This is a genomic window from Enterobacter sp. NFIX59, assembly GCF_900113755.1.
GTDB lineage: Bacteria > Pseudomonadota > Gammaproteobacteria > Enterobacterales > Enterobacteriaceae > Enterobacter > Enterobacter pseudoroggenkampii.
Genome location: NZ_FOQN01000002.1, coordinates 1 through 55,657 on the forward strand (window position 1 = coordinate 1; position 55,657 = coordinate 55,657).

The following is a 55,657-nucleotide window of genomic DNA, read 5'->3' on the forward strand; positions in this document are numbered from 1 at the left end:
TTCTCTGCTGACCCGGCGGCGTGTGTGCCGTTGTTCCGTGTCAGTGGAGGCGCATTATAGGGAGTAATTCTGAACCTGCAAGGATAAAGTGAAATTTATTTACTGACCGCTCACTTTCCAGGCAAAACCGACTCCAGACATCAATTTTCGCCTGGTTTTTAAACAAAAACGAGCCGCAAGCGGCTCGTTTTTGCGTTTTGTGACTTACTGCACTGCCACAATGCGATCGTCGTTGGCTTCCAGACGAATAACTTTGCCTGGAATCAACTCTCCGGAGAGGATCTGCTGCGCCAGCGGATTTTCGATCTGCTGCTGGATAGCACGTTTCAATGGACGCGCACCGTAAACCGGATCGTAACCATTCTCGCTCAGCAGCTTCAGCGCCTCGTCGGAGATGTGAATTTCATATCCACGTTCTTCCAGACGTTTGTACAGACGCTGCAGCTGGATCTGCGCAATCGACGCAATGTGTTTCTCACCCAGAGGATGGAATACCACCACTTCATCAATACGGTTGATGAACTCCGGACGGAAGTTATGGCTCACCACACCGAGCACCAGATCCTTCATATGGCTGTAGTCCAGTTCACCGAAACGTTCCTGAATCAAATCAGAACCCAGGTTCGAGGTCATAATGACAACCGTATTACGGAAGTCGACCGTTCTCCCCTGCCCGTCGGTCAGACGCCCATCATCCAGCACCTGCAACAGGATGTTGAACACATCCGGGTGTGCTTTTTCCACTTCATCCAGCAGGATGACGGAATAAGGACGACGGCGAACCGCTTCCGTCAGGTAACCGCCTTCTTCATAACCGACATATCCCGGAGGCGCACCGACCAGACGCGAGACGGAGTGTTTCTCCATAAACTCGGACATGTCGATACGCACCATCGCATCGTCGCTGTCGAACATAAAGTTAGCCAGCGCTTTACACAGCTCGGTTTTACCGACACCGGTCGGCCCCAGGAACAGGAACGAACCGATAGGACGATTAGGATCGGAAAGCCCCGCACGGCTACGGCGAATAGCGTTCGATACCGCTTCAACCGCTTCGTTCTGACCAATCACACGATTGTGGAGATCGTTCTCCATGCGCAGCAGTTTTTCACGCTCGCCTTCCAGCATGCGCGCCACCGGAATACCGGTCCAGCGAGCAAGCACTTCCGCGATTTCTGCATCCGTCACCTTATTACGTAACAGACGCATCGTTTTCCCTTCTGACTGCGTCGCTATCTCAAGCTGTTTTTCCAGCTCAGGAATTTTGCCGTACTGCAGTTCAGACATCCGCGCCAAATCGCCGACACGGCGAGCCTGCTCAATGGCAATTTTTGCCTGTTCGAGTTCAGCTTTGATGGTCTGCGTGCCGGAAAGGGATGCTTTCTCGGCTTTCCACTCTTCTTCCAGCTCAGAATACTGGCGCTCTTTATCGTCCAGTTCTTCATTGAGCATATCGAGGCGTTTCTTACTGGCTTCATCAGACTCTTTCTTCAGCGCCTGCTGTTCCAGCTTGAGCTGAATGATGCGTCGGTCGAGTCGGTCCAGCTCTTCCGGCTTCGAGTCAATTTGCATACGAATGCTCGACGCCGCTTCATCAATCAGGTCGATCGCTTTATCCGGCAACTGACGGTCAGCAATATAACGATGCGAAAGCGTCGCCGCCGCAACGATGGCCGGGTCAGTGATCTGCACGTGGTGGTGCAGTTCATAGCGCTCTTTCAGACCACGCAGGATCGCGATGGTATCTTCAACGCTTGGTTCAGCAACAAACACTTTCTGGAAACGACGCTCAAGAGCAGCATCTTTCTCAATGTACTGACGATATTCGTCCAGCGTAGTGGCACCGACGCAGTGAAGCTCACCGCGCGCCAGCGCAGGTTTCAGCATATTCCCGGCATCCATCGCGCCGTCTGCTTTACCCGCGCCGACCATGGTGTGCAGTTCATCGATAAACAGAATGACGTTGCCTTCCTGCTTCGCCAGGTCGTTAAGCACGCCTTTCAGGCGCTCTTCGAACTCGCCGCGGTATTTCGCACCGGCCACCAGCGCGCCCATGTCCAGCGCCAGCACGCGGCGGCCCTTCAGGCCTTCCGGCACTTCACCGTTGACGATACGCTGCGCCAGCCCTTCAACAATGGCGGTTTTACCGACACCCGGTTCACCAATCAGCACCGGGTTGTTCTTGGTACGACGCTGCAGTACCTGAATGGTACGGCGGATTTCTTCATCACGGCCGATAACCGGGTCAAGTTTGCCCTGTTCAGCACGCTCGGTCAGATCGACCGTAAATTTCTTCAAAGCCTGACGTTGGTCTTCGGCTCCCTGATCGTTCACGCTTTCACCTCCGCGCATTTTCTCAATCGCCTGAGTCACATTGGCGGTGGTCGCACCGGCAGATTTCAGCAGGTCGGTCAAGGTACCGCGTGATTCAAGCGCCGCCAGAACAAATAGCTCTGACGAAATAAAGTTGTCCCCACGTTTTTGCGCCAGCTTGTCGCAAAGGTTCAGCACGCGCACCAGATCCTGCGACGGCTGAACGTCGCCGCCGGTCCCTTCGACCTGCGGCAAACGGCTCAGCGCCTGATCGATAGCGGTGCGTAACTGGCCAGCATTAATGCCAGCGGACGTTAATAAAGGACGTACCGATCCCCCTTCCTGATTCAGCAAGGCGCTCATTAAATGAAGAGGTTCGATAAATTGGTTGTCGTGCCCCAGTGCGAGGGACTGGGCATCGGCGAGAGCAAGCTGGAATTTATTAGTAAGACGATCCAGACGCATAACTCCTCCCATAACAGGTCAAATTTGCTACTGGAGATTAAATGAGGTCATCCCTCAATTATTCAAGGTTAATGACCTGAATTATGTGAAAAGAAAACGGCACGTACCGGATCGTCTTGATTCTTTAGGTTATATCAGCCAAATAAAACTTGCCATACGACCAGTGGTCTTGTCGCGGCGATAAGAGAAAAAATCACCCTTTTCGGTGAATGTGCAGCGATCGCCGCCGGAGATCTGCGTTACGCCCACGTTATTCAAACGCTGACGCGCAAGCTGGTAAATATCGGCCAGATATTTATCTCCAGAAGGCAGGAAGGCGTCCACCGCTTGCGGATCTTTATCCATAAAGGCGTCGCGGACCTCTGGGCCCACTTCAAAAGCGCGAGGACCAATGGCCGGGCCAAGCCAGGCCATAATATTGGCGGGCTCATCCTTAAAACAGGCGACGGTTTCTTCCAGCACGCCTTCACACAGTCCACGCCAGCCCGCGTGTGCTGCAGCCACCTCGGTACCTGCACGGTTGCAGAACAGCACTGGCAGACAATCGGCGGTCATTACGGCACAAACGGTTCCCGGAGTATTGCTGTAAGAGGCATCAGCGCGTTTAGAAGCATAGGGTTCTCCCGTCAACTTCAGCACCGCCTTGCCGTGAACCTGTTCCAGCCAGACTGGCTTCGACGGCAAGTTCCCCGCAGCAAACAGACGCCTGCGGTTCTCTTCCACGTGTTCCAGGTTGTCACCACAGTGCGCACCGAGGTTCAATGACTCCCACGCGCCCTGGCTAACACCGCCAGTGCGGGTTGAACTGCAGGCAGCCACGCCAGCAGGCAATGGCCACTCCGGGACAATCAGTTTGGTCATAACCAGTCCACTTGATCCTTATGTTCTTCAAAATCAGCACGCATGGCGTCAATAAGATCCACCATATCCTGAGGGATAGGCGCATGCCACTCCATCTGAATGCCGGTGATAGGATGGTAAAGACGCAGCATCGTCGCGTGCAGCGCCTGACGATCGAATTTACGCAATACGCTGATGAACTCATCCGATGCGCCTTTAGGCGGACGCGGACGGCCACCGTAGACCTGATCGCCCACCAGCGGATGGGTAATGTGGGCCATATGCACACGGATCTGGTGAGTACGCCCGGTTTCCAGACGCAGACGCAGGCGCGTATGAATACGGAAGTGTTCCATAATGCGATAGTGCGTCACCGCCGGTTTACCCATCGGATGCACCGACATATGGGTACGCTTGGTTGGGTGACGGCTGATAGGCTCCTCCACCGTTCCGCCAGAGGTCATATGCCCAATGGCTACCGCTTCATACTCACGGGTGATTTCGCGCAGCTGCAGCGACTCCACCAGACGTGTCTGAGCAGGAACGGTCTTCGCCACCACCATCAAACCCGTGGTGTCTTTATCCAGACGGTGCACGATGCCCGCGCGCGGGACATCCGCGATCGGTGGATAGTAATGGAGAAGTGCGTTAAGTACCGTACCGTCAGGGTTCCCCGCGCCCGGATGAACAACCAAGTCGCGCGGCTTGTTGATCACCAGAATGTCATCATCTTCATAGACGATGTCCAGTGGGATATCCTGCGGCTCGAAGCGGATTTCCTCTTCGATTTCAGCATTGATGGCGACAGCTTCCCCACCTAACACTTTCTCTTTTGGTTTGTCCCAGATCTTGCCGTTTACCAGCACGCGCTGGTCAAGGATCCATTCTTTTATGCGTGAACGCGAATAATCAGGGAACAATTCGGCCAAAGCCTGATCTAAGCGTTGACCGAGCTGATTTTCGGAGACTGTTGCGGTGAGTTCTACTCGTTGTGCCATAAACTGCTTCTTCGTTTAACGTTGGGTTTTACGGCTTTGCCGTTTAATATAGTGTGCTATTGTAGCTGGTCTTAATCGGGAGCAGGAACAGAGTTTCTCCCGGACAAACATTTGAGGAAAGTCAAAACGTCATGACGCGCATGAAATATCTGGTGGCAGCGGCCACGTTGAGCCTGGCTTTGGTGGGCTGCTCCGGTTCAAATGAACAGGTCCCTGACAATCCGCCGAATGAAATCTATGCGACTGCACAACAAAAGTTGCAGGACGGTAACTGGAAACAGGCGATAACGCAACTGGAAGCGTTGGATAATCGCTATCCATTTGGTCCGTATTCGCAGCAGGTACAGTTAGATCTCATCTACGCATACTATAAAAATGCCGATCTGCCGCTGGCTCAGGCAACCATCGATCGTTTCATGCGTCTGAACCCGACTCATCCTAACATCGACTACGTGATGTACATGCGCGGTCTTACCAACATGGCGCTGGACGACAGTGCGCTGCAGGGCTTCTTCGGCGTGGATCGTTCCGACCGTGACCCGCAGCATGCGCGTGATGCCTTCAATGACTTCTCCAAACTGGTGCGCGGCTATCCGAACAGTCAGTACGTGACCGACGCCACCAAGCGTCTGGTGTTCCTGAAAGATCGTCTGGCGAAATATGAATACTCCGTGGCGGAATACTATACCCGCCGTGGCGCATGGGTTGCCGTGGTTAACCGCGTAGAAGGTATGCTGCGTGATTACCCGGATACTCAGGCAACGCGTGACGGCCTGAAGCTGATGGAAAATGCTTACCGTCAGATGCAGATGACCGCTCAGGCTGAAAAAGTGGCGAAAATCATCGCCGCGAACAGCAGCAACACCTGATTTTGCCTCAATGCAAAACGGCAGCCTTCGGGCTGCCGTTTTTTTATTCGTTTCTGAGCGTCGCTGAAGCGCGCTAGCCTCAACACATCCTGTCAACTATGGCCCCAATTTATGCCTTCTACAAGGTAAATCTCACCTCTTCCTGCCCTGCCTCACAAAAAAGATTCCCTGACAAAAACCGACAAAATAACGTGATCTAAATCACACATTTTGACATTAGGTCGGGTATGCTGGAATCACCAAGACGGAAAGACAAGAGGTAAAATTTATGACAATGAACATTACCAGTAAACAAATGGAAATTACTCCGGCAATTCGCCAGCACGTCGCAGACCGTCTCGCCAAACTGGATAAATGGCAAACACATTTGATTAATCCACATATCATCCTGTCCAAGGAGCCGCAGGGTTTCATCGCTGACGCAACTATCAATACTCCAAACGGCCATCTGGTCGCCAGCGCAAAACACGAGGATATGTACACCGCTATTAACGATTTGATCAACAAGCTGGAACGGCAGCTCAATAAAGTGCAACACAAAGGTGAAGCTCGTCGCGCCGCAACATCGGTGAAAGACGCCAGCTTCGCGGAAGAAGTTGAAGAAGAGTAATCCTTTAAATTGAGTGTACCGCCAACGCGCCTTCGGGCGCGTTTTTTGTTTTTTATTGACAGGGTGAAAACAGTACGGGTACTTTAACGGTATCACTCACAGGATGACTTTATGAAACTTACGCCGTTCTTCTTCGCATTCTTTTTTACCTTCCCCTGAACGGGAGGCGTTTCGTCGTGTGATAAAGAATGCGAAGACGAACAACAAGGCCTCCCACACCGGGGGGCCTTTTTTATTGATAACGATAAAATGAGACAGGCAACACTATGACACCGGAAAACCCGTTACTGGATCTGCGAGTAAAAATCAGCGCGCTGGATGAGAAACTGCTGGCGCTGCTGGCCGAACGCCGTACTCTTGCCGTTGAAGTGGGCAAAGCCAAGCTGGACTCCCATCGTCCGGTCCGTGATATCGACCGCGAGCGGGATCTGCTGGAACGTCTCATTCAGCTCGGCAAAGCGCATCACCTCGATGCCCACTACATTACCCGGTTGTTCCAGCTCATCATCGAAGATTCCGTTCTCACCCAGCAAGCGCTACTCCAACAGCATCTCAATAAAACCAATCCGCATTCTGCTCGTATCGCCTTCCTCGGGCCCAAGGGCTCTTATTCTCACCTGGCCGCACGTCAGTATGCCGCACGCCATTTCGAAGAATTTATTGAAAGCGGCTGCGCGAAGTTTGCCGACATTTTTAACCAGGTCGAAACCGGTCAGGCGGATTACGCCGTGGTGCCGATTGAGAACACCAGCTCCGGTGCCATCAACGACGTCTACGACTTGCTGCAGCACACCAGCCTGTCGCTAGTCGGCGAGCTGACGATCCCTATCGATCACTGCGTGCTGGTCTCCGGCTCAACGGACCTGAACACGATCGAAACGGTCTACAGCCACCCGCAGCCGTTCCAGCAGTGCAGCCAGTTCCTGAACCGCTATCCGAACTGGAAAATTGAGTACACCGAGAGCACCTCGGCGGCGATGGAAAAAGTGGCGCAGGCGAACTCCCCCACCGTCGCGGCGCTCGGCAGCGAAGCGGGCGGCGCGCTGTATGGTTTACAGGTGCTGGAACGCAACCTGGCAAACCAGACACAAAACATTACCCGCTTCGTGGTGCTGGCCCGCAAGGCAATCAATGTGTCTGACCAGGTACCGGCTAAAACCACGCTGCTGATGGCCACCGGCCAGCAGGCCGGTGCGCTGGTTGAAGCCCTGCTGGTGCTGCGTAATCACAACCTGATCATGACGAAGCTGGAATCACGTCCGATCCACGGTAACCCGTGGGAAGAGATGTTCTACCTCGATATCCAGGCCAACCTGGAATCTGCGTCCATGCAGAAAGCCCTGCGCGAGCTGGGCGAGATCACACGTTCCATGAAGGTGCTGGGCTGCTACCCGAGCGAAAACGTCGTCCCGGTCGATCCGAGCTAACGTTCGATAAAGCGGCTTTTCTTCATCCCTGCCACGTTAACCGGCAGGGTGAAGATGGCGCCGGAGAGCGGATACTTCGCCACCTCTTCTGCATCCATATTTTCCCGCGTGGTGGTAATAAACAGCGTTTTCATGTCATCGCCGCCAAAGCAGACCATCGTCGGGCAACGTACCGGCATGCGGTATTCTTCCAGTTGCTCCCCTTGCGGTGAAAAACGCGCAATCCGCCAGCCGTCAAACAGCGCGCTCCAGTAGCAGCCTTCCACGTCCATCGCCGCGCCGTCCGGAATCCCTTCCCCCTCTTTAAACTGACGAAACACCTCACGCCTGCCGGGTTCGCCCTGCTCATCAAGCGGGGTACGGTAGATCACACCGTTTGGCGTGTCTGAGGTAAACATCCACTGCTTATCCGGGCTAAACGCTAAGCCATTGTGACCGTGAATATCGCACTGGATCACCTTCGGCGTCAGGTCGTTGTCGATGCGCATCAGCAGGGCGCCGTTGTAATCTCCCGGCCCCCAGAACGTGCCCGCATAGAACCGGCCCTGATGGTCGGTACCCCCATCGTTAAAACGCGCCAGCTGCGGGTTAGAGGGGTTGTCGCACACCTTGCGCTGCAGAAGGCCATGCTTATCGGCAAGCCAGATGCCATTGCGCATGGCGACGATAAACCCGCCGCGCTCGCGCAGCGCGAAACAGCCCACCTCCTCGTGGAAAGAAAGCACGGTGTGTTCCGCCGTCGGCAGATGGTAGCGGTGGATCTCCCCTTCAAGAATATCGGCCCAGTAGAGCGCGCGCTCTTCTACGCTCCACGTCGGGCATTCAGGCAAATGCCCGGTATAATTCAACAGCAGCTGCGGTTCGGCCATGACAGTTCCCCAAAATGAAAAAAGCCAGCAATGCTGGCTTTCAGTATATACATCATCGCATTACTGGCGACTGTCATTTGCCTGGCGCAACAGCGTCCGGCTCTCACTCTGGAAGCGCTGCGCGTAATCGCCAAACCAGTGCTCGACCTTGCGGAAGCTGTCGATAAACGCCTGCTTGTCTCCGTGCTCCAGCAGCGTAATGGCTTCCCCAAAGCGCTGATAGTAGCGCTTGATCAGCGCCAGGTTGTTCTCGGAGGACATAATAATGTCCGCGTACAGCTGCGGATCCTGCGCGAACAGGCGGCCGACCATCGCCAGCTCCAGACGATAGATCGGTGAAGAGAGTGCCAGCAGCTGTTCAAGCTGCACGTTCTCTTCCGCCAGATGCAGGCCGTAGGCAAACGTCGCAAAGTGGCGCAGCGCCTGAATGAACGCCATGTTCTGATCGTGCTCGACCGCGCTGATGCGGTGCAGTCGCGCACCCCATACCTGAATCTGCTCCAGGAACCACTGATAGGCTTCCGGCTGACGACCATCGCAGTAAACCACCACCTGCTTAGCCAGGCTGCCGCTGTCCGGGCCAAACATTGGGTGCAGGCCCAGTACCGGGCCGGTATGTGCAGCCAGCATGGCCTGCAGCGGACCATTTTTGACAGAGGCCAGATCCACCAGGATGCAATCTTTCGGCAAAGGAGGCAGCTTTTCGATGATCTGCTCCGTCACGTGGATCGGCACGCTGACGATAACCATCCCGGCATCTTTCATGAGTTCCGGTGCCTGCGCCCAGTCCTCTTTTTCCAGAATGCGCACCTGATAGCCAGACAGCGTCAGCATTTTTTCAAACAGACGCCCCATCTGCCCTGCACCGCCGACAATCACCACCGGACGCAGGGACGGGCAGAGAGTTTTAAAGCCCTTGTCGTTTTCGCTGGAATAGGACTCCCGCATCACGCGACGCAGAACATCTTCTATCAGGTCCGGAGAAACGCCCAGCGCCTGCGCCTCTTTACGACGGGAGGCCAGCATGGAGGCCTCGCGCTCCGGGACGTAAATCGGCAGGCCGTATTTGCTTTTCACCTCACCCACTTCGGCAACCAGCGCCATACGGCGCGCCAGCAGATCCAGCAGCGCCTTATCCACTTCATCAATTTGATCGCGCAGTGCGGTCAATTCAGCAACCATAACTAAACCTCTTAAGCCAGACGCGTCGCCAGCTGGCCGTTCAAATCTTTGTGGATCTCACGCAGCAGCGCATCGGTAGTCTCCCAGCTGATGCAGGCATCCGTCACGGAGACGCCATGCTTCATGGCACTGCGCGGTTGTTCAGATGACTGATTGCCTTCATGAATATTGCTCTCAATCATCAGACCGATAATCGAACGGTTACCATCTTTGATCTGTGCGACCACAGATTCCGCAACCGCTGGCTGGCGACGGTAATCTTTATTCGAATTACCATGACTGCAATCTACCATCAGTGCCGGGCGCAGTCCCGCCTGCTCCATCTCTTTTTCACACTGCGCCACGTCCGCCGGGCTGTAGTTCGGGGCTTTCCCGCCGCGCAGGATCACATGGCCATCGGGGTTGCCCTGCGTTTGCAGGAGGCATACCTGGCCCGCCTGGTTGATACCGACAAAACGGTGCGGCATGGCGGCAGCACGCATGGCGTTGATCGCCGTCGCCAGGCTGCCATCGGTACCGTTTTTAAAACCAACCGGCATCGACAGGCCCGACGCCATCTCGCGGTGGGTTTGCGATTCCGTGGTACGCGCGCCAATCGCGGACCAGCTGAACAGATCGCCCAGGTATTGAGGACTATTAGGATCCAGCGCTTCGGTTGCCAGCGGCAGCCCCATGCTGACCAGCTCCACCAGCAGGCGACGCGCAATCTTCAGGCCTGCTTCCACATCAAACGAGCCATCCATGTGCGGATCGTTAATCAACCCTTTCCAGCCGACGGTAGTACGTGGCTTCTCAAAATAGACGCGCATCACCAGATAGAGGCTATCGCTGACCTCCTCCGCTAATGTTTTAAATCGACGAGCGTACTCAATGGCGGTTTCAGGATCGTGAATGGAGCAAGGACCGCATACCACCAGCAGGCGCGGATCGCGGCCGGCGATAATGTCAGAAATGGTCTGACGAGAGTGCTCAATCTGAGCCTCCTGCGCGACGCTCAGCGGAAATTCTGCTTTCAGTTGATCCGGAGTAATTAAAACCTGTTCGTCAGTGATATGTACATTGTTCAGCGCGTCTTTTTGCATGATGGCGATCCTGTAAAGCTCGTTTGCGATAGTTGTTTTCCTCGATGAGGTGAGACCACGATACCATAAAAAGTAAACATTTCAATCCAAAATACGTACAGATTAGTTTACATATGCCAATTTATTGCAAAAATCAGCCGATAAAAACGTAAACTTTAAATTACAGACAGATTTTCTTTAGCCAGGCTATGCTGAAGAAAAAAGGAGAATGGCTATGCGTTCAATTGCTCTCGCGCTGTTGTCGCTGTTTTTAACGGGCTGTCAGATCAATCCTTACACCTTCCAGCCCGACTGGACCAGCCCATCCTGGTTTGATGCCGGTAAAGAAGACGCCATGAATGGCCTGCCGGTTAAAGATAACCAGGCCCTGGCCGATAGTTTTAACGACACGCACGTCGATCGTAGTGAATATCTTCGCGGCTATGCCGATGGTCAGAAGAAAGTCTGCGAAGAAGGATTTATTCATGCCTGGGGATTAGCAGGGAAATCTTTCCCTGCCAGCTGCGATACTGCCGAAAACGCGGCAACACTGCGTGCGTCATGGCAGAAAGGGATGGATGAAAGTATGCGCTCCAGCAGACTCAATTAAGTCTGTTTTTATCCACCGGAAAATACACAACAGTAGGATTTAGCTTAGGTTGGCCTCATGCTATTTCTGACATAATGACGGATCTGATAAACAATGGTATTCTGCCCGCAACTCTTAAGGACGTCTATTTCCGGAGCGATGTGGCGGATTCTGGTGAGAAATTCATTCTTGATCTCTTTATTCCGACTCACTCTGGTGTTAATGCTGTTCCTTATGGTGGGCCCAACGACGGCAGGCGCACTTACGGAAACGGATAAATCAGTACGCTCAATTGTCTCAGGCATTGTGAGCTATACGCGATGGCCGTCACTTACCGGGCAACCTAAACTCTGCGTCTACGCCACTTCTCACTATACGCATGCCCTCAGCGGCGACGAAGGGCACAACGAGTTACCTTATACCCCCGTTATTGTACGTAACGATCGGGAAGCCCTGGCCGCGACGTGCGATGCGATTTATTTCGGATCTGAATCACCGGCAAAACAACTTGAATTAATAAGTCAATATCAGGGCAGAGCGTTGCTATTAATCTCAGAGCAAAATCCGGAATGTGTAATTGGCAGTGCCTTTTGCCTGATGATCGATCGCGGCCAGGTACGGTTTTCCGTCAACCTGGATGCATTGACGCGCAGTGGCGTAAGAGTCAATCCGGATGTATTAATGCTGGCACGGAATAAGCAGCATGGATAAAGATTTCACTTCAACATCACGTCCGACGTTTAAAAGAACATTGAGGCGAAACAGCATGATAAGCGTCATTATCACCATGACGTTAATATGGCTGTTGCTCTGTTTTGCCTCCGTCGTAACCTTAAAACAATACGCGCAAAAGAATCTCGAATTAACCGGCGCCACAATGAGCCACAGCCTGGAAGCCTCGCTGGTTTTCAACGACTCGCTCGCGGCCAGCGAAACGCTTGCCGCCCTGGGCAAACAGGGGCAGTTTGCCGTGGCCGAGGTGATTAACGCGCATAAAAAGCGGTTCGCCTACTGGTCCTGGAACCCGGAAGATAACAACGACACGCTGGGTGCACTGGTCAGCCGCTGGCTTTTCCCCGTACCGGTTGCGCAGCCCATCATGCATAACGGCTTAACGATCGGCGAAATTCGCCTTACCGCGCGTGACAGTCTGATCAGCCATTTCATCTGGATGTCGTTTGCCGTTCTGACCGGCTGCATTCTCTTTGCCGCCGTCGTCGCGCTCATCATTACCCAGTCTTTGCATCATGGGATGGTTACGGCCCTGCAGAACATTACCGACGTCGTGCATGACGTACGCACGAACCGCAACTTCTCCCGCCGGGTGAAAGATGGCCGTATCGAAGAATTTCACCAGTTTGGCGAGGACTTCAACAGTCTTCTGGATGAAATGGAAGAGTGGCAGCTGAAGCTGCAGGCGAAAAACGCCCAGCTGTTGCGTACCGCCATGCACGACCCGCTTACCGGTCTTGCCAACCGTGCGGCATTTCGTAACAGCATTGCAGCCTTAATGAACGACCCTTCAGCCAAAACAAACTCGGCCCTGCTCTTCCTCGACGGTGATAATTTTAAGTTTATTAACGACACCTGGGGACACGCGGCAGGAGACTGCGTGCTGATTGAAGTCGCCAGCAGGATGATGGAGTTTGGCGACAAACGTCACCAGGCATACCGGCTTGGCGGTGACGAATTCGCCATGGTGCTGTACGGCGTGCACTCTGAGCTTGAGGTTCAACACATTTGTGCTGCGCTTTCGCAGCAGTTTATCCGTCCGTTTGATCTTCATAACGGACAAAAAGCATCGATGTCACTCAGCATTGGCTTTGCTCTGGCGTGGGAAAATGCTTCCGTGGAAGCATTACTGGAGAGGGCTGACCGCAACATGTACCAGGTTAAAAACCAGCGTACGAAAACAATAAGTTAGAAAGGAAATTCTATGTTAAAACGTTACTTCGCGCCGATAGTACTGGCCTCACTGATTCTGGCAGGCTGTCAGTCGCCGCCGGAAGGCAAATTCACTCCTGAGCAAATTGCGGCGATGAAGTCTTACGGTTTTAACGAACTGAACGGTGACTGGTCACTTGGCATATCGGACACCATCCTGTTTGATAAAAATGACGCCAGGCTGCGCCCGGAAAGTGAAACACAGATCCAGTCCATGGCCTCTCGCCTGGCGGAAACCGGGCTGAACCACGCGCGAATGGACGGTCACACGGATAACTACGGGGAAGAAAGCTACAACGAAGCGCTGTCGTTAAAACGCGCCAATGCGGTGGCCGAAGCCTGGGCTAAGGGTGCAAATATCCCGCGCAGCAATCTCACCACGCGGGGATTAGGTCAAAAATACCCGGTTGCGAGTAACAGTACCCCACAAGGGCGCGCTGAAAACCGCCGCGTCGCAGTGATTATCAGCACGCCATAGGGTTATTTAGCGGATGATTCGGCGAGCGTCACCCTGGTTGCCGCTCGCCAGCGCAGCCAGTCCACCAGAACAAACAGCGCCAGACTCGCGCCCATGACCGGCAGGGCCAGCCCCAATAGTACGCTGGTTACCACCGTAACGCCTCTTCCCCATCCTGACAGCGCCAGCCAGCTCTGACAAAGCGTTTGTACCGGACTCACTGCCGATTGCGCAGGACGACGCATCCACCACATCCGGTATCCCCAGATAATGAGCACGCACAGGGCAAGACCAAACGCCACGAGCAGCAGCTGATTTGCCAGGCCGAACAAGATCCCCATATGGAAATCCACGCCCCAGCGGGTCAGTTTTGCCATTAGCGGGAAATCCTCGAATCGGGTTCTGTCCAGAACCTGCATCGTCGAAGGATCAACCGCAACGGCATCGACCTGGGTCGGCCAGCTGCGATCGATTTCCGTCACGGTCCAGGCACGATCCATCGTTTTCGCCGGGCGGATCTCCAGCCTGTTGGCATCAATCCCCGCTTTACGCGCCGCGCTTAGCACTTTGTCAAACTGCGTCAAATCCATCGCCATTTCCGGCATCACCATTCCGCCGTGATGACCACGGTGTTCGGCATGTTCATCCACGATCTCATGTTGGCCGGATAGCGTCGTGTTCACCTGCGGGGTGAGCCAGTTCATCTCTGCCCGCAGCTTATCCACGTTCCCGCCAGCACACTGGGACCAGGTCAGGCCGGTTGCGGAGAACAGCAGCATTCCACCCAGCAGAACCCAGCCCAGCGTCACGTGCACCCGACGCCGGTTCTGGAAGCGATTATTGATCCGCCGTTTGGGTCGGGTATAAAACCACAGGGCAACACCGCCCAGCGCGGCAACCCACATCCAGGAGGCCGCAAGCTCGCTGTAAAGGCGCCCAATGTCGCCCAGCAGCAGAGAGGTATGCAGGTAATCAATGGTCTGACGCAGGGGTAAAATCCCGCTGGTGCCGTATACCGTCAGATCTCCCAGCACCGCCAGGCTCACCGGATCGATAAAGATAGCCCGGTTCTCCGATGGCCCAAGTTTCGGGTCAGCGAACATCACGCGGGTGGTTTCGCCCTCAACCAGCCCCGGACGCACGGCGTGCAAACGTAAATCTGATCCAACGTTTTTTTCCGCCGCGGCGATTTGTTCTGCCAGAGGCTGCGGCTCGCCCACGGAATCCGTGTGGAGCGCGTGCCGGTAGAGTGCGTTTTCCAGCTGCGGGGTCGCCACATATAGCGTCCCGGTCAGCGCGGCGAAGAAGATAAACGGGCCGACAAACAGCCCGACGTAGAAATGGAGACGACGCAGCAGGTTTCCCCATGCCGCGCGCGGAGTGCAGGTAGTCATACTTTTCCTTTTTAAGGCAAAAAGTTATCGATTTTGTTTTTAAAGGGAAAAAGCAGACTGTCGCGGCGGCGCGCGGGTATCAGGGTAAAGCCAGGGGAAGAAGTGCCAGTGGTTGACCGCCTGACGCGGCGGCTTAACGCGAAGCCTCTGCAGCACCACGCTGAGCAGGATGATGAGCGCCAGCATCACGCCAGGGACATGCGCTAACAGCACGCAGTAGCCGCACGCTTCAGCATGGTCGACAGGCATCGTGTGCGGCATATCGCCGTGATGCTCGTCCATCGACATCATGCTCATGTCATGATGCATGCCCGGCATGGCGCTCATGGGATCTTTCTGCAACGAGACGGAGATAAGCGGTGCTACCACGATCAGCAGGATCGCGAACAGCGCGGTCAATGCCGCTGCGCGTTTCCGGTCAGGCTGATGCAGTACGTTATCCACTTCCCCTCCATTCAAGAGGCAAGCATTGTAAATGATTTATGACAAAAGGGTTAACGCGAGAGGTGCGATGGGATAAAAAAAGGGCCAGCCTTTCGGCCAGCCCTTTCTAACAGGATGTCGCTTAAGCGAATCTTAGTTCAGACGCTCTTTAATACGAGCAGACTTACCAGTACGCTCACGCAGGTAGTACAGTTTAGCTTTACGTACAGCACCACGACGTTTAACAGCAATGCTGTCAACTACCGGAGAGTGAGTCTGGAAGACACGCTCAACGCCTTCGCCGTTGGAAATTTTACGAACAGTGAATGCAGAGTGCAGACCGCGGTTACGAATAGCGATAACCACGCCCTCGAATGCCTGCAGACGTTTTTTGGAACCTTCAACAACCCATACTTTCACTTCCACGGTGTCACCTGGACGGAAGGAAGGTACGTCCTGCTTCATCTGCTCTTGTTCAAGTTGCTTAATAATGTTGCTCATAATTTAATCTCTTATCCTGGGTAAACTGATATTCGGGAGCGTATTACGCATTCCCATCATGTTCATGCTGCTGTTGCGCGTGTTCAGTTTTGAACTCGGCCAGCAACTTTGCTTGCTCTTCAGTCAGAGCCAGGTTTTCCAGAAGTTCAGGTCTTCTAAGCCAGGTTCGGCCCAGCGACTGCTTCAAACGCCAGCGACGTATCTCGGCATGGTTTCCAGACAGTAACACTGCCGGTACTTCCATCCCTTCTAACACTTCAGGACGAGTATAGTGTGGACAGTCCAGCAACCCATCGGCAAAGGAATCTTCCGTTGCCGAAGCTTCATGGCCCAGAACCCCCGGAATGAACCGGGCGACGGAGTCAATCAGCGTCATTGCCGGTAACTCACCACCGCTGAGAACGTAATCGCCGATAGACCATTCTTCGTCAATCTCGGTTTGGATTACGCGCTCATCTATCCCTTCGTAGCGCCCACAGACCAGAATCAGCTTTTGATTCGTCGCCAGTTCGCTCACGCCCGCTTGATCAAGCTTGCGTCCCTGAGGTGACAGATAAATCACCTTTGCGCCTTCACCTGCCGCGGCTTTTGCTGTGTGAATGGCGTCCCGTAAGGGTTGCACCATCATTAGCATCCCCGGTCCGCCGCCGTAAGGACGATCGTCCACGGTACGGTGCCGGTCATGAGTAAAGTCACGAGGACTCCAGCTCTGGATGCTCAGCAGGCCATTCTTTACTGCCCGGCCAGTTACCCCGTAATCGGTAATCGCGCGGAACATTTCAGGAAACAGGCTAATTATGCCAATCCACATAGCGCCGTCTTTTACCGTTTATCCGGAGAATTTAAAAACCAGGATCCCAATCTACTTCAATGGTTTGAGTAGTGAGATCGACTTTCTTGATAACCTGTCCATCGAGGAACGGAACCAACCGCTCCTTGATGCCAAATGCATCTTTCAGGTTTGCCTTAATGACGAGAACGTCATTCGACCCGGTTTCCATCATATCGATGACTTTCCCCAGGCTGTAGCCTTCGGTAGTGACTACCTGGCAACCCATAAGGTCTTTCCAGTAGTAGTCGCCCTCTTCCAGCTGTGGCAACTGCGACGAATCCACGACAATTTCACAATTAGTCAGCGCATTCGCGGCATCACGATCGTCAACGCCTTTCAGCTTGATGATGATGTCCTGATTGTGGTGACGCCAGCTTTCCAGCTCGACCTCTTCCCACTTACCGCCTTTCTGGATAAACCAGGGCTGGTAATCAAAAATGCTATCAGCGTCTTCAGTGGAGGAAAACACTCTGAGCCAACCACGGATACCGTAGCAAGAACCCATTTTTCCCAATACGATCGGTTCAACAGGTACTTTATTGCTCATCATGACCACCGTGACAGATTAAGCTGCTTTGTTTGCTGCTTTGATCAGCGTAGCAACGCGATCGGAAACAGTAGCGCCCTGGCCAACCCAGTGAGCGATACGATCCAGATCCAGACGAGTTTCTTCTTCTGCGCCAGCGGCCAGTGGGTTGAAGAAACCAACGCGCTCGATGAAGCGACCGTTGCGTGCATTACGGCTGTCAGTCACAACAACCTGGTAGAACGGACGCTTTTTAGCGCCGTGACGTGCTAAACGAATAGTTACCATAACATCCTCTTGTGTGAATAAAACAACCGGGCCCCATCGAGGAACGGAGCCCGGGTGTCATATTAAAAGCCCGAAAATTTTACTCATTTTCGGGCAAAAAGCAATCTCAAAAGCGATTAACGCCCTGGAAAACCGGGAGGCATCATCCCTTTCATGCCGCGCATCATCTTCGCCATGCCGCCTTTCTTCATTTTCTTCATCATGCGCTGCATGTCGTCGAACTGTTTCAGAAGGCGGTTAACGTCCTGCACCTGCATGCCGCAACCGGCTGCGATACGGCGTTTACGGGAACCTTTGATGATATCCGGGTTTGCGCGTTCTTTGAGGGTCATCGAGTTGATGATCGCCTCCATACGCACCAGCACCTTGTCATCCATCTGCGCTTTCACGTTGTCAGGGATCTGGCCCATGCCCGGCAGTTTGCCCATCAGGCTGGCCATGCCGCCCATGTTTTTCATCTGACGCAGTTGCTCAAGGAAGTCGGTGAGATCGAAACCGTCACCTTTTTTCAGCTTGCTGGCCAGCTTCTCGGCCTGCGCGCGGTCAACCTTGCTCTCGATATCTTCGATCAGCGACAGTACGTCGCCCATGCCGAGAATACGGGAGGCAATACGGTCCGGGTGGAACGGCTCCAGCGCTTCGGTTTTCTCGCCCACGCCGAGGAATTTAATCGGCTTACCGGTGATGTGACGAATAGAGAGCGCCGCACCGCCGCGGGCGTCACCGTCCACTTTGGTCAGCACCACGCCGGTTAACGGCAGCGCTTCGTTAAACGCTTTCGCGGTATTCGCCGCATCCTGACCGGTCATGGCGTCGACAACGAACAGGGTCTCTACCGGGTTGATAGAGGCATGCACCTGCTTGATCTCGTCCATCATCGCTTCGTCGACGTGCAGACGACCGGCGGTATCCACCAGCAGCACGTCATAGAATTTCAGCTTCGCCTCTTTCAGCGCGGCGTTAACGATGTCGACAGGCTTCTGCGCCACGTCGGACGGGAAGAAATCCACGCCAACCTGCTCTGCCAGGGTTTCCAGCTGTTTGATCGCCGCCGGGCGATAGACGTCCGCAGAGACCACCAGCACTTTCTTCTTGTGCTTTTCACGCAGGAACTTACCCAGCTTACCGACGCTGGTGGTTTTACCCGCACCCTGCAGGCCCGCCATCAGCACCACGGCCGGTGGCTGAGCCGCCAGGTTAAGCACCTGGTTCTCTTCGCCCATCGCCGAAACCAGTTCATTACGAACGATTTTGACGAACTCCTGACCCGGGGTCAGGCTCTTGTTAACTTCATGACCAACCGCCTTCTCTTTTACGCGGTTGATAAAATCACGAACAACCGGCAACGCGACGTCTGCTTCCAGCAGCGCCATGCGCACTTCGCGCAGCGTTTCCTTGATGTTCTCTTCAGTAAGGCGTCCGCGGCCGCTGATGTTGCGCAGCGTGCGCGACAAACGATCGGTTAAATTATCAAACATTGTCTCTCGCCTGAGTAGAAACGTTGGGCCGCCATGGGCGACACATACACAGAATTTTGCCGGAGTATAACATGAAGGCGCCTTTGTTGTTATGCAACGGTTGGAGCAGGCGTCACGTAACGTTATACTGCTTCTCTTTCTTATTAAGACAACTGTCGATGCCTATATGCCTGTTTTCGCACTGATCGCCCTTGTTGCCTACTCTGTCAGCCTCGCGCTGATTATTCCCGGACTGCTGCAAAAAAACAGCGGCTGGCGGCGCATGGCTATTCTCTCGGCGGTGATCGCACTGATTAGCCACGCCTTTGCGCTGGAATCACGCATCATTCCCGGCGACGGCAGCGTGCAAAACCTGAGCGTCCTCAACGTCGGCTCGCTGGTCAGCCTGATGATCTGTACGGTGATGACCATCGTCGCGTCTAAAAATCGCGGCTGGCTGCTGCTGCCGATTGTCTACACCTTCGCGCTGATCAATCTGGCCCTCGCCACCTTTATGCCTAATGAGTTTATTACGCATCTGGAGGCTACCCCGGGGATGCTGGTGCATATCGGCCTGTCGCTCTTTGCCTACGCGACGCTGATCATCGCCGCGCTTTACGCCATGCAGCTCGCCTGGATTGACTACCAGCTGAAAAACAAAAAGCTGGCCTTTAACCATGAAATGCCGCCGCTGATGGTCATTGAGCGCAAGATGTTCCACATCACCCAGGTGGGGGTGGTGCTGCTGACGCTGACGCTCTGCACGGGCCTGTTTTACATGAAGAACCTGTTCAGCGTGGAGAATATCGATAAAGCGGTGCTCTCCATCATCGCGTGGTTTGTCTATATTGTCCTGTTATGGGGCCATTATCATGAAGGCTGGCGCGGTCGTCGCGTGGTCTGGTTCAACGTCGCGGGTGCGGGCATTCTCACCCTTGCCTATTTTGGCAGCCGCTTCATACAGCAATTTGCTGGCTAAGAAACAAAGGAGTTCCCCCTGGAACACATCTCTACCACCACGCTGATCGTTACGCTGATCGTCATGGTGGTCATCTCCGCCTATTTCTCCGGCTCGGAAACCGGCATGATGACCTTAAACCGCTACCGGTTACGGCATCGTGCTAAACAGGGTAACCGTGCCGCACGTCGCGTTGAAAAACTGCTCCGCAAGCCGGATCGCCTGATAAGCCTGGTGCTCATCGGCAACAACCTCGTCAACATTCTGGCCTCTGCCCTCGGCACCATCGTCGGGATGCGCCTGTACGGCAACGCCGGGGTGGCGATTGCCACCGGCGTGCTGACGTTCGTGGTGCTGGTGTTTGCCGAAGTGCTGCCGAAAACCATCGCCGCGCTTTACCCTGAGAAAGTCGCCTACCCGAGCAGCTTCCTGCTGGCACCGCTGCTGATCCTGATGATGCCGCTGGTCTGGCTGCTGAACATGGTGACGCGCGTCCTGATGCGGATGGTGGGAATCAAAGCCGACGTCACCATCAGCAGCGCGCTCAGCAAAGAAGAGCTTCGCACCATCGTGCATGAATCCCGCTCGCAGATCTCCCGGCGCAATCAGGACATGCTCCTGTCGGTGCTGGATCTGGAAAAGGTGAGCGTGAACGACATCATGGTGCCGCGTAACGAAATCGTCGGTATCGACATCAATGACGACTGGAAAGCCATCGTTCGCCAGCTGACGCACTCCCCGCACGGGCGCATTGTGCTCTATCGCGACTCGCTGGATGACGCCATCAGCATGCTGCGCGTGCGCGAAGCCTACCGTCTGATGACCGAGAAAAAAGAGTTCACCAAAGAGGTGATGCTGCGCGCCGCCGACGAAATTTACTACGTGCCGGAAGGAACCCCCCTCAGCACGCAGCTGGTGAAATTCCAGCGTAACAAGAAGAAGGTTGGCCTGGTGGTCAATGAGTACGGCGATATTCAGGGGCTGGTGACGGTCGAAGATATTCTGGAAGAGATTGTCGGGGACTTTACCACCTCAATGTCGCCTTCCCTCGCGGAAGAGGTTACCCCGCAAAACGACGGATCGGTGCTGATTGACGGCAGCGCGAACATTCGCGAACTCAACAAAGCCTTTAACTGGCATTTGCCGGAAGATGAGGCTCGCACCATTAACGGGATGATTCTGGAAGCGCTGGAAGAGATCCCGGCGGCGGGCACGCGGGTGCGCATTGAGCAATACGATATTGATATCCTGGACGTACAGGACAATATGATTAAGCAGGTGAAAGTTCTGCCTGTTAAACCCCTGCGCGAAAGTATCGCGGAGTAAGGCTGTAGGCCGGGTGAGGCGAACGCCGCCACCCGGCACTACGGATGGCTAAATTACGCTTTCGCTTTCGCCACGGTCACCATCGCCGCGCGAATGGTACGGCCGTTCAGGGTGTAACCTTTCTGCATTACGCCCAGCACTTTACCGGCTTCAATCTCTTCAGATTCAACCATCGCAATCGCCTGGTGAACGTTTGGATCCAGCGGAACGTCGGTATCGGCAATTACTTCCACGCCAAACTTACGCACCACGTCGAGCATGGATTTCAGCGTCAGTTCGATACCTTCGATCATTGCCGCGTTGTCCGGATTAGCTTTGTCAGCCACTTCCAGCGCGCGATCGAGGCTATCGATTACCGGCAGCAGTTCGTTGACGAATTTCTCCAGCGCAAATTTATGCGCCTTCTCAACGTCCTGCTCGGTACGGCGACGCAGGTTTTCCATTTCTGCCTTGATGCGCAGAACACCATCGCGTTCGCGATTCTGTGCTTCTACCAGCTGGGCTTCCAGATTCGCAATTTTTTCATCGCGCGGGTCCACCTGCTCAGCAGATGCGTCTGGCTCTACAGCCTCAACTTCATCGTGCTGTTCCGTGATAATTTCTTCAGGGGCTTGCCCCTCAGGCGTTTTCTGTTCTTTACTACTCATGAATTTCTCCGCGTTTTTCTGCATTCATCTCGCTAACTTCGCTTATTATGGGGATCAGTTTCCGGGATTCAAGGGAACAAGACAGATTGTCATCATTCATCAGGCACAAGGACCTCCAGAAAATGAATAATCATTTCAGGTGTATTGGGATCGTCGGGCATCCGCGTCACCCTACCGCACTAACGACACATGAAATGTTGTATCGCTGGTTGTGTAGCAAAGGCTATGAAGTGATGGTCGAGCAGCAGATTGCTCAGGAGCTGCAGCTCAAAAGCGTCAAAACCGGCACGCTGGCGGAAATAGGCCAACAGGCCGATCTCGCCGTGGTGGTGGGCGGCGACGGCAACATGCTCGGCGCGGCCCGCACGCTGGCGCGTTATGACATTAAGGTCATCGGCATCAACCGTGGCAATCTCGGCTTTTTAACCGACCTTGACCCGGACAATGCGCAGCAGCAGCTGGCCGACGTGCTGGAAGGCCACTATATCAGTGAAAAACGCTTTTTACTGGAAGCGCAGGTGTGCCAGCAGGACTGCCAGAAGCGCATCAGCACCGCGATTAACGAGGTGGTCCTTCACCCCGGTAAAGTGGCGCACATGATCGAGTTCGAAGTTTATATCGACGAGATCTTTGCCTTCTCCCAGCGTTCTGACGGGCTGATTATCTCCACCCCGACCGGCTCAACCGCCTACTCGCTTTCTGCCGGCGGCCCGATTCTGACGCCCTCATTGGATGCCATTACCCTGGTGCCGATGTTCCCGCACACGCTCTCCGCCCGCCCGCTGGTCATCAACGGCGACAGCACGATCCGTCTGCGCTTCTCGCACCGCCGTAACGACCTGGAGATCAGCTGCGACAGCCAGATAGCGCTGCCGATCCAGGAAGGTGAAGATGTGCTTATTCGCCGGTGTGATTACCACCTGAATCTGATTCATCCGAAAGATTACAGCTATTTCAACACATTAAGCTCGAAGCTTGGCTGGTCAAAAAAATTGTTCTGATTCTGCATCCAGTACTTTACTGTATAAAAAACCAGTTTATACTGTATGAAAACACAGTTATGGTTTTTCATACAGGAAAACAATTATGCTGGCACAACTGACCATCAGCAACTTTGCCATTGTTCGTGAGCTTGAGATCGATTTCCACAGCGGCATGACGGCGATCACCGGGGAAACCGGTGCAGGTAAATCCATTGCCATTGATGCCCTCGGCTTGTGCCTTGGCGGCCGCGCAGAGGGCGATATGGTGCGCATGGGCGCCAACCGTGCCGACCTGTGCGCCCGTTTCTCCCTGAAAGACACCCCTGCCGCCCAGCGCTGGCTGGAACAGAACCAGCTCGAAGATGGACGTGAGTGTTTACTCCGCCGCGTCATCAGCAGCGACGGCCGTTCCCGCGGTTTTATCAACGGCACGGCGGTTCCGCTTTCCCAGCTTCGTGAACTCGGCCAACTGCTTATCCAGATCCACGGTCAGCATGCGCACCAGCAACTCGTCAAACCCGAACAACAGAAAGCGCTGCTGGATGGCTATGCGGGTGAGTACGCGCTTACTCAGCTTATGGCGGAACACTATCGCCAGTGGCATCAAAGCTGCCGCGAGCTCGCCCAGCACCAGCAGCAAAGCCAGGAGCGCGCCGCACGTGCGGAGCTGCTGGCGTACCAGCTTAAAGAGCTGAACGAATTCAACCCACAGCCGGGTGAGTTTGAGCAAATCGACGAAGAGTACAAACGCCTGGCGAACAGCGGTCACCTGCTCTCAACCAGCCAGAATGCGCTTAACCTGCTGGCGGATGGCGAAGACGTGAACCTGCAAGGACAGCTGTATAACGTCCGCCAGTTGATTACCGAACTGGTCGGCATGGACAGCAAGCTTTCAGGCGTCCTGGATATGCTGGAGGAAGCGGCTATTCAGATCTCCGAAGCCAGTGACGAACTGCGCCACTACTGTGAACGTCTGGATCTCGACCCGAACCGTCTGTTTGAGCTGGAGCAGCGTATCTCCCGTCAGATTTCACTGGCGCGCAAGCACCACGTTACGCCGGAAGAGCTGCCGGGCTACTATCAGTCTCTGCTGGAAGAGCAGCAGCAGCTTGACGATCAGGCTGATTCGCAGGAAACCCTTTCTCTGGCGGTGAACCTTCACCATGAACAGGCCCTGGCGACAGCGCAAAAGCTGCATGAAATCCGTCAGCATTACGCCCAGGAGCTAAGCCAGCACATCACCGACAGCATGCACACGCTGGCGATGCCGCACGGTGTATTCACCATTGATGTCCGCTTTGAAGAGAATCACCTGACGGCGGAAGGTGCGGACCGCATCGAGTTCCGCGTCACTACCAACCCGGGGCAGCCGCTGCAGGCTATCTCCAAAGTGGCCTCCGGCGGTGAACTGTCGCGTATTGCGCTGGCAATTCAGGTGATTACCGCGCGTAAAATGGACACCCCGGCGCTGATTTTCGATGAAGTGGATGTCGGCATCAGCGGCCCAACGGCGGCGGTGGTGGGTAAACTGCTGCGCCAGCTCGGCGAATCAACGCAGGTGATGTGTGTCACCCACCTGCCGCAGGTCGCGGGCTGTGGTCATCATCACTTTATCGTCAGTAAAGAAACCGACGGTGAAATGACCGAAACGCACATGAAGCCACTGGATAAACGTGCGCGCCTGCAGGAGCTGGCACGCCTGCTCGGCGGCAGCGAAGTCACGCGTAACACGCTCGCGAACGCGAAAGAACTGCTGGCGGCATAAACTTTTTCGGGATCTCAGGGTCATACAGAACAACAAAAACGCCGCCAGACCGGTTTCAAAGTGGGGCAAGGTCTATTATCATCGGCATATTACATATGAGCCGCGTTCTGCTCGGGCCCGAAAAGGAATCAAATCACTATGCGTTGTAAAATGCTGACCGCTGCCGCAGCGGTTCTTCTGATGTTGACCGCAGGCTGTTCCACTCTGGAGAAAGTGGTTTACCGTCCTGACATCAACCAGGGGAACTACCTTACCCCTAACGATGTGTCCAAAATCCGCGTGGGGATGACACAACAGCAGGTCGCTTATACACTGGGAACCCCGATGATGTCCGATCCGTTCGGCACTAACACCTGGTTCTATGTATTCCGTCAGAAGCCGGGCCACGAAGATGCGACCCAGCAGACCCTTACGCTGACCTTCAGCAGCGCCGGTGTGTTGACCAACATCGACAACAAGCCTGCCCTGACCAAATAATCAGAAGTCAGAAATGCAAAAAGGTGCTCATTGAGCACCTTTTTTGTATTTCTTTTATCCCCTCGCCCCTTTGGGGAGAGGGTCAGGGTGAGGGGAAAACACGCTACTTACCCGCCTTCTCCGCACGCTGACGACGCAGCTCTTTCGGGTCGGCAATCAGCGGACGATAAATCTCCACCCGATCGCCCTCTTTCAGCACATCACCCAGCTTTACCGGACGGCTGTAAATTCCGACCTTATTTTTCGCCAGGTCGATATCGCTGCGAAGCTCAAGGATGCCGGACGCGCGGATAGCCGCCTCAACGGTTGCCCCCTCTTCCAGCGTCACGCGCTGCAGATACTGCTTCTCCGGCAGCGCGTACACCACTTCTACAGCAATCTTATGCGACACTGTAAACCTCTTTGGCGCGGGTGGTGAACGCCTGAACCATATTCGACGCCAGCTCTTTAAAGATGCGGCCAAACGCCAGCTCAATCAGCTTATTGGTAAATTCAAAGTCCAGCTGGAACTCAATGCGGCAGGCGTCAGCGCTCAGCGGCGTAAACTTCCAGCCCCCCATCAGGGTTTTGAACGGACCATCCACCAGATGCATCAAAATACTCTGATTGCTGGTCAGCGTATTGCGGGTGGTGAACGTCTTGCTGATCCCCGCTTTGGAGACATCCACCGCCGCGGTCATCTGCGTCGGGCCGGACTCCAGAACGCGGCTCCCGGTGCATCCCGGAATAAATTCTGGATAAGACTGAACATCGTTCACTAACTGATACATCTGTTCCGCGCTGTAAGGCACAAGCGCAGTACGGCTAATCTGAGGCATAGCATTTCCCATGGTCACACAACGGACAAATAATAACATTTATCACCTGTTAAAAAAACGCTAAGCCTCATCTCGTGCTAAGATAGCGCGTTAGACCTCACAGGACGCAATGAGGTGACTTTTTGAAATCAGATTACCGACGGCTTTACGACACTTATGACGAAGAAAAAAGCACATAAACCAGGCTCGGCGACCATTGCGCTCAACAAGCGTGCTCGCCACGAGTATTTCATTGAAGAAGAATTCGAAGCTGGCCTTGCGTTGCAGGGCTGGGAAGTAAAATCGCTGCGCGCCGGGAAAGCCAACATCGGCGATAGCTACGTGATCCTGAAAGATGGCGAAGCCTTCCTGTTCGGCGCGAACTTTACGCCGCTGACCGTCGCCTCCTCACACTACGTGTGTGACCCTACGCGCACCCGCAAGCTGCTGCTGAACAAGCGTGAGCTGGAATCCCTCTACGGACGCATCAACCGTGAAGGTTTCACCGTGGTCGCCCTGTCGCTGTACTGGAAAAACGCCTGGTGCAAAGTGAAAATTGGCGTCGCGAAGGGTAAAAAACAGCACGACAAACGTACTGACCTGAAAGAGCGCGAATGGCAGCTCGACAAAGCGCGCATCATGAAAAACGCAGGACGTTGATTCTGCACACTTATTGTACTACTCAATAAGTTAGCGTTCCGGGCTGGTATCCAGGAAGTGAAATCTGGTATACTCAGTTCAACACTATTGGGGCTGATTCTGGATTCGACGGGATTTGCGAAACCCAAGGTGCATGCCGAGGGGCGGTTTGCCTCGTTAAAAGCCGCAAAAAAATAGTCGCAAACGACGAAAACTACGCTTTAGCAGCTTAATAACCTGCTCTGAGCCCTCTCTCCCTAGCTTCCGCTCTTAAGACGGGGATCAAAGAGAGGTCAAACCCAAAAGAGATCGCGTGGAAGCCCTGCCTGGGGTTGAAGCGTTAAAACTAATCAGGCTAGTTCGTTAGTGGCGTGTCTGTCCGCAGCTGGCGTGCGAATGTAAAGACAAACTAAGCATGTAGTACCGAGGATGTAGAAATTTCGGACGCGGGTTCAACTCCCGCCAGCTCCACCAAAATTCTCCATCGGTGATTACCAGAGTCATCCGATGAAGTCCTGAAAGCCCGCATGGCACAAGCCCTGCGGGTTTTTTTGTGCCTTGAATTTGTCCAGCGAAGTCTGATGCCAACTAATTAAATCCGAACCTTTTAGGCACCTTGTTAGGCACCTCATAAAGCTTTATTGTTTTTGAGGTGCCTAAAACTATGGAAACCCGGCAATGGCAAGACAAACCAAACCTCTATCCGTTAAAGAGATCGAATCAGCCAAACCCAAAGAAGCGGACTACGTTCTCTATGATGGTGATGGCCTTGAGCTACTCATCAAACCCAGCGGGAGTAAAATTTGGCAGTTTCGCTACATTCGCCCTGTTACTAAGAAACGAGCGAAGAAGAGCATCGGCCCCTACCCGTCAGTTACCCTTGCCGATGCTAGAAACTACCGGGCAGAGTCTCGCTCTCTCTTGGTAAAACAAATCGATCCGCAGGAACATCAGCAAGAACAATTGCGCAGTTCGCTGGAAGCCAAAACCAATACTTTCCAACTCGTGGCTGAACGTTGGTGGAATGTGAAGAAAGCCAGCGTAACCAAGGACTATGCCGACGATATCTGGCGCTCTCTTGAAAGAGATATCTTTCCTGCAATTGGCGACGTTAGCGTTACAGATATTAAAGCTCACACACTGGTTCAGGCCGTCCAACCGGTTCAGGCCAGAGGAGCACTGGAAACCGTTCGTCGCCTGTGCCAACGCATTAATGAGGTCATGATATATGCCCAGAACACAGGCCTGATAGATGCTGTGCCCAGTGTCAACATTGGCAAGGCATTTGAGAAACCACAGAAGAAAAATATGCCCAGTATTCGGCCGGATCAGCTACCTCAACTGATGCAGACGATGCGTACGGCCAGCATTAGTCTTTCAACCCGATGCCTGTTCATGTGGCAGCTTCTTACCATAACCCGCCCTGCCGAAGCGGCCGAAGCCCGTTGGGAAGAGGTAGACATGGAAGCGCGAGAATGGAAGATCCCTGCATCACGTATGAAGATGAACCGTGACCATACTGTTCCATTGTCAGATGAAGCAATTGCGATACTGGAGATGATGAAGCCGTTAAGTGGAAATCGAGAATTTATATTCCCTAGCCGTATCAAGCCCAACCAGCCCATGAATAGCCAAACCGTTAACGCATCACTAAAACGTGCAGGTTTTGGTGGAGTGCTCGTATCGCACGGTCTGCGATCAATTGCCAGTACTGCACTTAATGAACAAGGCTTTCCGCCTGATGTTATTGAGGCAGCACTTGCTCATGTGGATAAGAATGAGGTTCGACGTGCTTATAACCGCAGCGATTACCTGGAACAGCGTCGCCCAATGATGCAATGGTGGGCTGATTTTGTAATGGCTGCAGATTGTGGAAGTATCATTGATGGCGGGATGAAAGGAATACGTTTAGTGGGATGACTGGGCAGAATCCGCTATAGCGCCAAGTTCTATTCTGATAAACTTATTGTCAAAAATTTCCAAGAAAACTTAGGACATGACATAAGTTCACTGCACATCGATAGCAGCAGGACGGTCACATGCCAATGGAGAGTTGTTAGCAAATGAACCCCGTAGAAATAGAACAAGCCATCACGGATCTTGCAGCGCAACCCTATGATCCTGTAGAGTTTCCTTATGTGTGCTAGCTCAGACTTGACCTGACGATTTTCACTGGCAGCACACAATCAAATCTGACAGTCTGCTTTGAGCGAGGAGCGGACATTCCGGTTAATTTCACTGCTTATGGATTAAGTTACGATCATTTCTCATTTGTCGAAGTTATTGCGTAACCGTCAAACTTAAGCCTGACGGTAAAACTTAATTCAGCGAAGCAAAATACTGTGTAGGCGATTTACCTAAGGCTTTTCTGAACATGGTAATGAAGGCACTCACCGAGTCATAGCCCAGAGCGCCAGCGACGTTCTGCACCGATTTGCCTTCAGCCAACTCATTCAGGGCAATCATCAAATGTAACTGTTGCCGCCAGCGTCCGAAGCTCATTCCCGTCTCTGACTGCACCATTCTGGCCAACGACCGTTCACTGGTTGCAAGGCGGGAAGCCCACTGCTGTAAAGTCGTCCTGTCCCCCGGATCCGCAAAAAGCATTTCAGCCATTTGCCTGATTTTAGGATGGTCGGATATTGCAAGGTGGAGTGCTTCAACCGGTGCGTCCGGCAATTGTTCAAGGAGCACAGCAGCCAGCCTGGCCGTCTTACTGCCAGCGGAATAAGTGGGTTCCTGCTCGGCAAGATAAAGAATAAGTTCCCGAACAAGAGACGTCATGGCAATCGTACAACATGTTTCGGGCATGACGGCCGCCCCGGGTTCTATAAACAGAAAACAGGTTCGGGCATTATTTGTTACACGGCACCGGTGAGGCGTATTTCCGGGTATCCAGACGGCATGTCGGGGAGGGACAAGCCACAGAGCATTTTGAACTTCACAACTCACTGCACCATGCAAGGACAGGATAAGCTGACCCTTCCGGTGCGCATGCGGCATTATGCCGGAATACTCTTGCGCCGGTGCAGCGTGAAGGGCAACCGCTGGCTGCAGAAAGATGTCAGCGTCAAATTCATCGGGCGACGAAACTACTTTTTTATGTTTTGGCATATTTTAGAAATATGTTGTCTGATTATCTATATCTTGTAAACGGTCTGTATCTTAAAGTCTCTCTTTTTTCAGAGAAAGTCAGAAATATGTCATGTATCACAAACAAGTGGCGCACTGCCGCCCTTGTGACGGGAATTCTTTTTATCGCCGTTAACCTGCGAGTTCCCTTTACTTCAATAGCACCGGTGTTAAAGATCATTCAGGAACACTTTCAACTGAGTGTAACGTCCGTAGGATGGCTTAACTCATTACCGTTATTTGCCTTTGCAGTGTTTTCACCGGTGAGTGCGATTATTGCCCGAAAATTTGGTCTGGAACGTACACTGTTCGGCGCGCTGATAGTGATTTCTGCAGGTATTCTGCTACGTTCAGCAGGCAGTATGTGGGCGCTATACATCGGAACGATGCTCATAGGCACCGGTATCGCGCTGGGGAATGTCCTGTTGCCTGGCCTTATCAAGCGTGACTTTGCCGGAAACGTCGCATCATTGACGGGCGCATATTCCATCACAATGGGAGCCGCAGGTGCCGTAGGCTCCGCCATTATCATTCCACTTTCCCAGCAATGGGGCTGGGACAGTGCGCTTGCCCTGCTAGTGATAGCGCCTGTGCTTGCCCTGGCTTTTTGGTTCCCACAACTGAGCAATCACCATAAGCATACGCTCTCAGGTCCAACTCAAACCACGGGGGTATCCGTCTGGACATCAGCTCTGGCATGGCAGGTCACGCTGTTTATGGGACTGAATGCAATGCCGTTTTATGTTGCGGTGGGCTGGCTGCCAGCCATTCTGACGGATAATGGGATTTCACCTGAAAAAGCCGGAGCCGTACACGGGATGCTGCAGTTCACTACCGCAATTCCTGGACTCATGCTGGCGGCTACGCTGCGTCGTCTGAAGGACCAGAAAATGGCGGCTGTTGTTGTCAGTTTGCTTTCGGGAATATCTCTTATAGGAATACTGTACGCACCGGGCCTGTCGATGTTGTGGGCTGCCATTCTGGGATTCGGCTGCGGTGCCAGCATGATGCTGGGTCTGACCTTTGTCGGGTTACGTACAACAAATGCAAGCGATGCTGCAGCACTGTCAGGCATGGCGCAGTGCGTGGGCTATCTTATGGCTGCAATGGGTCCCCTTTTGCTGGGTAAGGTCCATGACTGGTCCGGTGGCTGGACCATTCCCCTGCTGATGACGGCTGTAATTACGGTAGCCGGCGCCTTAACCGGGCTGGCTGCAGGTCGAAACGTCTACCTGAAACCTGCCACTTCAGCAGGCTGACTCTGAGAGCAGGCTTCAGTTGGAAAAATCTTTAAATCAAGAATCTAACATCATTAAAAGGCAGTATTTCTATGAGTAACATCCTTATTATCAATGGCGCTAAAAGTTTTAACTTTGCCAGAGGTGAGCTAAACGAACTTTATGTCAACACCGCAAATGAGGTGCTGAGCCATCTCGGACACACGATATCCGTTACCAGGGCAGACAGTAATTTTGATCCACAGAACGAAATCTCTAAGATTCTTAACAGTGATATTCTGATATATCAGATGCCGGGATGGTGGATGGGTGAGCCATGGACGGTAAAAAAATGGATCGATGAAGTCTTTACCGAAGGTCATGGTTCTTTGTATGAAAGTGATGGTCGTACGCGTTCTGATGGCTCAAAAAAATACGGTTCGGGTGGTCTTCTTCAGAACAAAAAATACATGCTATCCCTGACCTGGAATGCCCCACTGGAAGCTTTTAACGATCCGGAGCAGTTTTTTGAGGGTGTCGGCGTGGACGGATTATACCTGCATCTTCATAAGGCCAATCAGTTCCTCGGTATGAGATCACTCCCAACCTTTATCACAAATGACGTGGTCAAATCGCCGGATGTGGAAAATGAAATCCGCCGCTTCAGCGATCATCTGATAGCAACCTTTTCCTGAACAATGATATAGCCCGGCGTTTTTCAGGGCCGGGCTATAGTCGTTCGGGGTCAGGCGCATGTTAACGTTATCCGACAGTTCGTACCTAATCTCATTCAGCAAAATGCTTCTTTCAGATACGGCGTGCCTGTCCTCCTGCCATCACTTCGGGAAAAGCCCGGATACCCAGTCAGCAAACGCGCGTACTGCAGGAGAAAGAAAGCGCTGATGAGGATAAAGCAAAGCGACCGGAACTGACGGTGGTTGCCAGTCGGACATCACTTCGACCAGCGTGCCTTGCTGCAGATGCTCAGAAACAATATTCTCGGCAAGCTGAGCCAGCCCGAACCCCTCAAGACACATTTTAATATACAGTCCTGTTTCGTTAACGGCCCCTTGTCCGCTGACAGATACGGAAATCGTCTCGGACCCCTTCATCAAACGCAATTCGTCGTTACGACGGGGCTGTCCAGAAAAATAGTGAATTGCACGATGCTGAGATAAGTCTTCAGGAGACCGGGGAATGCCGTATTCCTTCAGATAGTCCGGAGAGGCACATGTCACCCAGCGTAACCGTCCCAGCGGGCGAGCAACAAGCGTGGAATTAATCAGCTCACCCGTTCTTATCACACAGTCAACCCCCTCCTGAACAAGATCGACCTGACGGTCGCTCACCCCAATCATCAGATAGATATCCGGATAACGTTGGTAAAAGTCTTTCAGCCTGGGCATGACGATGAAATTGGCGATACCACCGGGCATATCGACGCGTAACCGTCCCTGCGGCCGTTTGACGGAATCCGTCAGACTGGATTCCGTATGCTCGATTAATGAGAGTATTTCCCGGCATTGTGCAAGATAGTGGAGTCCTTCTGGCGTTAGGCTTACCCGTCTGGTCGTACGGTTGAGTAGGCGTACCTGCAGGTAGTTCTCGAGGCTCTTGATCGAACTTGTTACCGTTGAGGACGGCAGTAACAGCGTTTCCGCCGCCCGCACAAAACTGCCGCCCTCAGCCACCCGCATAAAGATCTGCATTGCCTGAATACGATCCATTTTACTGCTCCTGAGCATCTCTGGTCTGTCTGTTGTAGTTACTATTATTCGTAAATATTGAATTATGAAAACACGTTAAGCATCTTTTTCGTATTAATTGAGTGACGTATCGTTTTCCTATTGACCAGGAAAGAGACTGTTTAAATGACGAATTACGCCAGAAACATTATGAATAATCAGACCGTAACCCCATCGGCGACGCTGATCCGTGGCGCGACCATACTGAGCATGGATGAGAATGTCGGCAACTTTGAGCGAGGTGATATTCTTATCACGGGCGCAACCATTACCGCCGTGGGTCAGTACCTGAACGCAGAGGGTGCCCATGTCATCGATGCCACGAACATGATTGCTATGCCTGGGATGGTAGATTCTCATCGCCACTCATGGGAAGGGCAACTGCGCCGCATCAACCCGAACGCCACCTGTCTGGACGACTACAGCAACGCCACGCACTTCTCGTTTGCAAAATACTATCGCCCCTCCGATATCTATGTGGGTAACCTGCTGACCGCGCTGGGTGCTATCGACGCAGGTATCACGACAATCATTGATAACTCCCATAACAGCCGCACTGCTGCACATTCAGACGCAGCAGTGGAGGCATTGCTCGACGCTGGTATTCGCGCCATCCACGCTTCAGGTGCGCCGGTGTCAGGTGACTGGGACAGAGCGCACTGGCCGGGTAACTGGCAGCGGCTGCAGGAGAAGTATTTCCGGAATAACCCTGAAAGTCTCGTGTCTCTTGCGGTAATGGCTCAGCTCGAGCCCGAATTGTGGGCCGAGGCCCGCCGGCTTGGGCTGCCTATCGTCACTGAATTCTTCGGTGCGGAAATGGGGGCTGAACTTCGGTCACTGCATCAACAGGGGCTGCTGGGACCGGACAATATCTTTAATCATTGCACTGCGCTCCCTGACGAAGGATGGAAAATCCTGCGCGAAGCCGGTGTTCGGGTGAACGTCTGTCCGCGATCTGATGCGCACTATGGTATTGAAGACGGCATGTTTGCTATTGAGGCAGCACAACGTCACGGTATCACGCCGGGTCTGAGCGTCGATAATGAAACGTCCTACAGCACCGACATGTTCATGGAGATGCGCGTGGCATTTTACCTGCAGCGTGTGATGGGCATGCATAAGCGACAGCACTGCCGCGGCACAGAGTATTCGCTGACAATGCTTCCGGCAGCGCAGCTTCTCAAGGCTGCAACCGTCGATGGCGCTTACTGTGCCGGGCTGCAGGATAAAGTCGGCAGCCTGACGCCAGGTAAACAGGCTGACCTGATCCTGATCAATGCCGGCGACATTAACCTCTATCCTAACGGGAATGCCTTTGGCACGGTGGTACATGCGACAGAACGCAGCAATATTGATACCGTCATGATTGGCGGGCGCATTGTTAAACAGAACGGCATGGTCGTGGGCGTCGACAGAGCACGCCTCCATGCAGCGATTGATGAATCGCGTGAACATCTGTTTGCAGCCGCCGGGTATAAACCTGACATGTTTGCAGAAACCTTCCTGCCTCTGGAACAGGCGCACTGACAGGGATAAAACGCATGAGCATGATTTATTACCTAATCGCTTTTGCCGCGGGCCTCGGGATCACCCTGCAGACAACCCTGAACAGTCAGCTTGCACGAGGCCTGGGAGGCGATTCGGTCACCGCCGCGTTGTTTTCCTTCTCTGCCGGGGCATTTACGCTGGGGATCTACTCGCTGCTGCGCGGGGGATTATTCACCTCGCTTGCGGCAATTCCTTCCCAGCCACTGTGGAGCCTGGCAGGCGGACTGATCGGAGCCGGTGCATTGTTTAGCTATGTGGTGCTGGCACCAAAAATCGGTTTCTCAGCTCTGCTCGGGCTGGCGATTGTCGGACAGTTACTCTCATCTCAGATGATTGATCATTTTGGCCTGCTGGGTGCCATAAGGCGACCGGTTTCGCTACTCAAGCTGGGCGGAATGCTGGTCATGCTCGTCGGGCTTGCCATCATGCTTTTCGGTGATCGGCTTTCTGAGCGTTTTTAGCATTAACTTAATGAATGAGTGATCCATCTCATGGCGGACGTTTGTACTGGTGCAGACGTCCTTATCGTTAATGTATGCCTCGCATTTATATTTATCCCCTGAAGAACTAACTTGTTTACAGTATCTGCTGATGTAAGAAATTTTCCGGGAAAGTGTCCTGTCTGAAGTGGAAGTTTTTTCCAATGAAAGTGTTGAAATGAGGAAAAGGAAGAATGGCCCTTAAAGGGCCATGCAAAACCAAAAATTAGACATAGATGTCAATCATATTGTTGTTATTATCTTTTGTCTGATTTTCATCTGCCTGTACCATATGTTCATTTCCTTTTTTCTCCGACTTATTATCAGTCTGCTTCCTTAGTAACTGTTCCAGTTCGGCTTCCAGGCTTTCAATTTGCTTTTGGATCAGTTCAGCCATCTCTTTCTTCTGCTCTGTTGTCATCCCTTTTTCAGAAGAAATCTTGCCGAGCCTCTCGGTTAGCTGCTGGATTTGTGCCATGATCTGCGCTGTACGCGAACTCTCTTTTGGCTGGTGATTGCTGAGCGCTGTTAAATTTGAGTTGGTTTGAATCGTGATTGACATAGATAATTTCCTCCGTTAAATGAATTTAATCGGCATTAAAAACAGGGTGCTTTAATTTTTTTAATTAAAATACTTTTTCCAAAACCCTCTCGCGTAATGCTCACTGTCTTCTCTTGCATTAACTATCACTGTTGGCTAAAGAAAACCCTCAAGATTAAACTCTGTTTCAACTTTGAGCTTCCCCATAGCTGAGTTAGCGAATTCGACTTCTTTTACCAGTCTGGCGAAACATAAGGCGCGGAGTAAAGATGATGGTTCACCCAACTCAGAAATCCGTAAAATGGGGAAAGAAAGGCTAAACCTGTCTACGATAGCTCAATCAATATTATTCTCTGTTGCCTGGGAGAAGATTTGCTTTTATCCAGCTTGCCACGTCGGTGACCGGGATGTTGTGTTGCTCGTTAAACGTACCTTTCTTGTTCCATGCGACTCCACGCCCCTGAGCAAAAACAGCACGATATTTACCCATCATGTCCTGAGGGTCACGAGCCAGTTTGTCCATTAAAAATTGTTCAGTCCATTCTGAACGGCTGAAAGGCCGGCCAAGAGCAAACTGAAGTCTGTCGGCCACTTCTGAATAAGTGAGTGTATCACCGGCAATATACACAATCTCATCGCGGATACGGGGCGTGTAAAATACAATCTCGGCAGTGAGCATTCCGATATCATCCGGCGTCGTCAGCGTCATCGTGTTATCCAGACTGCCCAGAGCATGTACAACATTGTTTTGGAGATCAACAACCCCGAAGTCAGGTTCGAAGAGGTAACTCATGAAGATGCCTGTCGAAATGATGACCCACTCAGTCTGATGCTGGCTGCGAAGTAAATCACGTACATCAATCTGTGCATCGAAAATGTCCTGAGGACTGCCCCGGCCAATGGCGTCGAAATCTGCGCCAAACTGCCAGGGGAAATATCTGGGGATACCTGCCTGAAGAGCAGCCTGTGCCAGTTTCATGGGCGTATTAATGCCCGCGGCGTAACCTGCACAACCGACTACCGTGTCATACTGAGAAAATACGACTGCGAGCTCCTCAATGGTGCTTTTCACCAGATCACCCGTAACTATCTCAACCCCAAGATTTCTGATCTCAGCGATAAGATTCTGTTTGGCTGGTTCGCCAGACATTACGGTATTCTCACGTAGAAGCACGCTGATTTTTGCACCCTCAACATCTTTTGCCCGACGGGTAAGGTTGCGCAAAACGGGAAGGCCCAGTTCACCGGCACCCAATACGAGGATATTTTTAGAAGTGGTGTTAAGATCCATTTTGTTCATAATCTGGCCTGTAAAAGAATGTACTACATCACTCTAACAAGTCATATAAGGCAAAAAAAGAAGGTACACGCATGATACCGGGGGGAAGCAGGATGGGGCGGGATGAAATTCTTCAGTATTCGCAGGAGGTATGTAAAGGTCTGCGGGATGATGATGATGGTTTGCGTCGGGAAGTGTTGGCCCATGCGGGAAGTCGCTGGTCATTAGGCGTTGTCAACACGCTTGGCGTTTATGGAAGACTACGTCATGCTGAGATTGGCAGACGTATGCACGGAGTGACTCAGCGCATGCTGACGCGCACATTACGACAACTTGAGCGGGACGGTCTTGTTATCCGCCATGATTTCAGTGAAGTTCCGCCACGAGTCGAATACGAGCTGTCTGATACTGGTATGGAACTGCTTATTCGTATGATCCCGCTATGGACCTGGATTGTCGAAAATGCGGATCGCTTTCGTGAAGACAGGTTGAAATATGACAAAAATAACAGCAACCCAATGACGTAATTAATTCTGAGTAAAAAAACATCACTTATTATGATTCGTCACAAATATTAGTATTTACATGGATAAGTCATTCGTAATGAATGTTAACTTTAATTGTCCAGGAATAACGTCGATCTCACCGGATTCGTCCGGGATGATATAGTTAAAGAGGTTTCAATTCTACGGAGCTGTAGATAGCAGGACTCGCTTTGCCAAACCTTTTCCAGTCAATAAGGACTAAATCACCGCTTTCTTGGACATGAATTACGGAGTTGCTTCGACTAGTCACTTATTCCTAACTGGTTATGTCCGCTTCTGACACATAGCTGAAGCTAACTGATTCAAAGGCCTGCTATTAGCGAATAGCAGGTCAACTCATCAAAGCCTGTCTGTTTTATTGCATCATTAGCCGAGTCCTGAAGCCTTAACTGTGCATCGTCCATGGCCGCTGACTTTTCCTCTCTTCACCAGATAAACACGAACCCAGCTTGATACAGATCAAAAAAAACAGCTTTAAGCTAATGAAAAGAATAATAATTCTTGAATGCTGACAAAACAATGGGATAGTTGTGTTGATTATTAGACGATCGGTCAATATTATTTATGAACGACTTAATAACTGAACGGTAAACGACCAGACAGACGAGGTGAAAGTGTTTAAATCTTTATTAATCAACAAAACAGATGATCGCTACAGTGCGCAACTTGCTGAAATTGCTGAAAGTGAGCTTCCGCAGGGTGATGTGGAGGTCATTATTGACTATTCATCCATCAACTACAAAGATGCCCTGGCCATTACGGGCCGTGGCCCCATCGTCCGGCACTTTCCAATGGTGCCAGGCATTGATTTTGCCGGTACGGTGTCCGCCAGTTCACATCCGGAATATCAGGCCGGGGATAAGGTTCTTCTTACCGGCTGGGGTGTAGGGGAAAAACATTGGGGTGGATTGTCCGAAAAAGCACGGGTAAAAGGAGACTGGCTGACCCTGCTCCCGACTGGCGCAAACAGCAAGCACGTAATGGCTATCGGAACCGCTGGTTTTACCGCGATGCTGTGTGTCGACGCGCTGTTAAATCATGGTGTTAAGCCTGAAGATGGTCCGGTACTTGTTACCGGTGCCAGCGGAGGTGTCGGAAGTATTGCAGCCATGATCCTGGCATCAATGGGTTACCGCGTCACCGCGTCTACTGGTCGCCCGGAAGAAGCCGCCTGGCTTTATAAAACGGTCGGTGTAGAAGAGATTATTAATCGCTCCGAGCTTTCCTCACCAGGAAAACCGTTACAGAAAGAACGCTGGGCTGCCGCCATTGATACAGTCGGCAGCCACACGCTCTGCAACGCCTGCGCCGGGGTGCGATATGGCAGCATTGTTGCAGCCTGCGGCATGGCACAGGGCATGGAACTGATGGGGAACGTGGCTCCGTTTATCCTGCGTGGTGTCACGCTTAAAGGGATTGACAGTGTTATGTTTTCGAAAGAAAAAAGAGCGGCGATCTGGCAGCAGGCGGTAAATTATTTACCAGAGTCCAGACTGGATAGCCTGACTACCGTTTATCCACTCAGTGAGGCCATCAATGTGGCCGAAAAACTTCTCAATGGCAAAATTCGTGGCCGGGCAGTGATTCAATGTAGCTAATTAGATGGATAGAAGGTCCTGCCTGAGATTGATGCTGACTTATTAAGGGGCCGGTTTAGGCCCCTCTTTTTACTATTCAGCCGCCACTTCCGGCGATGGTTGATAGCGTACAGAAGTTTTGAAATAGTTCCAGAAATCGTACACAGGTTGGATTGAACAATAAAGTTTGGCGCGCATGACTGCGCCTTCCCAGCCACTCCAGAAAATGGCCGCCAGTTGCGTATCATTCATATCGGAACATATTTCGCCTGAAGATAACGCATCGGACAAACAGGCCGCAACAAGTGCTTGCCAGCGCTCAAGAATACTCTGTAGTTGGTTAATAAAGGATGGCGGAAGCCCCGGGCTCTCCTGCATCATATTGCCAACCAGACAGCCACGAGTGAAGTTATACTTATTAATCCCATCACAGGCATCATCTATGAAATTTTCCAGACGTACCATCGGTGAGCAGGATGATTCATAAAGATGTTTCTTGAGTTTATGTTGAAAGAAACTGTCATAGGCATTCAGAACTGTCTGAGCATATTCCTCTTTACTCTTAAAATAATAATAAAATGAGCCTTTAGGAACACTGGCATTTTTGACAATGGCATCGACTCCCGTCGAAAGAAAACCATTCTGCGTTAGCAGTTCAAGTCCGCTGCGGATCAGGTCATTACGAGTATCTGCATAGGTACTTTCTGTTTTTCGTGGTCTTCCCCTTCCGCGAATTTCACCGGTCATGACTTATCCCCTGCACCTTATTAATAGAAAAGAATAAGTGATTTTGTACGGCAGCTTCAATCAGTTTATCCCCGTCGTTGACGAAGTGGTCACTTCTGACGAATGAAAAGTGGCATAGCCTGTCGCTAACGACATTGAAGGCTTTGTTCTTAAACTGGCTTATCGAGTTCAATGGCGAATTGCAAACGTCAGCTTCTGGCACAATGCGGCCTGTCAGCTTAGGTTAAGCCCTGTGCAGTAACAGTGCCAGATCAAGTTTGAGCTAATACAACTAACTATAACAGGTGAGCTGTTATTCAAAATAGCTTACTGGTGCCCTGATTGCCTCAGCGTTTTCTTACTGCTTTTGCAAACGCTGCACTGACACACTTATCTCCACTGGGGACAGACCATTCCCGCAACAAATCACCCAACCTCCCCTCGATTTCTGCCTCATCGAGCGAGTCGTCTTCATCCTTAACAGAAGGCCACCCATGATCCTCAATATAGGGACGTAAATCTTTAATGAGGTCACTTATAGCATCCGTCTTCGTTTTCCATCCCCCGGGTCGCGCTCCCAGTAATTTTATCACCTCCTCTTTAATACCGTTAAAACGTGCCGCTTTCCTTTTCCCGCCAAAAGCAGAATTGAGTTTATGTTGCTCCTTGAGATTTTTAGCTGCTGCAGTTGCACAGCGGTTCAGACCACACTCCAGAAGAGCAATGGCATTCTGCATCAATTGCACCGCATGATCGGGATCCGATTTCAGAATCGCCTTCCCTTGCGCCCAGGTTTGTTGAGCATCAGCCAGATTGCCCCTGATGCCTTTTTCTACCCATGCAGAACGACTGAATACTTTAAGGTAGCGCCGCCAGTTTTTCTCTCCCTGCTGGCAGGCCAGTGCCTGTGCTAAATCTTTAGAGCTGGTTTGCCTCCCTGTGTTTATCACCACAATAAGTTCAACATCTTCTGTCACCCTTGTTCTTGCAATATGTTTCTGTTTGATCCCTAGATGAAAGCATAGTGCTTTTTTTTTCTTCCGGTATCTGCTTAATAATTCTTCAAATAAAAGGTTTTCTTTAACATCAGCCATTCATAACTCCCAGATTCTGAATGATAGCTTTCATGCGGAAACAGATTGTCTTCTCTGACATGGTAGATATCTCAGGGCCAAAACCCCGGCCCTGAACTCATCGAACCAGATACAAGGCAGCTTTTGGTCCAGTATTTACAACTTTCACAAATAATCAGGTCTGACATCAACAAAAAACGGTGAAAATCGCCCAAAATAAATCTCTACCACATTGTAATAAAAGATTTTTTCCAATACCTTCACTACGGACATACTCTCCCCTTTTCCTGCCTTGTAAGATCGCATCCATACTGAGACAAAGAGAGACAAACATACATGGCTGCACAAAATCTCAAGGTACTACGCATCCGTGCCGTTGTGAACAAACTCGGCATAGCTCGTTCAACCATTTACGACTGGATCAATCCGAAGTCACCACGCTACGACGCAACCTTTCCAAAGCAACGCAGACTGGGCATGCAATCTGTCGGCTGGTTTGAATCGGAACTGGATGAGTGGTTGTTAAAACGTCATCAGGCATCATCGACAGATATTGCCTAGCATCCATAAATAAGAGCATTAACAATGCATTAGATTAATGCATTAAATTGCTAGTGTATTTCAGTCTCATTTGAGACAAATACATCTTAATTACTAACGATATATTAAGAAACACTATCAATTATGCTCATGATTAGTGAGCAATTGATTATTTATCATCCAAAAATATTGAATGTAATAAGAGTCTTATTATGGCTATTTGTAAAAGAAATAATTGTAATCTCTCAATAGGTGATTTACCAGGTGAGCGTAAATTGCGCTTATGCCCAAAACATTATCAGGGTAAGCTATCTAATGCAGCTAAAAGAGCCCAAAGGTGGGGTCTGACGTGCCAGTACCCGCCCTGTGGTATAAGTCTGTCTGGTACCCGCAATCAACGGTATTGTTGTATTGAGCATCGTAACAAAGACAGAAGACTTATAGATGACGATGCCATTGTCAGTCTGGTAAAACATTCTTACTGGATTAACGTAGAATCAATGCTGAAGAATAATCCCCTCGGGCTGGGGAGTATCAACTGCCCTGATGACATCGCTGAACTTATCAGGTTATACGAGCGTAAAGCAGCTCACCAGAAAGCATATAACACGATCAATGGCCGCAGGGTGACTGACTCAAAGGGGCTGGCAATAAAACGCTTAACGCCCTGGCTGGAGTTAGAACTGTGCCATATTTATCCTAATTCTAAAGGAGGAGCTAATATCACACGTAACATTATTATCGCTCCGTCACTGATTAACAGAATGATGAAAGACTCAGTGCCTGTTTGTAACACAAGAGGAACATTCAGCGGCATAAAAGCGGCAGGCTTATCCCTGTCTGTTGAATCAACGCTATTGAAAGCACTCACAGAGAAATATGGAGCATTTGAAATACAGGAAGCATTATCTCCTGTAAAGAATGTGACATTTGCTGATCCTGGTATACCACGCAGACTGTTTGGCACAGATATTTATGCTTATCCACCTTTATTGAAACTTTTAAAGGAGGAATCATCGCGCCTGGAGCTCTGGGATTTAAGGGAATCTATTAATCATATTGAAAGTAGTCACTGGCTGTCAGCTGGCCCTGCAAATGAGTTATTTGCAGTCGCAGCTTTTCATGCCATGTTAAATGGGGATAAAGATAACTTACTTGAGATATTTTCCGGGCTGCACGAAGACGTAACGGAGCGAGCCAGGCGAAAAGAAAGATTGATTCATGCATATTACCAAAACGTACTTGAGGATTATATGGCTCGCTATTTTGGTCTTGACTTGAATAATCAGGAAGCCTGCGTTTTATTTTACAATACATATTTCACAGCACCACCACTTGATAAAGATGGGGTTTTGGTTATATCTCCTCATTTCTGACGCTAAGCGGGGATCAGGAGTGGGTCTCCCGATGCAGATAGCTAAGACCGGCCTTATTTCTGCAAAATAGTGGACAAAACCGACCTGTTGTTAACATAAAGAAGTCAGATTTAACAAATTCGGACGGCAACATCGTCACGTGCTTTACCACCTAAACCAGATGGGTACTTGCCTGGTATCTTACTTTGCAAGATCTGGCATTTATATTTCCTTTATAAAATCACAAATAGACTATCGCAATGAAATGTAAATCTACGTTAACGACCAGGCTAAAGGATATGGGTTACCAGACCTCTCCAAAAAACACACAATAAAACTCAAGGGGGACTCATTAAGATTTTATAAATATATAATTACCATGAACCAGTACAAAGCAGGAAAATAACCGAAATCAAAAGCCCCCCTCATTATACTGACAATACCCAGATACAACAAAATTATTATAGTCGGGGTAATACTGTATATTTCAAGACACACGCTGTCCGAATTCATTAGCATGGAGCATATATTAACCATTCCCGGTGACACATCCGTGCAGCAGTCCCTTTTACAGTGTGACTTCATATCACACTGACTGAGGGCGGATAATGGCTGTCTACCGTAACGATGCAGATTTACATTTGCTGGGCCAGTGCAGCAATGAAGAGCTGCAATTGCTGATTTCCATCCTGACCACTGACCCACGCGACGGCGACACCCGCTGGACAGAAAGCCTGACCAGTTCTCCGGAATACCGTCTGCTGGCACCGGACCATCGCCGCTACTGGCAACTGATAGCCGCTGAGCTTCAGCGCTATGGCGCGAATACCTTAATGAGTATGGCCCGTTTTGGGCAGGGCGTGGTTTACCGGGAAATTCTCGAAGATGTCTGCAAAAAACTCGATGTTAACTACAACACGAAAAGCGCTACTGAAACCATTGAGCTCGCCCTGTTAATGAAGGTTCTGGAGAAAAGCCTGTCTCAGATGACGCAGGAAGAGCTGTCTGCTTTTTCCCGCACAATGCAGCTTGACCTGACCAACCCGACGCCTCAGCTCATCATCATGGCGGTACAGGCAGCGATACGGACTTCCTCTCTGGCGGCACTGGAGCTTGCTACTGTGATGTCTGCAGGCATCATTACCTCACTGGGTGGCATTGCTACCTGGGGCACTGTGGTCGTGGCGTCAAGGGCTATGTCTGTCATTGCCGGTCCCGTTGCCATTGCACTCAGTTCAGCATGGATGATTTCCGACATTACCGGTCCGGCCTACCGGGTAACCATACCCGCATGCATGATCGTGGCCTGGCTCCGTCAGCAACATATTTCCCGTTAATCCACTTTGGCCGACCGATGGCGGGTCCGGCTATTTTCTGCAGGGAGCAGTTACCATGCCTGAACAGGAACACCGTTATGACCGGTTAGCCAGTCGTCTCGCCATACTGGTCAGCCGCCTCTTTATGGGCGAAACGCTCAGTGTCAGGCAACTCGCGCAGGAATTTGGCGTATCTGAACGCACTGTACAGCGAGACCTGCGTGAACGTCTGCGCTATATCGACACAGAATATATCGACGGAAACGTCAGCCTCCGTGATGCACGAGGACCTTTTCGCACCAACAATGATATTCTGCGTTTTGCCCGAATAACCAGCGTTGCACATTATTTTCCGGCTCTTGATCCTAAGCTGCTTTCAGTACTCCTTGATAGTGGTCAGGACTCTCCCTGCATCATCTGGAATGATCCTCCGCAACAGGCCCCTGCATTATTTGGCGGTTTTCAGATCATCGTTCAGGCCATCATCCGTCATCGCCTTATCCACTTCCTGCATCAGGAACGCCAACAGCCATCAGTCGCACCTTACAGGCTCATTTGCCACGACGGAGAGTGGTATCTGGTGGCTGTCTCGAAGGATCGCATTCAGGTTTTTACCCTCTCAACAATTACCGATGTGGTGATGACTGTCAGCAGTTTTGTACGGAACAGACATATCGACCACATCATGCAGGATCCGAGGTTTATGCGTGCGCTTCCTCATTTTAATTACATCAGCGGAATTATTCATAAATAAGTTTATTTCTCTGACGTTGCATTAAAAAACAAGGTGAAAAATGTCTGCTCACCCGACCACATTAAAAAATCTATTAACCAATACGAAGGAACCTGAAATGAAAACGTACAAATCAGCGATATTTATTATTATCGTTTTCACCCTGACAGGGTGTGGGGATAATTTCTCGTGTGAAAACGAGGAGGTATTAAAATCAGTTAATGAGGCTATAGTCAGTAGCGCTGTAAATGAACGCGACTTCAGAACATTTCGCCCATACAGTCAGTCAGGCCTGACTGGCAAGGCAGTGACGGTAGACTGGGATACCCCCCTGACTATTGACAGCAATCCGAATGCTAAATCGTTAACCTGTAAGGTTCGCTTGACCGCTATGTTATCTGATGATGAAACTAGCCGTTTAAAACAGAGGATTGATGACATTACCCACAGGGCGGAGAGCGAGCCCGGCTACGAGAGTAATAAAGGATTTATTGCAAATGTGAATAAAGCAGCAATGGATATGGCAAGAACCAGACAGGTCACAGGCACAATAGAATATAACCTCTATCAGTCAAAGGGACATCCTGTCACTGAAGTCGGTAATACGCCAGAGAACAGTCAGACAATTAAGGATATTGGCGATAAGTTATTACGCCCGGTGGCAAGAGTTTATGCTGCTCAGGGGGGAGAGCTGGCATTAAATGATTTTTATTCTGTCGATATAATGTCCATGTTTCGCACACGATAAGAAAGGCGTAACAAACCGGGTTTAAATGCTGTGATTACGAATTTAAATCATCGGTAATCATTAAGGAGAAACCATGAAAATATTATTAGCTGTTACACTCACCGCTGAGATACTGAGTGCTGTACCCACAGCGTTTGCCGTTCCCAATATCTGGCATTCAGGCTTCGGCATGGGCATGTCCGAATACATCATCACCAGCCCGCAGCATACCGGACTCAACATCAGTTGTACCAGTAATCCCGATGAGAACCAGGTGCTCCAGCACAGCGTACTGGTCACCCTGCCGGATGGACGCACCCTCAGTTCACAGGATGACGGTACCGCTATTACGCTCGTCACCGGTGGCGAACAGTATGGTGTGCCTGCTTCCCTGGGCTGGCGTAATGGGGATAATGCCTGGGTATCATTCATTGATGCTGTCAAAAAAGCAACATCATTTGAAGTCTGGGTTAACGACAAAAAAGTAGCCAGTTTCACACCCTCAGCCAGTAATGTTCATAAGGTGCTTGCTGATATGTCAGCTTGTACCTCCCTCACGGCGGATTAGCATCAACTCCATACACCGTCCCAGCACCCGTTTCGTCTGAAACGGGTGCTCTCACATTCCCATGGATTTCGTTTTGCATGCCACCTTACGGTGGCGTTGAGGCTTTCCTATGCCCTTTTTAAAAATTCTAATCACTGCCTTAGGTCAGGTGCTGACCTGGTGCGGCGGGCATCAGGCCCGGCAGTATATTGAAATCCGCTTCCGTCAGGCTGGCTACGATGACAGCAGCATTGATACGGCCAGAGAAGCTGTCACGTTGCTGGTTACTGCACTTATCACCGCCCTGATGGCGCAGATACTTAAGATTCTGGATACGCTGTAGTCCCGCCCGCCCTATCCGTTCATTGAGAACAACACATCCAGCCCCTGCCTCCTCACGGAGCAGGGGCTTTTGCTTTTATGCCTTCAGATTAATCAGATGAGGAATCAACTATGCGATTAGCCAGCCGTTTTGGTCGGGTGAACCAGATTCGCCGTGACCGTCCCTTAACCCACGAAGAACTGATGCAGCATGTCCCCAGCGTCTTCGGGGAAGACAAGCACGACTCCAGAAGCGAAAAGTACACCTACATACCCACGATCACCCTGCTGGAGAACCTTAAACGCGAAGGGTTCCGGCCATTCTTTGCCTGTCAGTCACGAGTGCGCGACCAGAGCCGACGGGAACATACAAAGCATATGCTGCGCCTGCGTCGTGCCGGTCAGATAAACGGTCAGCAGGTGCCGGAAATCATCATTCTGAATTCGCACGATGGCGCGTCGAGTTTTCAGTTACTGCCGGGGATATTCCGAAGTGTCTGCACTAATTCGCTCGTCTGCGGACAGTCGTTTGGCGAGATCCGCGTGCCACACAGGGGGGATGTCGTCGGGAAGGTGATTGAGGGTGCCTATGAGGTGCTCAGCGTCTTTGACCGGATGGAAGAGAAACGTGACGCTATGCAGTCCCTGCAACTCCCGCCACCAGCACAGCATGCACTTGCTAAAGCGGCGCTGGCCTACCGTTTTGGGGAAGAGTACCAGCCAGTGACTGAATCGCAAATCCTTGCACCTCGCCGCTGGCAGGACGAGAGCGATGACCTGTGGACTACCTACCAGCGCATTCAGGAAAACCTGCTGAAAGGCGGGCTAAGTGGCCGTACCGCGCAGGGTAAACGTACTCATACCCGCGCAGTAAACGGGATTGATGGCGACGTTAAGTTAAACCGTGCGCTCTGGGTGATGGCCGAAAACATGATGGGCCTGTTGGGCGGGTAATAACCCGCGCCCCGCCACCGAAATCAATCCCCGGCCCGAGTCTTCCATTCAACATCTCCATGCATAAGGAAAAATTAACATGACCGACATGATTAATATTAACGATAAAAATCAGCTACCTCTGCAGGCTGACGATAACGGTTCTGCACATGCTCTGACAGCCGCGCCTGTACCAGACGAACAGCGTGTGGAGTTCTGGCCGCAGCACTTTGGAAACATCCCGCAGTGGATAACCCTTGAACCGCAGGTCTTTGCTTGGATGGATCGGTTCTGCGCTGACTACAGCGGCGGTGTCTGGAATTTTTATACTCTCAGCAACGGCGGGGCCTTCATGGTTCCGGAAACGGACAACGATGTCTTCTGGTCGCTGTTCAACGCCATGAACGGCAACGCCTCAGACATGAGCGCCGAAGCTGCAGGGATTGCAGTCTGTCTTATCGCTTACAGTCATCACGCTTGCCGCACGGAATGCGACTCCATGACGGAACATTACTGGCGTCTGCGTGACTATGCGCTGAACCACGCAGAATGCAGCGCCATCATGCGCATTATCGACTGAGCATCCCGCCATGCCGTATAAACTGTCTCACCTTAATGCCCTGTGGGATACGCTGAGGAATACAACGGTCAGGGATGAGGACGGTGACCTTGTGACCGACGAACCCTTCCTGCATTTCCTGACGGGTACCCCTCTCTTCCATATCTGGTGATGGTTTGAATCCCTGCACGACGAGTTCGTCGTTGCCGAAAAACTGTACAACACATCTCCTCCCAACGCGTCAACAGACAGGAAAAGCAAATGAATATCACCACGTGTCCCCCTGACAGCGGGGGAATATCTCCCACCGCGCAGCGCACCATCAGACGCGCTCTGACCCTGCTGGAACGCCAGTTACGCGAGCCCGGCGAGGCATTTACCTCCAGCCATGCAGTTCGCGACTGGCTTCGCCTGCAGCTCGCCACACTGGAGCGTGAAGTAATCATGGTGCTCTTCCTCGATAACCAGCATCGTCTTATTGCCCATGAAACGCTCTTCACCGGCACCATCAACCATACGCAGGTACATCCCCGTGAAGTGATAAAGGCAGCACTGAAATACAACGCGGCTGCCATCGTGCTTTCACACAATCATCCGTCAGGTTATGCCGAACCCAGCCATGCCGACAGATTGCTTACTGACCATCTGAAGCAGGCACTTAAACTCGTGGATATCTGTCTGCTGGACCACCTGGTAGTGGGAGGCATGGACATCGTCTCGTTTGCCGAGCGTGGCTGGCTTTAGGGAGAGAATAACGATGAAAATCATCAGCAAACGTCAGGCAATGGCGATATACCGCCAGCATTCTGAGTCCCGGCTGTTTCGCTTCTGTACCGGGAAATATAAGTGGTCCGGCAGTATCTGCCATTACTACGGCAGGGAAGTGCAGGATATCCGGGGTGTACTGGCCGTGTTTGCTGAACGTCGACAGGACCGCAACGGTCCGTATGTGATCCTGCGCAGCGTCACCCTGAATTAACTCACCGTTAAGGAGTACTTACATGCAGAAAGCAACCCGTGTAATCAAACATAACATCGCGGAACCCTGGTGGGGCCTCAGACGCAACGTCACGCCATGTTTTGGTGCCCGGCTGGTACAGGAGGGTAACCGCCTGCATTACCTTGCTGACCGCGCCAGCACCACCGGGACATTTAATGACGCAGATTTACGCCATCTGGACCAGGCATTTCCGTTACTGATGAAGCAGATGGAGCTCATGCTGACCAGCAGCGAACTCATGCCCCGCATTCAGCGCTGCATCACGCTCCATGCAAAAGGGCTGATATGTAAGGCCGATACGCTCGGTTCCTGTGGCTATTTGTATATCGTAATTTATCCGGCGTCTGCAACAACCGCATAAACCCCGGACGCTTTTCCTTCGTCAAAAGAGTGCAAACCATGCAAATACAATCCCTGCCCCCTCAAAGGGCGGCATCGTCACGTCTGTCATCAGTCAAAATCTGGCAAAAATTACTGGAGTATCTGCTGGAGCAACACTACGGCCTTACCCTCAACGACACACCGTTTGGCAACGACAGTGTGATCCAGAAACACATTGATGCGGGAATCTCACTGTGTGACGCTGTGAATTTTATCGTGGAAAAGTACGACCTGGTGCGTACTGACCGTCACGGCTTCAGCGTGAAAGAGCAGTCTCCGTTTATCGGCAGCCTTGATATGCTCCGAGACCGGAAGGCTACCGGGCTGATGACCCGCAAGGGATATAAAACCGTTACTGACATCACAGGTGGCAGATTCAGCGGAGGGAAATAATGACGTTAGCCCTGATCGTTGACGCCAACACCGTCAGCGATCAGCCCCTCAGGTACCAGTACAAAGACTGGCGCTTTTATCAGATCTCCATTAGTTGAAAAAGATGTTCGCTCAGACAGCGCGTATGGTGGTAACACCTTAACGGAGATATCCGTCTGAGGTAGAAGAGGGTGTGGCAGGACGCCGCCAGAACATCAGGGGCCGTATCGTCTGTCAGGATGGGGCTTAATTCCGGGGCGTTCAGTAAAATGAAACATTTCTCCGGGAGCATACCGTCGACATTCCTTTCGGAAAATAACCGCCCAGATACAGTAACACGGCCAGCAGGCGAAACTGTCGGGTGAGTACCGTTTCAGTGTCCCGGTAATGTGCGGCTATCCACAGGCATTCCCGCAGCATAAACCGTCGGGTCCGTCGGGTGAGGTCACCGCCTTTATCATACCAGTGTTCGACGATATCCCTGGCGGAGCGAATGGAGTCATCACCCGTTGTCGCAGTTTGCCACGACCGCGCCAGAAGCGTTGCGATATCCATGGATTAACGCCGCACCTGCGAAACGGCTGCGGGAGTATTGCGGACACCAGGCAGATAAATATTGCGGACCAGCTTCAGGAGGAAAAAGACATCGCTCAGGTTGCTCACGCCGGATACCAGATGGCGAAAGGCTATCCGCGCACGAAAACGCGCCCGGACCGCCAGCCGGTCATTCACCCTGCGCCGGTACAGACCCAGAAAATGGCGGCTTTCCACCAGCGCATGCCTGACCAGCGCTCGTCTGACAGATCGGTACTGCGTCTGTGTACTGAGTGCCAGAATATCTGCAATCACGTCGCAATAGCTGAACGCGCGGATATCGTAATAATCCGGGCGGTGGGTAATTGACGCCGGGTTATTCACCCACAGGTAATCCTGTCTGTCAGAGAAATAAAATCGGCCATCTGCGGCGGCAAGCTGTATCGTCCAGAGAATGTCCTTGTGGCTTTTCCCTTCCTGGAATCGCAGGTCATGCTCGCGAATATACGCTGAACGGATTATCTGCAGCCACAGATAATGCGGCCATTCCCTCTGACTGACGCAATGGCGTATCCACTGCTGACCCGTCAGCGTCTGACCGTAAGGCTGTCTGCGGTGAACGGTATGCCGCAGATGTCCGGCGCTGTCTGTATGCCGGGCATTGAAAAGGACGACATCGGCCTGTGCTTCGCGGGCTGTGCGCAGCCGCTCCTGCAGAAAATCTGCCGCAACCCGGTCATCCGCATCCAGGAACACCCCCCATTCACCACGGTGAATCGCCAGTGCAGCATTACGGGCAGCATACACGCCCTGATTTTCCTGACGAATGAGAATAAGCCGTTCATCTGTAATGGCGCTGAGTAGCGTCCATGTTTCGTCGGTTGAACCGTCATCCACAACAATGATTTCAGTACTGAGCGTTGTTTCGCCAAGCAGTGTATGGACCAGAGCCCCGATGCTGTCAACTGCATTGAAGGCAGGAATGATGACGCTGATATCGATGTTGATTTTCATTGATCAAAGGGAATGTAAACAGAGGGAAGCTTCAGAGTTGTTACCCCATCAGAGGCAATAACCTGCCGGGTACGAAACATTGTCAGGAAGAGCGTCCCGGTGATTTTCGTGCTGGTGTGGACACCACTCGTTTTTCTCTGATTTCCAGGTTAACCACCATCAGACAGCCATCGCAAAATTCTTTATCCAGCCCGAAAATACGGTCCAGAATGCTTCTTTTCTTGTTACATCGGGCACATCTTTTCATTCCATCACCTGCTGTCGCATTCCCATGCCGTGCCCGCAGGACAAAAGAAGGGCGCCCACCAGAAGACAGGAAATAAACTAATAAACAATACGTTAAATGAATTGCTGGGAATTTAGCACAGGCACTAGCGTGCCGGATAATTCATTTTGCAGATCAATTTTATAAAATCGATCGGTTTAATCGATCATCTTTTTCACTCTGCTTTACACGCCATCCGTGTGCCTGCATACCCTATCGGAGCGTTCGGTTTGTCGAGCTGTAAAGGATGCTATGCCTGCTGGATAGTCAAACCATTCCCGATAACTGACATCATGTGGAAGAGAAAATATACAAAAATTATTATCGCTTTGAATGGCAGCTATAAGCGAGAAGCGGACCTTCAAATCCGAACAGGTTCAATTGATTAACCTTGGTTGTCAGTTACGCCATCGTTAACATGAAGCCGATCGAATAATCCCCTGTCCCATTTTTTACAAATACGCAGTGGCAAGAAAGATGGATTCTGGCTCGTGACAAGTAGAGTTGTTCATTTGTATAAAGAGACTTCGCCTTCAGGACGCGTTTTGAACCTGCGATGCATCCACAGGTATTGCTCAGGGGCACGGAGAATTTCACGCTCGATGATCTTGTTCATATAAGCCGCTGCGGCGACCTTGTCTTCCCCTGGATAGCCTGATAACGGATTGCTGATATACATGTGATAACCTTTTTTATCGCTACGTCGAATCATGCTAAGTGTGATCAAGGGTGCACCAGCGAGTTTTGAAAGGGCATACGTTCCGTTCGTCGTTGCTGCTTTTTTTACCGAGAAAAAAGGTGCAAAAACGCTTCCTTTAGACCCATAATCCTGGTCTGGTGCAAACCAAACGGCTTCACCAGCTTTTAGCGCATGAACAAAACCAGATAAATTACGTCGATTAATCATAGCTTTATTTGAACGCATACGCCCTTTTGTCTGTACCCATTCCATTAATGGATCATTGTGTGGGCGATACGTTGCCATCATAGGATGGCATAACCCCATTACTCTTCCACACAACTCAAGGGACATAAAATGAATCCCGACAACCATTACTCCTCTTGTCGCACCGGTCAGGTTTTCAAGCCCTTCGACATCAAACCATTTTTTGACTCTCGCATCGCTCCAGAACCAGGCCATTCCTGTTTCCATCAGTCCCAGCCCGAGAGAAACAAAGTTTTTATTGACCATCTGGCTCCGGGCAAACGGTGTCATCTCGGGAAAGCACAGTTCGATATTTCTAATCGCAATCCGTTCCCGGCGTTTCAGAAAGGGTCTGGATATTTTTCCAAGGCCAGAGCCCAGAATATGTAAAACCGGGTAAGGAAGTTGAACGAGAAGCCACAGCAGACCCAAACCAGACCAGGTAAGCCAGTGGCGAGGATGAAGTAAATTATGAGTAAAAGTCTGTGCCATAAATTTCCTTAATGCTAATGAAGGTTATAACGCAAAAGGAAAACAATGAGGCAATTCGTCTTTAGCGATACATTTTGTTTTAGATAATTTAAATTCATCTAAATTCAGGAAAAAATATTTTTCAATGACTGGTGAATAATTTAAAGAGCCAAGGGTGAATTGTAAGCCAGCAAATTTATTCTGTTATAAATCCATGGTTTTATCATTGATACTCAAGGAATTGTCTTCTTGATTCATCATCATCAAGGTACTCAAAAGAAAGAAGCCGAATTTTGGTAAGTTTATAAAACCACTCACAATCGTTTCGTTGAATAATTTCGCCTGGTTTGAAACATATCCCGGATGCCACCCGAATAATCGCATATTTACCATTACTAAACCTGACCCGGTGAATACAGAAAGGTTGGCCAGGCTGTCCGTGACAGCTGTTCGACATGATATGCCCTTCAATAAAAACAGATTTTTTAGATTTCATTATCATACCCTCGACAACAGCAGTACAGGAGGAATGTTGTCATTTTCCGACATCACTGACGTTAAGTGATCAGCCGCCGATACACCAGCATTCTGAAGGTCTGAACAACAGTCCGCAGGCAGGGCACTCAAGAACCGCATCTTTTCTTAGTTTACCTGCTTTCTGATCGGCTCTGTGTGCACATACCGGGCAGGCAACATGAACCGGTCTTTCTTTAAAATACCTGAGCCCATTTGTATAAGACATAAATAATTCTCTGAGGAATACAGTAATTATTATACGCTTTAATATAAAAATAACTGGCATAAGTTATGTTAAGTTGTGTCTGAATCAGGATATCAGATATTGAAAATTGAACGTCTTATTTATGATACACTACCCTTCCGTGAGAAATTTAAGATGAAATCAGAAGACACCCTTGACTGGTATCCGGCACAACTACCGCCTGTGAAAATTATTCTTGGCGAAGCCGTGCTGGCTGTGGGTAAACAGGGCCGACCGATTAATACCCGCACCTTGCTGGAATACCTTCAGGTCATGCAGGACAAACAAAAAAGGCGGGATGACAAAATCGCCATGCAGACTGCGATTGATGTTCTCAGGGATAATCAGCGCATTAACGGCAGACGTTAATGCACCTCCGGGATCAGTGTCAGTTCTGAATGATCTCAACCGTATGGTTTTGTCCATCATCCTTCAGCGGTATTCTGTCATCAGGGAGGAGAACACCATCCAGCGTCACGCAATATTCTGCATCGCCGCGTGAAACACTAATCTGATAATGGCTTTCACCATATTGATATGCCATAGAAAAAGACGACCACTCATCCGGTAACCTGGCATGAACACTAAAGTCAGTGCCGGAACGTTTTATCCCCAGTAATTCCTCGGTAAGTAAACGCCAGGCCCAGCCTGCGGAACCGGTATACCAGCTCCACCCTGCACGTCCGGTATGGGGAGCGACGCTGTAGACATCAGCACTCATGACATAAGGCTCAGCTTTATAAATCCCGACAGAGTCCGCATTCAGGGTATGATTTATAGGGTTGAGCATTGACCAGAGTTGCCAGGCTCGTCCGGCATTCCCCATTCGGGCAAAGGCCATCACTGCCCAGATGGCGCCATGCGTATACTGCCCTCCGTTTTCCCGCACGCCGGGCAGGTACCCCTGTATGTAGCCCGGATTTGGACCGTGTCCGTCGAAAGGAGGCGTTAACAGTTTGATCAGCCCTCCTTCGTTATCCACAAGGTGCTTATCCAGCGCCTGCATGGCCTTTGCGCACCGTCCCGGGCTCGCGGCGCCGGACAATACAGACCAGCTCTGCGCAATCGCATCAATCCGGCAGTCCTGTGAGGTTTTCGATCCCAGGGGAGTACCATCGTCAAAATACCCGCGCCGGTACCATTCCCCATCCCAGGCGTGGGCTTCGAGATTACTTTGCAGGCGCAGAGCCTGTGAACGGCACATCGCGGCGACGCTTTCATCCAGCCTGCGCTCCGCCAGCGCTGCAAACCGCTGCAAAATGTCGTACAGGAAGAAGCCCAGCCAGACGCTTTCACCTTTGCCTTCGATACCCACCCGGTTCATCCCGTCATTCCAGTCACCAGCCCCCATCAGCGGCAGGCCATGCTCCCCGAAGCGAAGTCCATAGTGAATAGCTTTGACGCAGTGTAACCAGAGTGTCTCTTCGGTGCCGCTGATGACCGGCGTGTCATAGACAGACTCTTCACCAGGCTGAAGCGAGCGTCCCTCCAGATAAGGAATGCGTATTTCCAGTGCATCCATATCCCCCGTCGTTTCAACATAGTGGCAAACAGCAAGCGGCAGCCAAAGATAGTCATCGGAACAGCGGGTACGCACACCGTTGCCGTGTGGCGGGTGCCACCAGTGCTGCACATCCCCCTCGATAAACTGCCGTGATGCACAGAGTATTATCTGTTCACGCATCCGGTCCGGAGCAGCGTGGCTCAGAGCCAGCGTATCCTGCAGCTGATCGCGAAAACCAAATGCACCGCCAGACTGATAGTAGCCACTCCGGGCCATAAGACGGCAGGCGACCGTCTGATACAACAGCCAGCCATTAACCAGTAAATTTACGGACGTGTCGGGGGTGTTAACTACGATTTTATCGAGAACATTGTGCCAGTGATTATGAATCCGGTTCAGCTCCTGGCGGACCGTATCCTCGTTCATGTAGCGGGCCAGCGTCTCCTGAGCACAAACATCATTCTCCTCTGCGCCGAGGATAAAAATAAACGTCCTCTGGTCCCCGTCAATTAATGTAACCGCCGATTGCACCGCTCCGCAGGGATCCAGACCGGCCCCCGTCTTACCAGAAAGCTTTTGCAGTTTCATAGCCGAAGGGGCGTGAAGGGAACCATTACGGCCAATAAACTCCCGGCGGTCCCCTGTCAGAGAACAGTCATTACCGCTGACGGCAAAAAATGTAGTTCGGCCGCCACCATTATCACCATAAAAGTTATTCGCAAGTATCCCGCAGCCGCCGGGCGTTCTGGCCACATGTGTCACAATGTGAGGGGCTGAGCGCGTTAGTGTTTCTCCGAGCGTCCACTCTACATAGCCTGTGACGGAAAGTTGACGTGTCCGTCCCGAAGAGTTACTGAGCGTCAGGAGCACCAGTTTAACCGGATCTTCTTCAGCAACCAGG

Annotated in this window: 64 protein-coding genes, 1 other RNA gene, 1 pseudogene and 1 other annotated feature (1 of these 67 cut by a window edge); of the genes and pseudogenes, 37 read left to right on the forward strand and 29 right to left on the reverse strand. The window is 51.5% G+C overall.

Going from position 1 to position 55,657, the window contains the following annotated elements; genetic code table 11:
- Positions 1-204: 204 nt before the first annotated feature.
- The 3 genes from clpB to rluD all read right to left on the reverse strand — a co-directional run bounded on the left by clpB (position 205) and on the right by rluD (position 4,616).
- Complete coding sequence (gene clpB, locus BM007_RS08715) at positions 205-2,778, reverse strand: ATP-dependent chaperone ClpB (protein WP_032646889.1); 2,574 nt, start codon at positions 2,776-2,778, stop codon at positions 205-207.
- Positions 2,779-2,907: 129 nt separating this feature from the next.
- Positions 2,908-3,639, reverse strand: coding sequence for a purine nucleoside phosphorylase YfiH (gene yfiH, locus BM007_RS08720; RefSeq protein ID WP_090418264.1), 732 nt, complete (start codon positions 3,637-3,639; stop codon positions 2,908-2,910).
- The gene (rluD, locus tag BM007_RS08725) at positions 3,636-4,616 is read right to left on the reverse strand and encodes a 23S rRNA pseudouridine(1911/1915/1917) synthase RluD (RefSeq protein WP_023308866.1); all 981 of its coding nucleotides are present in this window, start codon (positions 4,614-4,616) and stop codon (positions 3,636-3,638) included. The genes yfiH and rluD overlap by 4 nt, the downstream gene beginning before the upstream one ends.
- A gap of 131 nt (positions 4,617-4,747) precedes the next feature.
- Here rluD and bamD point away from each other — a divergent pair, with 131 nt between their 5' ends.
- From bamD to pheA, 4 genes are all read left to right on the forward strand, one after another.
- Positions 4,748-5,485: an outer membrane protein assembly factor BamD gene (gene bamD / locus BM007_RS08730; protein ID WP_023308867.1), complete on the forward strand. Its 738-nt coding sequence runs from the start codon at positions 4,748-4,750 to the stop codon at positions 5,483-5,485.
- 268 nt (positions 5,486-5,753) lie between these two features.
- Positions 5,754-6,095, forward strand: coding sequence for a ribosome-associated translation inhibitor RaiA (gene raiA, locus BM007_RS08735; protein ID WP_003863162.1), 342 nt, complete (start codon positions 5,754-5,756; stop codon positions 6,093-6,095).
- Positions 6,096-6,205: 110 nt separating this feature from the next.
- Positions 6,206-6,331, forward strand: a sequence feature (Phe leader region).
- Positions 6,207-6,254, forward strand: coding sequence for a pheA operon leader peptide PheL (gene pheL, locus BM007_RS22995; RefSeq protein ID WP_100249759.1), 48 nt, complete (start codon positions 6,207-6,209; stop codon positions 6,252-6,254). Its footprint overlaps the feature before it by 48 nt.
- A 30-nt stretch (positions 6,332-6,361) precedes the next feature.
- Positions 6,362-7,522 (forward strand): bifunctional chorismate mutase/prephenate dehydratase, encoded by a 1,161-nt coding sequence (pheA, locus tag BM007_RS08740; protein WP_032646893.1) that lies wholly within the window; start codon positions 6,362-6,364, stop codon positions 7,520-7,522.
- Here pheA and BM007_RS08745 read toward each other — a convergent pair.
- Genes BM007_RS08745 through aroF form a run of 3 tightly spaced genes read right to left on the reverse strand, consistent with a single transcriptional unit; the run spans position 7,519 to position 10,655 of the window.
- A complete protein-coding gene (locus BM007_RS08745; protein WP_061714605.1) occupies positions 7,519-8,391 on the reverse strand; it encodes an SMP-30/gluconolactonase/LRE family protein in 873 nt (290 codons plus the stop codon). The two genes, pheA and BM007_RS08745, sit on opposite strands and share 4 nt — an antisense overlap.
- A gap of 60 nt (positions 8,392-8,451) precedes the next feature.
- A complete protein-coding gene (gene tyrA, locus BM007_RS08750) occupies positions 8,452-9,573 on the reverse strand; it encodes a bifunctional chorismate mutase/prephenate dehydrogenase (protein WP_024908344.1) in 1,122 nt (373 codons plus the stop codon).
- Positions 9,574-9,584: 11 nt separating this feature from the next.
- On the reverse strand, positions 9,585-10,655 hold the full coding sequence (gene aroF, locus BM007_RS08755) for a 3-deoxy-7-phosphoheptulonate synthase AroF (protein ID WP_024908343.1): 1,071 nt from the start codon (positions 10,653-10,655) through the stop codon (positions 9,585-9,587).
- 214 nt (positions 10,656-10,869) lie between these two features.
- Between aroF and BM007_RS08760 the strand changes: the two genes are divergently transcribed.
- The 4 genes from BM007_RS08760 to BM007_RS08775 all read left to right on the forward strand — a co-directional run bounded on the left by BM007_RS08760 (position 10,870) and on the right by BM007_RS08775 (position 13,645).
- Positions 10,870-11,244, forward strand: a complete 375-nt coding sequence (locus tag BM007_RS08760) for a DUF2799 domain-containing protein (protein ID WP_024908342.1) — start codon at positions 10,870-10,872, stop codon at positions 11,242-11,244.
- A gap of 138 nt (positions 11,245-11,382) precedes the next feature.
- Positions 11,383-11,934, forward strand: coding sequence for a regulatory sequestration protein YfiR (locus tag BM007_RS08765; protein WP_244319927.1), 552 nt, complete (start codon positions 11,383-11,385; stop codon positions 11,932-11,934).
- Positions 11,927-13,147 (forward strand): diguanylate cyclase DgcN/YfiN, encoded by a 1,221-nt coding sequence (dgcN, locus tag BM007_RS08770; RefSeq protein ID WP_061714603.1) that lies wholly within the window; start codon positions 11,927-11,929, stop codon positions 13,145-13,147. Before BM007_RS08765 ends, dgcN begins: the two co-directional genes overlap by 8 nt.
- A gap of 12 nt (positions 13,148-13,159) precedes the next feature.
- Complete coding sequence (locus BM007_RS08775; RefSeq protein WP_061714602.1) at positions 13,160-13,645, forward strand: OmpA family protein; 486 nt, start codon at positions 13,160-13,162, stop codon at positions 13,643-13,645.
- A 2-nt stretch (positions 13,646-13,647) separates the two neighbouring features.
- Here the strand turns inward: BM007_RS08775 and BM007_RS08780 are convergent, their stop codons facing one another.
- From BM007_RS08780 to ffh, 7 genes are all read right to left on the reverse strand, one after another.
- Positions 13,648-15,018, reverse strand: coding sequence for a PepSY-associated TM helix domain-containing protein (locus BM007_RS08780; protein ID WP_090418270.1), 1,371 nt, complete (start codon positions 15,016-15,018; stop codon positions 13,648-13,650).
- A 39-nt stretch (positions 15,019-15,057) separates the two neighbouring features.
- Complete coding sequence (locus tag BM007_RS08785) at positions 15,058-15,462, reverse strand: DUF2946 domain-containing protein (protein WP_024908337.1); 405 nt, start codon at positions 15,460-15,462, stop codon at positions 15,058-15,060.
- Between the two features lie 132 nt (positions 15,463-15,594).
- Positions 15,595-15,942, reverse strand: coding sequence for a 50S ribosomal protein L19 (gene rplS / locus BM007_RS08790; protein ID WP_002914145.1), 348 nt, complete (start codon positions 15,940-15,942; stop codon positions 15,595-15,597).
- A gap of 43 nt (positions 15,943-15,985) precedes the next feature.
- Entirely contained in the window at positions 15,986-16,753 is a 768-nt protein-coding gene (gene trmD, locus BM007_RS08795) for a tRNA (guanosine(37)-N1)-methyltransferase TrmD (protein ID WP_008502493.1), read from the reverse strand.
- Between the two features lie 31 nt (positions 16,754-16,784).
- Positions 16,785-17,324, reverse strand: a complete 540-nt coding sequence (rimM, locus tag BM007_RS08800) for a ribosome maturation factor RimM (RefSeq protein WP_032645319.1) — start codon at positions 17,322-17,324, stop codon at positions 16,785-16,787.
- A gap of 15 nt (positions 17,325-17,339) precedes the next feature.
- Positions 17,340-17,588 carry a 30S ribosomal protein S16 gene (rpsP, locus tag BM007_RS08805; RefSeq protein ID WP_003863133.1) on the reverse strand — a complete coding sequence of 83 codons (249 nt, stop codon included), beginning with the start codon at positions 17,586-17,588 and terminating at the stop codon, positions 17,340-17,342.
- Positions 17,589-17,704: 116 nt separating this feature from the next.
- Positions 17,705-19,066: a signal recognition particle protein gene (gene ffh, locus BM007_RS08810; protein WP_014884878.1), complete on the reverse strand. Its 1,362-nt coding sequence runs from the start codon at positions 19,064-19,066 to the stop codon at positions 17,705-17,707.
- 166 nt (positions 19,067-19,232) lie between these two features.
- On the opposite strand from ffh, the gene BM007_RS08815 reads away from it, so the two are divergent.
- Both BM007_RS08815 and BM007_RS08820 read left to right on the forward strand, forming a co-directional pair.
- A complete protein-coding gene (locus BM007_RS08815; protein ID WP_032623031.1) occupies positions 19,233-20,024 on the forward strand; it encodes a cytochrome C assembly family protein in 792 nt (263 codons plus the stop codon).
- 18 nt (positions 20,025-20,042) lie between these two features.
- On the forward strand, positions 20,043-21,329 hold the full coding sequence (locus BM007_RS08820; protein ID WP_032640969.1) for an HlyC/CorC family transporter: 1,287 nt from the start codon (positions 20,043-20,045) through the stop codon (positions 21,327-21,329).
- A gap of 53 nt (positions 21,330-21,382) precedes the next feature.
- On the opposite strand, the gene grpE is transcribed toward BM007_RS08820, so the two are convergent.
- Positions 21,383-21,976, reverse strand: coding sequence for a nucleotide exchange factor GrpE (gene grpE, locus BM007_RS08825; protein ID WP_032646909.1), 594 nt, complete (start codon positions 21,974-21,976; stop codon positions 21,383-21,385).
- A 122-nt stretch (positions 21,977-22,098) separates the two neighbouring features.
- On the opposite strand from grpE, the gene nadK reads away from it, so the two are divergent.
- The 3 genes from nadK to bamE all read left to right on the forward strand — a co-directional run bounded on the left by nadK (position 22,099) and on the right by bamE (position 25,201).
- Positions 22,099-22,977, forward strand: coding sequence for an NAD(+) kinase (gene nadK, locus BM007_RS08830; RefSeq protein WP_008502500.1), 879 nt, complete (start codon positions 22,099-22,101; stop codon positions 22,975-22,977).
- Positions 22,978-23,062: 85 nt separating this feature from the next.
- Positions 23,063-24,724: a DNA repair protein RecN gene (recN, locus tag BM007_RS08835; protein ID WP_090418274.1), complete on the forward strand. Its 1,662-nt coding sequence runs from the start codon at positions 23,063-23,065 to the stop codon at positions 24,722-24,724.
- 138 nt (positions 24,725-24,862) lie between these two features.
- Positions 24,863-25,201, forward strand: a complete 339-nt coding sequence (bamE, locus tag BM007_RS08845; RefSeq protein WP_023308883.1) for an outer membrane protein assembly factor BamE — start codon at positions 24,863-24,865, stop codon at positions 25,199-25,201.
- A gap of 103 nt (positions 25,202-25,304) precedes the next feature.
- Here the strand turns inward: bamE and BM007_RS08850 are convergent, their stop codons facing one another.
- The gene (locus BM007_RS08850) at positions 25,305-25,592 is read right to left on the reverse strand and encodes an RnfH family protein (RefSeq protein ID WP_023308884.1); all 288 of its coding nucleotides are present in this window, start codon (positions 25,590-25,592) and stop codon (positions 25,305-25,307) included.
- Complete coding sequence (locus BM007_RS08855; RefSeq protein WP_024908332.1) at positions 25,582-26,019, reverse strand: type II toxin-antitoxin system RatA family toxin; 438 nt, start codon at positions 26,017-26,019, stop codon at positions 25,582-25,584. Before BM007_RS08855 ends, BM007_RS08850 begins: the two co-directional genes overlap by 11 nt.
- A gap of 156 nt (positions 26,020-26,175) precedes the next feature.
- Here BM007_RS08855 and smpB point away from each other — a divergent pair, with 156 nt between their 5' ends.
- From smpB to BM007_RS08870, 3 genes are all read left to right on the forward strand, one after another.
- Positions 26,176-26,658, forward strand: coding sequence for an SsrA-binding protein SmpB (gene smpB, locus BM007_RS08860; RefSeq protein WP_024908331.1), 483 nt, complete (start codon positions 26,176-26,178; stop codon positions 26,656-26,658).
- A gap of 89 nt (positions 26,659-26,747) precedes the next feature.
- Positions 26,748-27,111: a transfer-messenger RNA gene (gene ssrA, locus BM007_RS08865) on the forward strand.
- Positions 27,112-27,315: 204 nt separating this feature from the next.
- On the forward strand, positions 27,316-28,557 hold the full coding sequence (locus BM007_RS08870) for an integrase (protein WP_039077571.1): 1,242 nt from the start codon (positions 27,316-27,318) through the stop codon (positions 28,555-28,557).
- A gap of 399 nt (positions 28,558-28,956) precedes the next feature.
- Here BM007_RS08870 and BM007_RS23400 read toward each other — a convergent pair whose 3' ends face one another.
- Positions 28,957-29,448 carry a helix-turn-helix domain-containing protein gene (locus BM007_RS23400; protein WP_223226961.1) on the reverse strand — a complete coding sequence of 164 codons (492 nt, stop codon included), beginning with the start codon at positions 29,446-29,448 and terminating at the stop codon, positions 28,957-28,959.
- A gap of 84 nt (positions 29,449-29,532) precedes the next feature.
- Positions 29,533-29,751, reverse strand: a pseudogene (locus tag BM007_RS23545) (AraC family transcriptional regulator); the annotation flags it as partial.
- An 86-nt stretch (positions 29,752-29,837) separates the two neighbouring features.
- Between BM007_RS23545 and BM007_RS08880 the strand changes: the two are divergent.
- Together BM007_RS08880 and BM007_RS08885 are read left to right on the forward strand one after the other, a co-directional pair.
- Positions 29,838-31,028, forward strand: a complete 1,191-nt coding sequence (locus BM007_RS08880; protein ID WP_032937978.1) for an MFS transporter — start codon at positions 29,838-29,840, stop codon at positions 31,026-31,028.
- Positions 31,029-31,099: 71 nt separating this feature from the next.
- A complete protein-coding gene (locus BM007_RS08885; RefSeq protein WP_032937979.1) occupies positions 31,100-31,681 on the forward strand; it encodes an NAD(P)H-dependent oxidoreductase in 582 nt (193 codons plus the stop codon).
- Between the two features lie 141 nt (positions 31,682-31,822).
- Here the strand turns inward: BM007_RS08885 and BM007_RS08890 are convergent, their stop codons facing one another.
- The gene (locus tag BM007_RS08890) at positions 31,823-32,713 is read right to left on the reverse strand and encodes a LysR family transcriptional regulator (protein WP_032937982.1); all 891 of its coding nucleotides are present in this window, start codon (positions 32,711-32,713) and stop codon (positions 31,823-31,825) included.
- Positions 32,714-32,857: 144 nt separating this feature from the next.
- Between BM007_RS08890 and BM007_RS08895 the strand changes: the two genes are divergently transcribed.
- Positions 32,858-34,258, forward strand: a complete 1,401-nt coding sequence (locus BM007_RS08895) for an amidohydrolase family protein (protein ID WP_032937983.1) — start codon at positions 32,858-32,860, stop codon at positions 34,256-34,258.
- Between the two features lie 14 nt (positions 34,259-34,272).
- Positions 34,273-34,740, forward strand: a complete 468-nt coding sequence (locus BM007_RS08900) for a DMT family transporter (protein ID WP_032937984.1) — start codon at positions 34,273-34,275, stop codon at positions 34,738-34,740.
- 244 nt (positions 34,741-34,984) lie between these two features.
- Here BM007_RS08900 and BM007_RS08905 read toward each other — a convergent pair whose 3' ends face one another.
- On the reverse strand, positions 34,985-35,320 hold the full coding sequence (locus BM007_RS08905; protein ID WP_032937991.1) for a FlxA-like family protein: 336 nt from the start codon (positions 35,318-35,320) through the stop codon (positions 34,985-34,987).
- A gap of 325 nt (positions 35,321-35,645) precedes the next feature.
- Positions 35,646-36,599: an aromatic alcohol reductase gene (locus tag BM007_RS08910; protein WP_032937994.1), complete on the reverse strand. Its 954-nt coding sequence runs from the start codon at positions 36,597-36,599 to the stop codon at positions 35,646-35,648.
- 71 nt (positions 36,600-36,670) lie between these two features.
- Here BM007_RS08910 and BM007_RS08915 point away from each other — a divergent pair, with 71 nt between their 5' ends.
- Both BM007_RS08915 and BM007_RS08920 read left to right on the forward strand, forming a co-directional pair.
- Positions 36,671-37,105, forward strand: coding sequence for a winged helix-turn-helix transcriptional regulator (locus tag BM007_RS08915; RefSeq protein WP_200005245.1), 435 nt, complete (start codon positions 36,671-36,673; stop codon positions 37,103-37,105).
- A gap of 632 nt (positions 37,106-37,737) precedes the next feature.
- Positions 37,738-38,721 carry an acrylyl-CoA reductase (NADPH) gene (locus tag BM007_RS08920; RefSeq protein ID WP_032938122.1) on the forward strand — a complete coding sequence of 328 codons (984 nt, stop codon included), beginning with the start codon at positions 37,738-37,740 and terminating at the stop codon, positions 38,719-38,721.
- Positions 38,722-38,793: 72 nt separating this feature from the next.
- Here BM007_RS08920 and BM007_RS08925 read toward each other — a convergent pair whose 3' ends face one another.
- Positions 38,794-39,447 (reverse strand): acrylate utilization transcriptional regulator AcuR, encoded by a 654-nt coding sequence (locus BM007_RS08925; protein ID WP_032937998.1) that lies wholly within the window; start codon positions 39,445-39,447, stop codon positions 38,794-38,796.
- Positions 39,448-39,773: 326 nt separating this feature from the next.
- On the reverse strand, positions 39,774-40,520 hold the full coding sequence (locus BM007_RS08930; RefSeq protein WP_032938000.1) for a hypothetical protein: 747 nt from the start codon (positions 40,518-40,520) through the stop codon (positions 39,774-39,776).
- Between the two features lie 315 nt (positions 40,521-40,835).
- Here BM007_RS08930 and BM007_RS08935 point away from each other — a divergent pair, with 315 nt between their 5' ends.
- From BM007_RS08935 to BM007_RS09000, 14 genes are all read left to right on the forward strand, one after another.
- A complete protein-coding gene (locus BM007_RS08935; protein ID WP_032938002.1) occupies positions 40,836-41,060 on the forward strand; it encodes a helix-turn-helix transcriptional regulator in 225 nt (74 codons plus the stop codon).
- A 191-nt stretch (positions 41,061-41,251) separates the two neighbouring features.
- Entirely contained in the window at positions 41,252-42,415 is a 1,164-nt protein-coding gene (locus BM007_RS08940; RefSeq protein WP_233619447.1) for a hypothetical protein, read from the forward strand.
- 587 nt (positions 42,416-43,002) lie between these two features.
- Entirely contained in the window at positions 43,003-43,731 is a 729-nt protein-coding gene (locus tag BM007_RS08945; RefSeq protein ID WP_032938014.1) for a DUF3944 domain-containing protein, read from the forward strand.
- A 55-nt stretch (positions 43,732-43,786) separates the two neighbouring features.
- Entirely contained in the window at positions 43,787-44,464 is a 678-nt protein-coding gene (locus BM007_RS08950; protein WP_032938016.1) for a helix-turn-helix transcriptional regulator, read from the forward strand.
- Between the two features lie 97 nt (positions 44,465-44,561).
- Entirely contained in the window at positions 44,562-45,191 is a 630-nt protein-coding gene (locus BM007_RS08955) for a hypothetical protein (RefSeq protein WP_032938019.1), read from the forward strand.
- 73 nt (positions 45,192-45,264) lie between these two features.
- A complete protein-coding gene (locus BM007_RS08960; RefSeq protein WP_090418277.1) occupies positions 45,265-45,738 on the forward strand; it encodes a hypothetical protein in 474 nt (157 codons plus the stop codon).
- 109 nt (positions 45,739-45,847) lie between these two features.
- Positions 45,848-46,060, forward strand: coding sequence for a hypothetical protein (locus BM007_RS08965; RefSeq protein WP_032938024.1), 213 nt, complete (start codon positions 45,848-45,850; stop codon positions 46,058-46,060).
- A 110-nt stretch (positions 46,061-46,170) separates the two neighbouring features.
- Positions 46,171-46,992 carry a DUF932 domain-containing protein gene (locus tag BM007_RS08970; RefSeq protein ID WP_039077576.1) on the forward strand — a complete coding sequence of 274 codons (822 nt, stop codon included), beginning with the start codon at positions 46,171-46,173 and terminating at the stop codon, positions 46,990-46,992.
- A 79-nt stretch (positions 46,993-47,071) separates the two neighbouring features.
- Entirely contained in the window at positions 47,072-47,551 is a 480-nt protein-coding gene (locus BM007_RS08975) for an antirestriction protein (protein WP_075206252.1), read from the forward strand.
- 10 nt (positions 47,552-47,561) lie between these two features.
- Positions 47,562-47,702: a hypothetical protein gene (locus tag BM007_RS23410; protein WP_227010060.1), complete on the forward strand. Its 141-nt coding sequence runs from the start codon at positions 47,562-47,564 to the stop codon at positions 47,700-47,702.
- A gap of 89 nt (positions 47,703-47,791) precedes the next feature.
- Positions 47,792-48,274 (forward strand): RadC family protein, encoded by a 483-nt coding sequence (radC, locus tag BM007_RS08985; protein WP_032938026.1) that lies wholly within the window; start codon positions 47,792-47,794, stop codon positions 48,272-48,274.
- A 13-nt stretch (positions 48,275-48,287) separates the two neighbouring features.
- Positions 48,288-48,509 carry a DUF987 domain-containing protein gene (locus BM007_RS08990; RefSeq protein ID WP_032938028.1) on the forward strand — a complete coding sequence of 74 codons (222 nt, stop codon included), beginning with the start codon at positions 48,288-48,290 and terminating at the stop codon, positions 48,507-48,509.
- 22 nt (positions 48,510-48,531) lie between these two features.
- A complete protein-coding gene (locus BM007_RS08995; protein ID WP_032938030.1) occupies positions 48,532-48,891 on the forward strand; it encodes a type IV toxin-antitoxin system YeeU family antitoxin in 360 nt (119 codons plus the stop codon).
- Positions 48,892-48,929: 38 nt separating this feature from the next.
- Positions 48,930-49,304, forward strand: coding sequence for a TA system toxin CbtA family protein (locus tag BM007_RS09000; RefSeq protein ID WP_032938032.1), 375 nt, complete (start codon positions 48,930-48,932; stop codon positions 49,302-49,304).
- A 240-nt stretch (positions 49,305-49,544) separates the two neighbouring features.
- Here BM007_RS09000 and BM007_RS23415 read toward each other — a convergent pair whose 3' ends face one another.
- The 5 genes from BM007_RS23415 to BM007_RS23550 all read right to left on the reverse strand — a co-directional run bounded on the left by BM007_RS23415 (position 49,545) and on the right by BM007_RS23550 (position 53,294).
- The gene (locus BM007_RS23415; protein WP_227010061.1) at positions 49,545-49,838 is read right to left on the reverse strand and encodes a hypothetical protein; all 294 of its coding nucleotides are present in this window, start codon (positions 49,836-49,838) and stop codon (positions 49,545-49,547) included.
- Between the two features lie 3 nt (positions 49,839-49,841).
- A complete protein-coding gene (locus tag BM007_RS09010; RefSeq protein WP_032938035.1) occupies positions 49,842-50,831 on the reverse strand; it encodes a glycosyltransferase in 990 nt (329 codons plus the stop codon).
- Between the two features lie 773 nt (positions 50,832-51,604).
- Positions 51,605-52,513 (reverse strand): kdo(2)-lipid IV(A) palmitoleoyltransferase, encoded by a 909-nt coding sequence (lpxP, locus tag BM007_RS09020; RefSeq protein ID WP_032938037.1) that lies wholly within the window; start codon positions 52,511-52,513, stop codon positions 51,605-51,607.
- Between the two features lie 202 nt (positions 52,514-52,715).
- On the reverse strand, positions 52,716-52,988 hold the full coding sequence (locus BM007_RS23215; protein WP_016247220.1) for a hypothetical protein: 273 nt from the start codon (positions 52,986-52,988) through the stop codon (positions 52,716-52,718).
- A 69-nt stretch (positions 52,989-53,057) separates the two neighbouring features.
- Positions 53,058-53,294 (reverse strand): YnfU family zinc-binding protein, encoded by a 237-nt coding sequence (locus tag BM007_RS23550; protein WP_350308983.1) that lies wholly within the window; start codon positions 53,292-53,294, stop codon positions 53,058-53,060.
- Between the two features lie 93 nt (positions 53,295-53,387).
- Between BM007_RS23550 and BM007_RS09030 the strand changes: the two genes are divergently transcribed.
- Positions 53,388-53,621, forward strand: coding sequence for a hypothetical protein (locus tag BM007_RS09030; protein ID WP_004132711.1), 234 nt, complete (start codon positions 53,388-53,390; stop codon positions 53,619-53,621).
- 19 nt (positions 53,622-53,640) lie between these two features.
- Here the strand turns inward: BM007_RS09030 and BM007_RS09035 are convergent, their stop codons facing one another.
- Positions 53,641-55,657: the 3' portion of a GH36-type glycosyl hydrolase domain-containing protein gene (locus tag BM007_RS09035; protein WP_049102035.1), read on the reverse strand. 6,566 nt of this gene lie beyond the right edge of the window; the window shows 2,017 of its 8,583 coding nt (coding positions 6,567-8,583); the start codon falls outside the window, past its right edge — the gene reads right to left on this strand; it ends in the stop codon at positions 53,641-53,643.

Bases quoted from the DNA above. Each gene is read 5' to 3' on its own strand.
- clpB (WP_032646889.1), bottom strand. From the start codon at position 2,778: ATGCGTCTGGATCGTCTTACTAATAAATTCCAGCTTGCTCTCGCCGAT.
- yfiH (WP_090418264.1), bottom strand. From the start codon at position 3,639: ATGACCAAACTGATTGTCCCGGAGTGGCCATTGCCTGCTGGCGTGGCT.
- rluD (WP_023308866.1), bottom strand. From the start codon at position 4,616: ATGGCACAACGAGTAGAACTCACCGCAACAGTCTCCGAAAATCAGCTC.
- bamD (WP_023308867.1), top strand. From the start codon at position 4,748: ATGACGCGCATGAAATATCTGGTGGCAGCGGCCACGTTGAGCCTGGCT.
- raiA (WP_003863162.1), top strand. From the start codon at position 5,754: ATGACAATGAACATTACCAGTAAACAAATGGAAATTACTCCGGCAATT.
- pheA (WP_032646893.1), top strand. From the start codon at position 6,362: ATGACACCGGAAAACCCGTTACTGGATCTGCGAGTAAAAATCAGCGCG.
- BM007_RS08745 (WP_061714605.1), bottom strand. From the start codon at position 8,391: ATGGCCGAACCGCAGCTGCTGTTGAATTATACCGGGCATTTGCCTGAA.
- tyrA (WP_024908344.1), bottom strand. From the start codon at position 9,573: ATGGTTGCTGAATTGACCGCACTGCGCGATCAAATTGATGAAGTGGAT.
- aroF (WP_024908343.1), bottom strand. From the start codon at position 10,655: ATGCAAAAAGACGCGCTGAACAATGTACATATCACTGACGAACAGGTT.
- BM007_RS08760 (WP_024908342.1), top strand. From the start codon at position 10,870: ATGCGTTCAATTGCTCTCGCGCTGTTGTCGCTGTTTTTAACGGGCTGT.
- BM007_RS08765 (WP_244319927.1), top strand. From the start codon at position 11,383: ATGTGGCGGATTCTGGTGAGAAATTCATTCTTGATCTCTTTATTCCGA.
- dgcN (WP_061714603.1), top strand. From the start codon at position 11,927: ATGGATAAAGATTTCACTTCAACATCACGTCCGACGTTTAAAAGAACA.
- BM007_RS08775 (WP_061714602.1), top strand. From the start codon at position 13,160: ATGTTAAAACGTTACTTCGCGCCGATAGTACTGGCCTCACTGATTCTG.
- BM007_RS08780 (WP_090418270.1), bottom strand. From the start codon at position 15,018: ATGACTACCTGCACTCCGCGCGCGGCATGGGGAAACCTGCTGCGTCGT.
- rplS (WP_002914145.1), bottom strand. From the start codon at position 15,942: ATGAGCAACATTATTAAGCAACTTGAACAAGAGCAGATGAAGCAGGAC.
- trmD (WP_008502493.1), bottom strand. From the start codon at position 16,753: ATGTGGATTGGCATAATTAGCCTGTTTCCTGAAATGTTCCGCGCGATT.
- rimM (WP_032645319.1), bottom strand. From the start codon at position 17,324: ATGATGAGCAATAAAGTACCTGTTGAACCGATCGTATTGGGAAAAATG.
- rpsP (WP_003863133.1), bottom strand. From the start codon at position 17,588: ATGGTAACTATTCGTTTAGCACGTCACGGCGCTAAAAAGCGTCCGTTC.
- ffh (WP_014884878.1), bottom strand. From the start codon at position 19,066: ATGTTTGATAATTTAACCGATCGTTTGTCGCGCACGCTGCGCAACATC.
- BM007_RS08815 (WP_032623031.1), top strand. From the start codon at position 19,233: ATGCCTGTTTTCGCACTGATCGCCCTTGTTGCCTACTCTGTCAGCCTC.
- grpE (WP_032646909.1), bottom strand. From the start codon at position 21,976: ATGAGTAGTAAAGAACAGAAAACGCCTGAGGGGCAAGCCCCTGAAGAA.
- nadK (WP_008502500.1), top strand. From the start codon at position 22,099: ATGAATAATCATTTCAGGTGTATTGGGATCGTCGGGCATCCGCGTCAC.
- recN (WP_090418274.1), top strand. From the start codon at position 23,063: ATGCTGGCACAACTGACCATCAGCAACTTTGCCATTGTTCGTGAGCTT.
- bamE (WP_023308883.1), top strand. From the start codon at position 24,863: ATGCGTTGTAAAATGCTGACCGCTGCCGCAGCGGTTCTTCTGATGTTG.
- BM007_RS08855 (WP_024908332.1), bottom strand. From the start codon at position 26,019: ATGCCTCAGATTAGCCGTACTGCGCTTGTGCCTTACAGCGCGGAACAG.
- smpB (WP_024908331.1), top strand. From the start codon at position 26,176: ATGACGAAGAAAAAAGCACATAAACCAGGCTCGGCGACCATTGCGCTC.
- BM007_RS08870 (WP_039077571.1), top strand. From the start codon at position 27,316: ATGGCAAGACAAACCAAACCTCTATCCGTTAAAGAGATCGAATCAGCC.
- BM007_RS23400 (WP_223226961.1), bottom strand. From the start codon at position 29,448: ATGCCCGAAACATGTTGTACGATTGCCATGACGTCTCTTGTTCGGGAA.
- BM007_RS08880 (WP_032937978.1), top strand. From the start codon at position 29,838: ATGTCATGTATCACAAACAAGTGGCGCACTGCCGCCCTTGTGACGGGA.
- BM007_RS08885 (WP_032937979.1), top strand. From the start codon at position 31,100: ATGAGTAACATCCTTATTATCAATGGCGCTAAAAGTTTTAACTTTGCC.
- BM007_RS08890 (WP_032937982.1), bottom strand. From the start codon at position 32,713: ATGGATCGTATTCAGGCAATGCAGATCTTTATGCGGGTGGCTGAGGGC.
- BM007_RS08895 (WP_032937983.1), top strand. From the start codon at position 32,858: ATGACGAATTACGCCAGAAACATTATGAATAATCAGACCGTAACCCCA.
- BM007_RS08900 (WP_032937984.1), top strand. From the start codon at position 34,273: ATGAGCATGATTTATTACCTAATCGCTTTTGCCGCGGGCCTCGGGATC.
- BM007_RS08905 (WP_032937991.1), bottom strand. From the start codon at position 35,320: ATGTCAATCACGATTCAAACCAACTCAAATTTAACAGCGCTCAGCAAT.
- BM007_RS08910 (WP_032937994.1), bottom strand. From the start codon at position 36,599: ATGAACAAAATGGATCTTAACACCACTTCTAAAAATATCCTCGTATTG.
- BM007_RS08915 (WP_200005245.1), top strand. From the start codon at position 36,671: ATGATACCGGGGGGAAGCAGGATGGGGCGGGATGAAATTCTTCAGTAT.
- BM007_RS08925 (WP_032937998.1), bottom strand. From the start codon at position 39,447: ATGACCGGTGAAATTCGCGGAAGGGGAAGACCACGAAAAACAGAAAGT.
- BM007_RS08930 (WP_032938000.1), bottom strand. From the start codon at position 40,520: ATGGCTGATGTTAAAGAAAACCTTTTATTTGAAGAATTATTAAGCAGA.
- BM007_RS08935 (WP_032938002.1), top strand. From the start codon at position 40,836: ATGGCTGCACAAAATCTCAAGGTACTACGCATCCGTGCCGTTGTGAAC.
- BM007_RS08940 (WP_233619447.1), top strand. From the start codon at position 41,252: ATGGCTATTTGTAAAAGAAATAATTGTAATCTCTCAATAGGTGATTTA.
- BM007_RS08945 (WP_032938014.1), top strand. From the start codon at position 43,003: ATGGCTGTCTACCGTAACGATGCAGATTTACATTTGCTGGGCCAGTGC.
- BM007_RS08950 (WP_032938016.1), top strand. From the start codon at position 43,787: ATGCCTGAACAGGAACACCGTTATGACCGGTTAGCCAGTCGTCTCGCC.
- BM007_RS08955 (WP_032938019.1), top strand. From the start codon at position 44,562: ATGAAAACGTACAAATCAGCGATATTTATTATTATCGTTTTCACCCTG.
- BM007_RS08960 (WP_090418277.1), top strand. From the start codon at position 45,265: ATGAAAATATTATTAGCTGTTACACTCACCGCTGAGATACTGAGTGCT.
- BM007_RS08965 (WP_032938024.1), top strand. From the start codon at position 45,848: ATGCCCTTTTTAAAAATTCTAATCACTGCCTTAGGTCAGGTGCTGACC.
- BM007_RS08970 (WP_039077576.1), top strand. From the start codon at position 46,171: ATGCGATTAGCCAGCCGTTTTGGTCGGGTGAACCAGATTCGCCGTGAC.
- BM007_RS08975 (WP_075206252.1), top strand. From the start codon at position 47,072: ATGACCGACATGATTAATATTAACGATAAAAATCAGCTACCTCTGCAG.
- BM007_RS23410 (WP_227010060.1), top strand. From the start codon at position 47,562: ATGCCGTATAAACTGTCTCACCTTAATGCCCTGTGGGATACGCTGAGG.
- radC (WP_032938026.1), top strand. From the start codon at position 47,792: ATGAATATCACCACGTGTCCCCCTGACAGCGGGGGAATATCTCCCACC.
- BM007_RS08990 (WP_032938028.1), top strand. From the start codon at position 48,288: ATGAAAATCATCAGCAAACGTCAGGCAATGGCGATATACCGCCAGCAT.
- BM007_RS08995 (WP_032938030.1), top strand. From the start codon at position 48,532: ATGCAGAAAGCAACCCGTGTAATCAAACATAACATCGCGGAACCCTGG.
- BM007_RS09000 (WP_032938032.1), top strand. From the start codon at position 48,930: ATGCAAATACAATCCCTGCCCCCTCAAAGGGCGGCATCGTCACGTCTG.
- BM007_RS23415 (WP_227010061.1), bottom strand. From the start codon at position 49,838: ATGGATATCGCAACGCTTCTGGCGCGGTCGTGGCAAACTGCGACAACG.
- BM007_RS09010 (WP_032938035.1), bottom strand. From the start codon at position 50,831: ATGAAAATCAACATCGATATCAGCGTCATCATTCCTGCCTTCAATGCA.
- lpxP (WP_032938037.1), bottom strand. From the start codon at position 52,513: ATGGCACAGACTTTTACTCATAATTTACTTCATCCTCGCCACTGGCTT.
- BM007_RS23215 (WP_016247220.1), bottom strand. From the start codon at position 52,988: ATGAAATCTAAAAAATCTGTTTTTATTGAAGGGCATATCATGTCGAAC.
- BM007_RS23550 (WP_350308983.1), bottom strand. From the start codon at position 53,294: ATGCCAGTTATTTTTATATTAAAGCGTATAATAATTACTGTATTCCTC.
- BM007_RS09030 (WP_004132711.1), top strand. From the start codon at position 53,388: ATGAAATCAGAAGACACCCTTGACTGGTATCCGGCACAACTACCGCCT.